64 protein-coding genes, 1 other RNA gene and 3 pseudogenes (1 of these 68 only partly in view) are annotated in these 53,907 nt (G+C 62.9%); 26 read left to right on the forward strand and 42 right to left on the reverse strand.

From position 1 onward, the window contains the following. The 11 genes from tilS to ybgC all read right to left on the reverse strand — a co-directional run. Positions 1–449: tRNA lysidine(34) synthetase TilS (gene tilS / locus FCU66_RS21560; protein WP_136625444.1), on the reverse strand; the 449-nt coding region annotated here is incomplete at its 3' end. Positions 450–507: 58 nt separating this feature from the next. Beyond that, a complete protein-coding gene (gene ybgF, locus FCU66_RS21565) occupies positions 508–1,617 on the reverse strand; it encodes a tol-pal system protein YbgF (protein ID WP_136618413.1) in 1,110 nt (369 codons plus the stop codon). A gap of 222 nt (positions 1,618–1,839) precedes the next feature. Beyond that, positions 1,840–2,346, reverse strand: coding sequence for a peptidoglycan-associated lipoprotein Pal (gene pal, locus FCU66_RS21570; RefSeq protein WP_109664780.1), 507 nt, complete (start codon positions 2,344–2,346; stop codon positions 1,840–1,842). A 255-nt stretch (positions 2,347–2,601) separates the two neighbouring features. Continuing rightward, a complete protein-coding gene (locus tag FCU66_RS21575) occupies positions 2,602–2,979 on the reverse strand; it encodes a four helix bundle protein (RefSeq protein WP_136618414.1) in 378 nt (125 codons plus the stop codon). Positions 2,980–3,011: 32 nt separating this feature from the next. Next, a complete protein-coding gene (tolB, locus tag FCU66_RS21580; protein WP_136618415.1) occupies positions 3,012–4,322 on the reverse strand; it encodes a Tol-Pal system beta propeller repeat protein TolB in 1,311 nt (436 codons plus the stop codon). Positions 4,323–4,362: 40 nt separating this feature from the next. After that, the gene (locus tag FCU66_RS21585; protein WP_136618416.1) at positions 4,363–5,520 is read right to left on the reverse strand and encodes an energy transducer TonB family protein; all 1,158 of its coding nucleotides are present in this window, start codon (positions 5,518–5,520) and stop codon (positions 4,363–4,365) included. An 8-nt stretch (positions 5,521–5,528) separates the two neighbouring features. Beyond that, positions 5,529–5,981 carry a protein TolR gene (gene tolR, locus FCU66_RS21590; protein ID WP_136618417.1) on the reverse strand — a complete coding sequence of 151 codons (453 nt, stop codon included), beginning with the start codon at positions 5,979–5,981 and terminating at the stop codon, positions 5,529–5,531. A gap of 10 nt (positions 5,982–5,991) precedes the next feature. Further along, positions 5,992–6,702 (reverse strand): protein TolQ, encoded by a 711-nt coding sequence (tolQ, locus tag FCU66_RS21595; RefSeq protein WP_136618418.1) that lies wholly within the window; start codon positions 6,700–6,702, stop codon positions 5,992–5,994. A gap of 260 nt (positions 6,703–6,962) precedes the next feature. Continuing rightward, positions 6,963–7,274 carry a type II toxin-antitoxin system RelE/ParE family toxin gene (locus tag FCU66_RS21600; protein WP_136618419.1) on the reverse strand — a complete coding sequence of 104 codons (312 nt, stop codon included), beginning with the start codon at positions 7,272–7,274 and terminating at the stop codon, positions 6,963–6,965. Then, positions 7,264–7,539 (reverse strand): type II toxin-antitoxin system ParD family antitoxin, encoded by a 276-nt coding sequence (locus FCU66_RS21605; RefSeq protein ID WP_136618420.1) that lies wholly within the window; start codon positions 7,537–7,539, stop codon positions 7,264–7,266. Before FCU66_RS21605 ends, FCU66_RS21600 begins: the two co-directional genes overlap by 11 nt. 96 nt (positions 7,540–7,635) lie before the next feature. After that, complete coding sequence (gene ybgC, locus FCU66_RS21610) at positions 7,636–8,118, reverse strand: tol-pal system-associated acyl-CoA thioesterase (RefSeq protein ID WP_136618421.1); 483 nt, start codon at positions 8,116–8,118, stop codon at positions 7,636–7,638. 56 nt (positions 8,119–8,174) lie between these two features. Here ybgC and FCU66_RS21615 point away from each other — a divergent pair, with 56 nt between their 5' ends. Beyond that, complete coding sequence (locus FCU66_RS21615; RefSeq protein ID WP_136618422.1) at positions 8,175–9,425, forward strand: glycoside hydrolase family 5 protein; 1,251 nt, start codon at positions 8,175–8,177, stop codon at positions 9,423–9,425. An 89-nt stretch (positions 9,426–9,514) separates the two neighbouring features. Here the strand turns inward: FCU66_RS21615 and FCU66_RS21620 are convergent, their stop codons facing one another. The 8 genes from FCU66_RS21620 to FCU66_RS21655 all read right to left on the reverse strand — a co-directional run bounded on the left by FCU66_RS21620 (position 9,515) and on the right by FCU66_RS21655 (position 14,899). After that, positions 9,515–10,417 carry a metallophosphoesterase gene (locus FCU66_RS21620; RefSeq protein WP_136618423.1) on the reverse strand — a complete coding sequence of 301 codons (903 nt, stop codon included), beginning with the start codon at positions 10,415–10,417 and terminating at the stop codon, positions 9,515–9,517. Positions 10,418–10,548: 131 nt separating this feature from the next. Beyond that, complete coding sequence (gene ruvB / locus FCU66_RS21625; RefSeq protein WP_023811851.1) at positions 10,549–11,586, reverse strand: Holliday junction branch migration DNA helicase RuvB; 1,038 nt, start codon at positions 11,584–11,586, stop codon at positions 10,549–10,551. 43 nt (positions 11,587–11,629) lie between these two features. Further along, on the reverse strand, positions 11,630–12,250 hold the full coding sequence (gene ruvA / locus FCU66_RS21630; protein WP_136618424.1) for a Holliday junction branch migration protein RuvA: 621 nt from the start codon (positions 12,248–12,250) through the stop codon (positions 11,630–11,632). A 15-nt stretch (positions 12,251–12,265) separates the two neighbouring features. Continuing rightward, positions 12,266–12,679 carry a type II toxin-antitoxin system VapC family toxin gene (locus tag FCU66_RS21635; protein ID WP_136618425.1) on the reverse strand — a complete coding sequence of 138 codons (414 nt, stop codon included), beginning with the start codon at positions 12,677–12,679 and terminating at the stop codon, positions 12,266–12,268. Positions 12,680–12,681: 2 nt separating this feature from the next. Further along, positions 12,682–12,933 carry an AbrB/MazE/SpoVT family DNA-binding domain-containing protein gene (locus FCU66_RS21640; RefSeq protein WP_136618426.1) on the reverse strand — a complete coding sequence of 84 codons (252 nt, stop codon included), beginning with the start codon at positions 12,931–12,933 and terminating at the stop codon, positions 12,682–12,684. 61 nt (positions 12,934–12,994) lie between these two features. After that, on the reverse strand, positions 12,995–13,504 hold the full coding sequence (ruvC, locus tag FCU66_RS21645; protein ID WP_127261669.1) for a crossover junction endodeoxyribonuclease RuvC: 510 nt from the start codon (positions 13,502–13,504) through the stop codon (positions 12,995–12,997). A gap of 76 nt (positions 13,505–13,580) precedes the next feature. After that, positions 13,581–14,114: a protease adaptor protein RcdA gene (gene rcdA / locus FCU66_RS21650; RefSeq protein WP_136618427.1), complete on the reverse strand. Its 534-nt coding sequence runs from the start codon at positions 14,112–14,114 to the stop codon at positions 13,581–13,583. Positions 14,115–14,518: 404 nt separating this feature from the next. Then, positions 14,519–14,899 (reverse strand): cbb3-type cytochrome c oxidase subunit I, encoded by a 381-nt coding sequence (locus FCU66_RS21655; protein ID WP_136618428.1) that lies wholly within the window; start codon positions 14,897–14,899, stop codon positions 14,519–14,521. A 329-nt stretch (positions 14,900–15,228) separates the two neighbouring features. Here FCU66_RS21655 and FCU66_RS21660 point away from each other — a divergent pair, with 329 nt between their 5' ends. After that, complete coding sequence (locus tag FCU66_RS21660; RefSeq protein WP_136618429.1) at positions 15,229–15,780, forward strand: DUF2269 family protein; 552 nt, start codon at positions 15,229–15,231, stop codon at positions 15,778–15,780. A 36-nt stretch (positions 15,781–15,816) separates the two neighbouring features. On the opposite strand, the gene FCU66_RS21665 is transcribed toward FCU66_RS21660, so the two are convergent. From FCU66_RS21665 to FCU66_RS21675, 3 genes are all read right to left on the reverse strand, one after another. Then, positions 15,817–16,587 carry a sulfite exporter TauE/SafE family protein gene (locus FCU66_RS21665; RefSeq protein ID WP_136618430.1) on the reverse strand — a complete coding sequence of 257 codons (771 nt, stop codon included), beginning with the start codon at positions 16,585–16,587 and terminating at the stop codon, positions 15,817–15,819. 117 nt (positions 16,588–16,704) lie between these two features. After that, a complete protein-coding gene (locus FCU66_RS21670; RefSeq protein ID WP_136618431.1) occupies positions 16,705–17,433 on the reverse strand; it encodes a class I SAM-dependent methyltransferase in 729 nt (242 codons plus the stop codon). 99 nt (positions 17,434–17,532) lie between these two features. Beyond that, positions 17,533–18,012, reverse strand: a complete 480-nt coding sequence (locus FCU66_RS21675) for an Lrp/AsnC family transcriptional regulator (protein ID WP_136618432.1) — start codon at positions 18,010–18,012, stop codon at positions 17,533–17,535. Between the two features lie 133 nt (positions 18,013–18,145). On the opposite strand from FCU66_RS21675, the gene FCU66_RS21680 reads away from it, so the two are divergent. The 9 genes from FCU66_RS21680 to FCU66_RS21720 all read left to right on the forward strand — a co-directional run bounded on the left by FCU66_RS21680 (position 18,146) and on the right by FCU66_RS21720 (position 26,115). Further along, positions 18,146–19,051 (forward strand): DMT family transporter, encoded by a 906-nt coding sequence (locus tag FCU66_RS21680; protein ID WP_136618433.1) that lies wholly within the window; start codon positions 18,146–18,148, stop codon positions 19,049–19,051. A gap of 135 nt (positions 19,052–19,186) precedes the next feature. Then, positions 19,187–19,834, forward strand: coding sequence for a thiamine phosphate synthase (locus tag FCU66_RS21685; protein ID WP_136618434.1), 648 nt, complete (start codon positions 19,187–19,189; stop codon positions 19,832–19,834). 1 nt (position 19,835) lies between these two features. Next, on the forward strand, positions 19,836–20,876 hold the full coding sequence (locus FCU66_RS21690) for a tetratricopeptide repeat protein (protein WP_136618435.1): 1,041 nt from the start codon (positions 19,836–19,838) through the stop codon (positions 20,874–20,876). Between the two features lie 141 nt (positions 20,877–21,017). Further along, on the forward strand, positions 21,018–21,584 hold the full coding sequence (gene efp, locus FCU66_RS21695) for an elongation factor P (RefSeq protein ID WP_013529127.1): 567 nt from the start codon (positions 21,018–21,020) through the stop codon (positions 21,582–21,584). A gap of 85 nt (positions 21,585–21,669) precedes the next feature. Next, a complete protein-coding gene (locus FCU66_RS21700) occupies positions 21,670–22,470 on the forward strand; it encodes an inositol monophosphatase family protein (protein WP_136618436.1) in 801 nt (266 codons plus the stop codon). A gap of 104 nt (positions 22,471–22,574) precedes the next feature. Next, positions 22,575–23,261 carry a PAQR family membrane homeostasis protein TrhA gene (trhA, locus tag FCU66_RS21705; protein WP_168991893.1) on the forward strand — a complete coding sequence of 229 codons (687 nt, stop codon included), beginning with the start codon at positions 22,575–22,577 and terminating at the stop codon, positions 23,259–23,261. 108 nt (positions 23,262–23,369) lie between these two features. Continuing rightward, entirely contained in the window at positions 23,370–24,395 is a 1,026-nt protein-coding gene (locus FCU66_RS21710) for a MotA/TolQ/ExbB proton channel family protein (RefSeq protein WP_136618437.1), read from the forward strand. Position 24,396: 1 nt separating this feature from the next. Next, positions 24,397–25,428, forward strand: a complete 1,032-nt coding sequence (locus FCU66_RS21715) for a peptidoglycan -binding protein (RefSeq protein ID WP_136618438.1) — start codon at positions 24,397–24,399, stop codon at positions 25,426–25,428. Positions 25,429–25,677: 249 nt separating this feature from the next. Further along, positions 25,678–26,115 (forward strand): hypothetical protein, encoded by a 438-nt coding sequence (locus FCU66_RS21720; protein ID WP_136618439.1) that lies wholly within the window; start codon positions 25,678–25,680, stop codon positions 26,113–26,115. A 76-nt stretch (positions 26,116–26,191) separates the two neighbouring features. Here the strand turns inward: FCU66_RS21720 and FCU66_RS21725 are convergent, their stop codons facing one another. Next, positions 26,192–26,545, reverse strand: a complete 354-nt coding sequence (locus tag FCU66_RS21725; protein ID WP_136618440.1) for a DUF1304 domain-containing protein — start codon at positions 26,543–26,545, stop codon at positions 26,192–26,194. Between the two features lie 142 nt (positions 26,546–26,687). Here FCU66_RS21725 and FCU66_RS21730 point away from each other — a divergent pair, with 142 nt between their 5' ends. From FCU66_RS21730 to FCU66_RS21740, 3 genes are all read left to right on the forward strand, one after another. Then, positions 26,688–28,175: a carboxypeptidase M32 gene (locus FCU66_RS21730; RefSeq protein WP_136618441.1), complete on the forward strand. Its 1,488-nt coding sequence runs from the start codon at positions 26,688–26,690 to the stop codon at positions 28,173–28,175. 67 nt (positions 28,176–28,242) lie between these two features. Then, positions 28,243–28,524: a hypothetical protein gene (locus FCU66_RS21735; RefSeq protein WP_136618442.1), complete on the forward strand. Its 282-nt coding sequence runs from the start codon at positions 28,243–28,245 to the stop codon at positions 28,522–28,524. Beyond that, entirely contained in the window at positions 28,521–28,952 is a 432-nt protein-coding gene (locus FCU66_RS21740; RefSeq protein ID WP_136618443.1) for a type II toxin-antitoxin system VapC family toxin, read from the forward strand. Before FCU66_RS21735 ends, FCU66_RS21740 begins: the two co-directional genes overlap by 4 nt. A 7-nt stretch (positions 28,953–28,959) precedes the next feature. Here the strand turns inward: FCU66_RS21740 and FCU66_RS21745 are convergent, their stop codons facing one another. Then, on the reverse strand, positions 28,960–30,759 hold the full coding sequence (locus FCU66_RS21745) for an ABC transporter transmembrane domain-containing protein (RefSeq protein ID WP_136618444.1): 1,800 nt from the start codon (positions 30,757–30,759) through the stop codon (positions 28,960–28,962). A gap of 207 nt (positions 30,760–30,966) precedes the next feature. Between FCU66_RS21745 and rpmE the strand changes: the two genes are divergently transcribed. Next, positions 30,967–31,188, forward strand: a complete 222-nt coding sequence (gene rpmE / locus FCU66_RS21750; protein ID WP_023800009.1) for a 50S ribosomal protein L31 — start codon at positions 30,967–30,969, stop codon at positions 31,186–31,188. Between the two features lie 81 nt (positions 31,189–31,269). Here the strand turns inward: rpmE and FCU66_RS21755 are convergent, their stop codons facing one another. Next, a complete protein-coding gene (locus tag FCU66_RS21755) occupies positions 31,270–31,911 on the reverse strand; it encodes a TetR/AcrR family transcriptional regulator (protein ID WP_136618445.1) in 642 nt (213 codons plus the stop codon). Positions 31,912–32,017: 106 nt separating this feature from the next. Here FCU66_RS21755 and FCU66_RS21760 point away from each other — a divergent pair, with 106 nt between their 5' ends. Next, positions 32,018–32,851, forward strand: coding sequence for an NAD(P)H-binding protein (locus FCU66_RS21760; protein WP_136618446.1), 834 nt, complete (start codon positions 32,018–32,020; stop codon positions 32,849–32,851). Position 32,852: 1 nt separating this feature from the next. Then, complete coding sequence (locus FCU66_RS21765) at positions 32,853–33,329, forward strand: anthrone oxygenase family protein (protein ID WP_136618447.1); 477 nt, start codon at positions 32,853–32,855, stop codon at positions 33,327–33,329. Positions 33,330–33,439: 110 nt separating this feature from the next. Here FCU66_RS21765 and FCU66_RS21770 read toward each other — a convergent pair whose 3' ends face one another. The 3 genes from FCU66_RS21770 to FCU66_RS21780 form a co-directional block, all read right to left on the reverse strand. Next, positions 33,440–33,766 (reverse strand): Rdx family protein, encoded by a 327-nt coding sequence (locus tag FCU66_RS21770; RefSeq protein WP_136618448.1) that lies wholly within the window; start codon positions 33,764–33,766, stop codon positions 33,440–33,442. A gap of 61 nt (positions 33,767–33,827) precedes the next feature. After that, on the reverse strand, positions 33,828–34,577 hold the full coding sequence (locus FCU66_RS21775; RefSeq protein WP_023758620.1) for a YebC/PmpR family DNA-binding transcriptional regulator: 750 nt from the start codon (positions 34,575–34,577) through the stop codon (positions 33,828–33,830). Between the two features lie 213 nt (positions 34,578–34,790). After that, on the reverse strand, positions 34,791–35,114 hold the full coding sequence (locus FCU66_RS21780; protein WP_127319142.1) for an ArsR/SmtB family transcription factor: 324 nt from the start codon (positions 35,112–35,114) through the stop codon (positions 34,791–34,793). 52 nt (positions 35,115–35,166) lie between these two features. Between FCU66_RS21780 and FCU66_RS21785 the strand changes: the two genes are divergently transcribed. Together FCU66_RS21785 and FCU66_RS21790 are read left to right on the forward strand one after the other, a co-directional pair. Beyond that, complete coding sequence (locus tag FCU66_RS21785; RefSeq protein WP_136618449.1) at positions 35,167–35,649, forward strand: SRPBCC domain-containing protein; 483 nt, start codon at positions 35,167–35,169, stop codon at positions 35,647–35,649. A 16-nt stretch (positions 35,650–35,665) separates the two neighbouring features. Continuing rightward, positions 35,666–36,132 (forward strand): annotated as a pseudogene (locus tag FCU66_RS21790) (SRPBCC family protein). Between the two features lie 23 nt (positions 36,133–36,155). On the opposite strand, the gene FCU66_RS21795 reads toward FCU66_RS21790, so the two are convergent. The 4 genes from FCU66_RS21795 to ssrS form a co-directional block, all read right to left on the reverse strand. Then, positions 36,156–36,923 carry a TerC family protein gene (locus FCU66_RS21795; RefSeq protein ID WP_136618450.1) on the reverse strand — a complete coding sequence of 256 codons (768 nt, stop codon included), beginning with the start codon at positions 36,921–36,923 and terminating at the stop codon, positions 36,156–36,158. 74 nt (positions 36,924–36,997) lie between these two features. Then, entirely contained in the window at positions 36,998–37,822 is an 825-nt protein-coding gene (locus FCU66_RS21800) for a TIGR00282 family metallophosphoesterase (RefSeq protein ID WP_136618451.1), read from the reverse strand. 70 nt (positions 37,823–37,892) lie between these two features. Then, the gene (locus FCU66_RS21805) at positions 37,893–38,480 is read right to left on the reverse strand and encodes a 5-formyltetrahydrofolate cyclo-ligase (protein WP_136618452.1); all 588 of its coding nucleotides are present in this window, start codon (positions 38,478–38,480) and stop codon (positions 37,893–37,895) included. 96 nt (positions 38,481–38,576) lie between these two features. Further along, a non-coding RNA gene (gene ssrS, locus FCU66_RS21810) (6S RNA) lies at positions 38,577–38,732 on the reverse strand. Between the two features lie 149 nt (positions 38,733–38,881). Here ssrS and FCU66_RS21815 point away from each other — a divergent pair. From FCU66_RS21815 to msrB, 7 genes are all read left to right on the forward strand, one after another. Next, positions 38,882–39,721 (forward strand): AAA family ATPase, encoded by an 840-nt coding sequence (locus FCU66_RS21815; protein ID WP_136618453.1) that lies wholly within the window; start codon positions 38,882–38,884, stop codon positions 39,719–39,721. 91 nt (positions 39,722–39,812) lie between these two features. Further along, entirely contained in the window at positions 39,813–40,259 is a 447-nt protein-coding gene (locus FCU66_RS21820; RefSeq protein WP_136618454.1) for a GNAT family N-acetyltransferase, read from the forward strand. A gap of 81 nt (positions 40,260–40,340) precedes the next feature. Further along, the gene (locus FCU66_RS42830; RefSeq protein ID WP_136618494.1) at positions 40,341–40,514 is read left to right on the forward strand and encodes a type II toxin-antitoxin system HicA family toxin; all 174 of its coding nucleotides are present in this window, start codon (positions 40,341–40,343) and stop codon (positions 40,512–40,514) included. 11 nt (positions 40,515–40,525) lie between these two features. Then, positions 40,526–40,930 (forward strand): type II toxin-antitoxin system HicB family antitoxin, encoded by a 405-nt coding sequence (locus tag FCU66_RS21830; RefSeq protein WP_136618455.1) that lies wholly within the window; start codon positions 40,526–40,528, stop codon positions 40,928–40,930. Positions 40,931–40,936: 6 nt separating this feature from the next. Next, the gene (locus FCU66_RS21835; RefSeq protein WP_136618456.1) at positions 40,937–42,127 is read left to right on the forward strand and encodes a vWA domain-containing protein; all 1,191 of its coding nucleotides are present in this window, start codon (positions 40,937–40,939) and stop codon (positions 42,125–42,127) included. Further along, positions 42,128–42,937 carry an MBL fold metallo-hydrolase gene (locus tag FCU66_RS21840; RefSeq protein WP_136618457.1) on the forward strand — a complete coding sequence of 270 codons (810 nt, stop codon included), beginning with the start codon at positions 42,128–42,130 and terminating at the stop codon, positions 42,935–42,937. It abuts the gene before it with no gap. Between the two features lie 101 nt (positions 42,938–43,038). Further along, positions 43,039–43,443, forward strand: a complete 405-nt coding sequence (gene msrB / locus FCU66_RS21845) for a peptide-methionine (R)-S-oxide reductase MsrB (protein WP_013529102.1) — start codon at positions 43,039–43,041, stop codon at positions 43,441–43,443. Positions 43,444–43,523: 80 nt separating this feature from the next. Here msrB and FCU66_RS21850 read toward each other — a convergent pair whose 3' ends face one another. The 10 genes and pseudogenes from FCU66_RS21850 to FCU66_RS21895 form a co-directional block, all read right to left on the reverse strand. After that, a complete protein-coding gene (locus tag FCU66_RS21850) occupies positions 43,524–43,835 on the reverse strand; it encodes a hypothetical protein (protein WP_136618458.1) in 312 nt (103 codons plus the stop codon). A 7-nt stretch (positions 43,836–43,842) separates the two neighbouring features. Next, positions 43,843–44,283: a hypothetical protein gene (locus FCU66_RS21855; protein ID WP_136618459.1), complete on the reverse strand. Its 441-nt coding sequence runs from the start codon at positions 44,281–44,283 to the stop codon at positions 43,843–43,845. Between the two features lie 50 nt (positions 44,284–44,333). Then, positions 44,334–44,594 carry a DUF2312 domain-containing protein gene (locus FCU66_RS21860; RefSeq protein ID WP_013529099.1) on the reverse strand — a complete coding sequence of 87 codons (261 nt, stop codon included), beginning with the start codon at positions 44,592–44,594 and terminating at the stop codon, positions 44,334–44,336. A 159-nt stretch (positions 44,595–44,753) separates the two neighbouring features. Next, positions 44,754–48,212 (reverse strand): pyruvate carboxylase, encoded by a 3,459-nt coding sequence (gene pyc, locus FCU66_RS21865; RefSeq protein ID WP_136618460.1) that lies wholly within the window; start codon positions 48,210–48,212, stop codon positions 44,754–44,756. A 301-nt stretch (positions 48,213–48,513) separates the two neighbouring features. Then, a complete protein-coding gene (locus FCU66_RS21870) occupies positions 48,514–49,632 on the reverse strand; it encodes a branched-chain amino acid ABC transporter substrate-binding protein (RefSeq protein ID WP_136618461.1) in 1,119 nt (372 codons plus the stop codon). Positions 49,633–49,769: 137 nt separating this feature from the next. Further along, complete coding sequence (locus tag FCU66_RS21875) at positions 49,770–50,117, reverse strand: DUF6867 family protein (protein WP_109664604.1); 348 nt, start codon at positions 50,115–50,117, stop codon at positions 49,770–49,772. A gap of 112 nt (positions 50,118–50,229) precedes the next feature. Further along, positions 50,230–50,958, reverse strand: a complete 729-nt coding sequence (locus tag FCU66_RS21880; RefSeq protein WP_109664599.1) for an ABC transporter ATP-binding protein — start codon at positions 50,956–50,958, stop codon at positions 50,230–50,232. Between the two features lie 8 nt (positions 50,959–50,966). Further along, a pseudogene (locus tag FCU66_RS21885) lies at positions 50,967–52,082 on the reverse strand (ABC transporter ATP-binding protein); the annotation flags it as partial. Then, positions 52,082–53,584: pseudogene (livM, locus tag FCU66_RS21890) on the reverse strand (high-affinity branched-chain amino acid ABC transporter permease LivM); the annotation flags it as partial. The pseudogenes livM and FCU66_RS21885, both read right to left, overlap by 1 nt. A 97-nt stretch (positions 53,585–53,681) precedes the next feature. Beyond that, positions 53,682–53,907: the final stretch of a branched-chain amino acid ABC transporter permease gene (locus FCU66_RS21895; protein ID WP_136618464.1), read on the reverse strand. It continues 677 nt past the right edge of the window; 226 of the gene's 903 nt are visible here — the last part of the coding sequence; its start codon lies off the right edge, out of view; its stop codon occupies positions 53,682–53,684.

Genomic DNA, 53,907 nt, shown 5'->3' on the forward strand with positions numbered 1-53,907 from the left:
GCCATGCCGGCATGGCCTCGGCCACCATCCCGCGCGTGCCGCATCAGCACCGTCTCCGCCTGGTCGTCGGCGGTATGGCCGGTGAGGATCAGGCCGATGCCTTCCGCTTGTGCCGCCTCGGCCAGCAGCCGGTAGCGCGCCTCCCGCGCGGCGGCGGGCAGGCCGGTCGACGGCTTGGGGCCTGACCATGCCAGGATGCGGTGTGGAATTCCATATGTGGCGCACAGCTTGGCCACCGCTTGCGCCTCCGCTGCCGAACCGGGTCGCAAACCGTGGTCGATCGTCACCGCCAGCAGCTTCGTTGCCGGCGCCGTGCGGTCGAGATGATGTTTGAGAAGAAGGAGCAGGGCGGTCGAGTCGCTGCCGCCGGACACGGCCGCAACAGCGCCGCTGGTAAAATCGATATGCGAAAAAATTCTGGTCGAAAGATCAGGCTCGGTGTCGAGCATCAATGCGTGTCGCGCAAAAGTGGCCCCGGTTTTGGGACAACGACATGCATCAGAAGGGTCAGCACGCGGCCAGAGCCTTCTCCTGCTTGACGCGTTCCTTGAGCGCACTGGAAATATCAGGGTAACGCTTGCCGACCTCGCTGAAGGTGGCGCAGGCAACGTCATGCTGCTTGAGGCCGACCAGCGACACGCCGAGCTTCAGCAACATGTCGGGAGCCTTCTTGGCCTTGGGGTAGTCCTTGCTGGCGGCAAGGAAAGTCTCGGCGGCGTCGCGGTATTTCTGCTGGCCAAGCAGCGACTCGCCCAGCCAGTAATGCGCGTCCGCCGCCTTCGCATCCTTGGGGAAGCGGGCTATGTGGTCGCGAAAACCCTGTTCGGCGGTGCCGTAATCGCCCGAGAGGATGAACTGGTAGGAGTTGCGGTAGAGCTCCTCCGGGTCGTTGGTGGCGGGCAACGCCGCGATCACCGTGTCGGATTTGCCGGCCTTGGCCGGCGCGCCGGTGGCTGGCGCGGTGTCCTGCGCCGGCGCGGTCGCCTGCGTGTTTCCGCCGGCATCGATGACATTGCCGTTCTTGTCGACGGTGATGGTGCCAAATGTCTTTTCCGGCGCGCCCGTACCGGGAATGACCTTGCCGGGGTCGCCATCGGGTGATTCGACGATGACGTCCTGGACCGTCTTGCCGCCTGCCGACTGATCGTTGGCGGGCGCGGCGCCGGCATCGGCCGGCGCCTGTGTTGCCGGGGCCGCTGCCACGTCGGTGTCGGTGCCGGTGGCGGCGTCCGATTTCTTCTGTGCCGGCGGCTGTCCGCCTTGCGTGCCGCCGCCTTCAAGCTGCTGGAAGCGGAATTCGTTGTCTTCCTGCTGCTTGCGGATCTGCTCCTGCATCTGCAGGACCTGGAAATTGAGTTCCTCGATCTTGCCGTTCATCTGCCGCAGCTGCTCTTCCAGGCTGGTGACAGCGGCAGGATCGGACTGCACCATCTGGACCTGATCCGGCTTCTTCTTCTGGCCGAAAAGGCTGGGCAATTCGATGCTGGGCAGATGGAAGGAAAAGCCGCTGTCGGTTGATTGCCCTGTGCCGCTAGCCCCCAAGCCGCTAGCCAGGGCGGTGACGCCTGATAGGAGCAGCAGCGCAAGCGTGCCGCTCAGAACCGATCTCAAATGCATGTGCCTCTCGCCGTGATTTCGTTAGCTTGTTCGCGCCTTCCAATCAGAATGGGACCAGCCAAGCGCCCTCGGCTCATAGCAGGAGCCGAGACTTCGGCCAAATTTTGTTTCGGGCATCCGGATATGGAAAAGGCGGCCCTGGGGCCGCCTTTCGCATAGATATGTTGCATTTTTGCCGCTAGACCGTCGCGCGTTCTTTTGACGCGCCGGTCGGCTGATGCCTCAGGAACCGGCGCCGCTGAGCGTGGTGACCGCACGGCGGTTCTGCGACCAGCAGGAGATGTCGTCGCACACCGCGACCGGACGTTCCTTGCCGTAGGAAATGGTCTTGAGACGGCTGGCCGAGACACCCTTGGCGACGAGGAAGTCGCGGGTGGCGGCGGCGCGGCGGGCGCCGAGCGCCAGATTGTATTCACGTGTGCCGCGTTCGTCGGCATGGCCTTCGACGACGATGGCATACTGCTTGTACTGGTTCAGCCACTGCGCCTGGCGAGCCAGCGTCGTTTGCGCATCGGCACGGATCGAGGTCGAGTCCGTATCGAAGAAGATGCGGTCGCCGATATTGACGGTGAAGTCCTGCGCCGAGCCGGGTGTTGCAGCACCCGCGCCGTTAAGGCCAAGGTCAGCCGCGTTGTTCGGCGTCTTCTTCGAGGCGCAACCGGCAATGGCGAGCATCGCCACCAGCGCGATCATGACCGGGTTTCTGGTAAGTGCTGCGATACGGCCCATGCCGCCTCTCCTTCGTATTTCGAGTGATCGTATTCGAGTGATTTCGTTGATCACCCAGTAACCACGTTTGGGTTAACCGGTATTCAAGAAACACGGTTAAATTTTGGTTTAAGCTGCCCGTCCGCAGCCGTTTGGCCTGAAGCCACATTTCACGCGGACCCTAGGCGCAAATACGGCCAAAACGCGACGAGGTGATGGAAAAAGGGGAATTGAAGAGCTGAGGAATTGAAGAAATGACGAACCCGACGGGACAATTCACTTCAGCTTTTCTCTCAGATTGATCAGCATGCCGTAGACATGCGCATATGCTTGCAGCCACTCGTCGCATTGCGCTCGGCCGATGTATTCCAGGTCGAACGCGTACGAAATCCACGTCTCCACCTCACTGCATGACCCCATGGCCATCGAAATGAACCGTGCAAATTCCGGCTTGGAGTGGCTCTGTTTGGCAAATCCCTCAGCCAAATTGGCGCAGATTCCCTTGCTGGAACGACGCAACTGATCGGCCAGTGCGTATTGCTCAATCTTCGGGAAAGCGAGCGTAGCTTTATGTACGTCAAGAGAAACCGCATAAGTGCGCTTATAGACTTCTAGATCCTTCGCACGCTTAATATAATTCCCCGGTTTCTCCATCTCTTCAATTCTTCATTTCTCCAATTCGTCTCTTACTCCAGCAGCGGCGACCAGGCCGGGTCCGAAGCGAAATTCGCCGTCGGGATCGATTGCTCGTTGCGTCCGGTAAGATCGACCGAAACCAGTTTGGGGCCCCCGGCGGAATCGCGGAAGAACATCAGCACGCGGCCGTTCGGCGCCCAGGTCGGTCCCTCCTGCTGGAAGCCGGATGACAGGATGCGCTCGCCCGAACCATCGGTCTTCATGACGCCGATCTGGAATTCGCCGCCTGTCTGCTTGGTGAAGGCGATGAGGTCGCCGCGCGGCGACCACACCGGCGTCGAATAGACGCCGTCGCCGAAGGAGATGCGGGTCTGGCCCGAGCCGTCGGCGCCCATCACGTAGATCTGCGCGCGGCCGCCACGGTCGGAGGTGAACACCACCTTGCTGCCGTCGGGCGAATAGGACGGCGAGGTGTCGATGGCGGTCGAATTGGTCAACCGCGTCGTCGAGCGGCTGCGCAGATCCATGGCGAAGATGTTGGAATTGCCGTCGTCGCGCAGCAGGCTCATGATCACCTTCTGGCCGTCGGGCGAAAAGCGCGGCGCAAAGGTCATGCCGGGGAAATTGCCGACCAGTTCGCGCTGGCCGGTCTCGATCTGCAAGAGGTAGACCCGCGGCTGGCCGCTTTCATAGGACATGTAGGTGATTTCCTGCCGGTTCGGCGAGAAACGCGGCGTCAGCACGATCGACCTGCCGTCCGAGAGATAGCGGACGTTGGCGCCGTCCTGATCCATGATGGCGAGCCGCTTCTTGCGCGCGTTCTTGGCGCCGGATTCGTCGATGAAGACGACGCGGGTGTCGAAATAGCCCTTTTCGCCGGTCAACCGCTCATAGATGGCATCGGCGATGATGTGGGCGACGCGGCGCTGATTGGCGTCGTTGGCGAAGAACTGCTCGCCGGACATCTGCTGGCCGGCAAAGGTATCCCACAGCCGGTATTGGGCGCGGATGCGGCCGTCGGCTTCCTTGCTGACGCTGCCGGTGACCAGCGCCTGCGCGTTGATCACCTTCCAGTCGTCGAAGCGCGGGGCTGCATCGGGGTTGGTGATCTTCTCGATAAAGGCGCTCTTGTCGATCGGCGCGAACAGGCCCGAACGCTTCAGGTCGGCGGTGACGATCTGCGAAATCTGGGCACCAAGCGCGTCGCCGCCCTGGAAATCCGTGATGGCGATCGGCAGCGGCTCGACATTACCCTTGTTGACGTTGAGCTCGACGAGCGCCAGCGCCGGCAACGTGCCGGCCGCGGTCATGCCCATCGCCATTGCTGCGACCATCAGGAGCGGCTTGAGGATTGATTTCATGTCTTCTCGCTTCTCATACTGATTTTCGGATACTCAGGCTCTAGAGGCCGAGCATCTCCCTTGGATCGAAGGTGACGCGGACGTCGGCCCAGATGTCCTGCTTGCCGGCCGGAACCTGCAGGCCGGTGACATCGCATTTTTGCACCGCGCGAACGGCACTTTCGTCGAACTGACGGTTTCCGCTCGACTTCTCGACCGCCGGGCGCCCGTCCAGCTTGCCGGAGGCATCCAGGTTGAACCGCACCACGACGACGAAATTCTCGGAACCTTCAAGGCCGACAGGAAGCGTCCAGCAGCCGCCAAGCTGGCTTTCCAGGGCGCCCATTTCGGACCTGGAAAGCTTCTGGCCCTGATCCTTGTCGCCGCCAAGCGATGCTTGCTGGGTCGAGCGCTTGGCGCCGCCGCCGGATGGCTTCTGCTTGTCGAGGAGAGCGGAGATCTCGTCGGCGTTGAATTGCTTGTCGTCGGACTTCGGCTTCGACGACGCTTCCTTGACCGGCTTGTCGGCATCCTTGCGCTCCGGCGCCTTGGCGCTCTCGGCCTGAGCCGGCTGCGGCTTCGGCCGCGCTTCCGGCGCGGGCGCCGAGTCCGGCAACTGCGTCGCCTCGGCGGGCGGCTCCTGCGCTATGGCCTCGGCCACGGCATCTGGTTTGACCTCGGGCGTCGGATCGATGGCGGCGGTCTTGTCCTGCGGCGGCGGGGTCGGCGCCGGCTTGGCCGGTGTCGGTTTGGGCTCGGTCTGCTTGACCGGCTCTGGCTTGACCTCTTCCTTGGGCGTCGGCGCCGGCGCCACTTCGGTTGCCGGAATAGGCTTCGGCTTTTCCTGCGGCTTCGGCACGTCCTCGGGCTTCGGCTTCTCGATCGGGGTCGGCGCGGGCGGCGGAGCCGAGGTCATGTCGACGGGCTTTGGCTTGGCTTCCGGCGTTATCGGCTTGTCGGTATCGGCGCTGTTCTCGCCGACCTTCTGCGCATCCGGCACGATGTCCGGGCGCTGCGTCGGCACAGGTGCCGGCTTTTCATGCATCACGGCCTTCTTGTCGCCCTGCAGCGTCTGCGCAATGGCTTCCATCGGCACGATGTCGACCGCGACCGACTCGACGTCGGAGGACGGAAGCGCGGCCGGCGCCGTCAGCGTGAACAGGCCGAAGGTCAGCGCCGCCGCATGCAAGATCACCGATGTGGTGAGGCCGGTCTTCATCTTCTTGTCTACTGATCCTGTTCCTGCAGCGAAACGAGGCCGATATTCTTGTAGCCGGCGGCCGAAATGTGGGCCATCACCTTCATCGCCGTGCCATAGTCGGTGGACTTGTCGCCGCGGATGAAGATGCGCTCTTCATAACCGGTCTTCGAGATTGCCTGCAGCTTGGCCACCAGCTCCTCGATCGGGATCTCGGTTTCCTGCAGATAGATCTGGCCAGCGGCGTTGATCGAGACGGTGATCGGCTGCGTGTCGGCATTCATAGCCTTGGCCTGCGTGTCCGGCAGGTCGATCGGCACGCCGACCGTCAGCATCGGTGCCGCGACCATGAAGATGATCAGCAGCACCAGCATCACGTCGACCATCGGCGTGACGTTGATCTCGGACATCAGTGCATGGTGACGGCCGCGCCGCCTGTGGCCGCGCCCGCCGCGTCCTCCCATGCCCATGGACATACCCATCTGCTACTCCTCAGGCCTTGGGGGCCACTTTTTCATCGATTTGGCGCGAGAGTATGGCGGAGAACTCGTCGGAGAACCCTTCCATGCGCACGGCTATCTTGCTCGCGTCGGACGACAGCTTGTTGTAGGCGATGACGGCGGGAATGGCGGCGAGCAGGCCGATGGCCGTCGCCAGCAGCGCTTCGGCGATGCCGGGCGCAACCACCGCGAGACTGGTGTTCTTGGACCCGGCGATCGCCTGGAACGACGTCATGATGCCGATGACGGTGCCGAACAGGCCGATGAAGGGTGCCGCCGAGCCGGTGGTGGCGAGGAAGCCGAGGCGGCCCTCGAGCTTCTCCATTTCGCGGGTCAGCGCCAGGTCCATCGCCTTGTCGATGCGGGTCTGCAGGCCGAGCGGCGTTTTCGCGCCCTTCTCGAAGCTCTTCTTCCACTCGCGCATCGCAGCCACGAAAATGGCGCCCATGCCGGTGGTCTTGCGGTCGGCAAGCGTACGGTAAAGCTCCTCCAGCGACTGCCCCGACCAGAACACCTGCTCGAACCGGTTGAGCGCCAGCCGCATGCGGGCGTAGGTAACCAGCTTGTCGACGATGATCGCCCAGGTCCAGACCGAGGCGCAGAGCAGGCCGATCATGACCAGCTTGACCACCCAGCTGGCCGAAATGAACAGCGACCAAACCGACAATTGCGCGCCCGGGTCGGCGAGTGCGATATTTTCCATCGTTACGTCCTTAAGATTTTCCGGGCGAAGCTGGCGGCTGGCCCCTGGCATCCCTTGTGGTCGGTTCGCACGAAGCTACCGGAACAACCCCAAACTGTGCCGTTCTCGGCCTTTTCGGGGCAAATATTGGTGAAAGGAAGGCGCTCCGATAACGCCAATCTTCACCAATCTCTTCATGAACCGTTATGGTTAAGGATGGGTTAGTATATAAGGCGCGGCGCATTGCCACGCCTGGTGGCGGACCGATGCGCTTCCACAGGCTAGGAGTCCGTCTCGTCCACGTGGTGAGGGTAGTCCTGCCCGCCATAGAGAACACGCAGGATGAGCACCTGCTCTCCGTCGACCCGGAACAGGATCGACGCGCGCCGTTCAAAGCCAACGACCCGGATCCCGGGTCCGATGGCGTCGCGAACGGAGCCGCGTTCCGGAAACGTCGACAGCGCCATGCACGCCGCCTCAATGCGGTCGATATAGCCACCGGCGCGCGCGGCACCGTTTTCCTTTTCGATGTAATTGTAAATGGCAAAGAGGTCGGACCGCGCCGAGGGTCTGAAAACGACCTTATGCGTCACGCTTGGCGATCTTCATGCGGTCTGCATGGTGCTCGCGCAATGCCTTGAACACGTCCTCGGCCGGGATATCCGGGCGAGGATCGTCGAGAGCTTCCTGCACTTTGGCTCGCATGATGGCGGTGATGACCTGCTCCTCGCGGTCAAGGGCGCGAAGCGCGGCACGCATGACTTCGCTCGCGGAATCATACGCTCCCGACGCCAGGCGGGCGTCCAGGCTGTTCTGCTGGCGTCCGAGCGTCACGCTTATTGGTTTGCTGGTTCTCATGGCGAATGTCTTCCTTGTCCTACCCCTGTAGCACAATGTATGACACTGTCATACTATTTTCTGACGCGCGCAAGCTCCGCTGCCGGGCAAATCCGTTCAATCAGCCGAAGCAGGAGACTTGGGCATGAACGCCGCCACCCACTCCCTGGGAAAGCGCCTTGGGCGGCCATTCTCGCCGATGATCGCCGCCTCGACCTTGGCCTCGACCAGCACCTCGTCGCCGCGCTTGAGCTGCTGCGCCATGAAGATGCGCGCGCCGGAAATATCCTCGGTGCGGGTGTCGACCGTCAGGATGTCGTCGATGCGGGCCGGGCCGCGAAAGTCGATCTCCATGCGGCGCACCACCCAGACTATTCTTTCGCCATGCTTGCCGTCGGCGAGCTCGGTGTGGTGCACGCCGGTGAGCCTCAGATAGTCGGAGCGGCCGCGTTCGAAGAATTCGAGATAGCGTGCATGGTAGACGACGCCTGAGAAATCGGTGTCGGCGTAGTAGACCCGCGCCATCAGCCGGTGGCCGAACGCCGTCAGCGCGCCGGAAAGCCCGGCCAGCAGCGTCGCCGATTCACCATGATCGCCCATTGCGCTTCCTTTTTCAGCCCCGACGGGGCACCTGTTCCCGCGTGACACAGCATCGGATGGCACTGTTGGCGGCGATGATCAAGACCTTGACGGCGGCGCTGCTCGTGCTGGCGGCTCTGGCACTGCCAAGCCAGGCGGCGAGCTTCTCGATGAAGCGCGGTCTCAACCTGGACCAGTGGGTCACGTGGCCGGGCGAGGACCAATGGGGCGACGCCAAGGCCATCCTGCCCTATCCGGAATGGCGGAAATTTCTTGGGGAGGACGACCTCAAGGCACTGAAGGACGCGGGCTTCGATTTCCTGCGCATGCCGGTCGACCCCTCGCCCTTCCTGTCCGCCCAGGCCGTGGCGTTGCGCGACGATCTCTATGCCAGCGTGCTGGACTCGGTGCACATGATCAACCGCGCCGGGCTGAAGGTGGTCGTCGACATGCACCTGATCCCGGCCGGCGGCAGCCGCAAAATCGGCATGGCGCAAGTGATGGACGACCCGCGGACCTTCGACGCCTATGTCGAGATGGTGCGCAGGATGGCCCGCATGCTGGCGAGTGAAGATCCCGCCCAAGTGGCTTTCGAGCCGATGAACGAGCCGATCGTCGATTGCGACAGCGACGGCACCAGCCTGTGGCCGGACCGCCAGCGCAAACTGTTCGCCACGGCGCGATCCTCGGCGACGAAACTGACCCTGGTGCTGACCGGCGCCTGCTATTCCGCCGCGAGCTCGCTGGAGAAGATCGACCCGAAGACGATCCCGGACGATAACGTCATCTGGACCTTCCATTCCTATGATCCGTTCCTGCTCACCCATCAGGACGCGACCTGGGCCGGCGACTTCATCCCCTATGTGACAGGCCTGCCCTATCCCCTGACCGCGGTGCCGCGGGCACAGCTCGACATGACGCTCGACACCATCCGCGCCAGGATCAAGGCCGAGGCGCCGTGGACACGGCAGAGCGGCCTGCTTGCCTATCTCGATGAACAGGTTGCCAGCATGGACAGCCCCGACAGACTGCTCGGCTTGATGGATACGCCGTTCAAAAAGGTCGAGGCGTGGGCGAAGGCCAACGGCGTGAAGCCGGAAAACATCACGCTGGGCGAGTTCGGCATGATCCGCCAGGAATACGGCAACGCCTATGTGATGCCTGCGGAATACCGGGCAGCCTATGTCAGGGACATGATCGCGCGCGCCGAAGCGCATGGCTTCTCATGGTCGGTGTGGAGCTATGGCGGCGCCTTCGGCATCGTCGATGCCTTCAACGGCGACAAGGCCGAGCCGGATGTGATGGATGTGATCAAGTCGCTTCACTGAGGCGATCTGGATCTTGTTGGAGCATGATCTCCGGACAAACGGAAACCGTTTGTCCGAGAAAACCGGTTTCCACTTTTCGGGATCATGCTCTAGCCAAGGTCGATCGACAGGATTTCCGGGCGCATTCCAAAACGCACCGGCAATATGCTGAAACCGAGCCCGCCAGAGACGATCAGATTGCGGTCGTTCTCGACGACATGGCCATAGGCGTAGCGATTGCCGAAACGCGACGGCACGACAGGCGAATAGCCGAACAGCCGAATTTGTCCGCCATGGGTGTGGCCGGACAGGGTCAGCGAGACCCGCCACGGCACCTTCGGAAAGATGTCGGGCTCATGCGCGAGCAGGATGACGGGCGCGCCGTCGCTCGCCTTGGCAAGCGTGCCATCGAGATCGTCCAGGCCTTTGAAGCCGGTACGACCCCGGACTTTGCTCGGCCGCAAGGCCAGCTGGTCGGCAAGCCCGGCAATCCAGAAGCCGTGACCATCCTTTTCCAGGCGCACGACATCGTTTTCCAGCACCGGGATGCCGACGCCCTCGAGCGCCTTGCGCGCCACGGTCGGCCCGGCCCCGGCCGCTTGGGCGGCACGATCGTGCCACCAGTCGTGATTGCCGAGGATCGACAAGACGCCGAGCGGCGCCTTCAGCCGTGACAGAGCCGAGGCCCAGTCAGACGCGGACACGTCGGCCGTCACCAAGCGCATTCCGTCGACATAGTCGCCGAGGAGCACGATCAGGTCCGGCTGAAGAGCGTTCGCCCGTTCAACCAGCGAAACGATCCGCTCCGGCGTCATCCACGGACGGCAGGCATGGATGTCGGCGAGCGCGACGACGCGCAGCTTGAGACCCACCGGCCAGTGCGGCGGCGCCAGGGAATAGGGCTTCACATGCGTCAGCAGCATCGGCTCGATGCCGACCGCATAGGCGCTAAGCGCCGCCATCGACAGGAACGACCCGCCGATGAGGCGCAGGAAACCTCGTCTGGTGATCATCGGTCAGCCCCAGCCCTTGGGATGGCAATTGAATCAAGCAAGGCTTGCCTTAAAGCCGGCAATTGCGCCTTCACCTTGGCCGAGGCGAGCAGTTTTTGCGCAGGCAAGCCGTTCCGAAGAACAAATGTCCGTTACTCCTCCTGGAACAGGTTGATCTGCTGCTGCGCCAGATCCTTCGGCGCGTCGAGGCCGAGATGGCGCCAGGCATTGGCCGTCAGCATGCGGCCGCGCGGCGTGCGCTGGATGAAGCCCTGCTGGATCAGATAGGGCTCGATGATGTCCTCGATGGCGTCGCGCGGTTCGGACAGGCCGGCGGCGATCGTCTCGATGCCGACCGGGCCGCCGCCGAAATTGCGCGCGATCATCGACAGGTACCGCCTGTCGAGCGCGTCGAGGCCGAGCGCATCGACCTCCAGCCGGGTCAAGGCCTCGTCGGCGATCTTGCGGTCGACATGGCCGTCGCCGGCCACCGAGGCGAAATCGCGCACGCGGCGCAGCAGCCGGCCGGCGATGCGCGGCGTGCCGCGCGCACGCCGCGCGATCTCCAGCGCGCCATCGTCGCCGAGCGGCATTTGCAGGATGCGGGCACCGCGCCGCACGATCTGCTCCAGCTCCTCGACCGTGTAGAAATTGAGCCGCACCGGAATGCCGAAACGGTCTCGCAGCGGATTGGTCAGCAAGCCAAGCCGCGTGGTGGCGGCGACCAGAGTGAAACGGGCGAGGTCGATCTTGACCGAGCGCGCCGCCGGTCCCTCGCCGATGATCAGGTCGAGCTGGAAATCCTCCATCGCCGGATAGAGGATTTCCTCCACAGCCGGGCTCAGCCGGTGGATCTCGTCGATGAACAGCACGTCGCCTTCCTCGAGATTGGTCAGCAGCGCGGCAAGATCGCCGGCCTTGGCGATGACCGGGCCGGAGGTTGAGCGGAAATTGACGCCGAGTTCTCGCGCCATGATCTGCGCCAGCGTCGTCTTGCCGAGGCCGGGCGGTCCGACGAACAGCACATGGTCGAGTGCCTCGTTGCGGCCCTTGGCGGCCTCGATGAACACTTTGAGATTGGCCCGCACCGCCGCCTGGCCGACAAAATCGTCAAGCGTCTGCGGCCGCAAGGTCTGCTCGGCATCCTCGCCGCGTTTTTCCGGCGCAATCAGGCGGGGCGACAGGCTCATGTCGCCTTCCTTGCATACGGCAAGGAGCTGAACAAGCGACGGCTCACCGCGCCAGTTCCTTCAACCCGAAGCGGATCAATTTCGGCGCATCCGCATCCTCGCCCGCCGTCTTCAGCGCCGCAGCCACCGCATTGGCGGCCGTGTCGCGCGAATAGCCGAGATTGACCAGCGCCGAGACGGCATCGGTGATCGGCGCGGACGCCACGCCGTCGCCGAGTTCCTGCTTCAGGCCGATGGTGCCCGAGGCGGTTCCGGCATAGGCCGGCGCCTTGTTCTTCAACTCGGTGACGATGCGCTCGGCCACCTTCTTGCCGACGCCGGGCGCGCGCGAAACCATGGCGATGTCGCGTAGTGCGATCGCATTGGCGAGGTCGGCCGGCGCCAGCGTCGACAGGATCGCCAGCGCCACCTTGGCGCCGACGCCCGGCACATTGTTCATCAGTAACCGGAACCACTCACGCTCCAGCACCGAGTGGAAGCCGTACAGCCGCAGCATGTCCTCGCGCACATAGGTCTCGATGAACAGCAACACTGCCTCGCCGGGCGAAGGCAGCGCGGCCAGCGTGCGCGCCGAGCAATAGGCGACATAGCCGACGCCATGGATATCGACGAGGCAATGATCCTCGTCGACCTCGTCGAGCGTGCCCTTGAGCTTGCCGATCATTGGACGCAGCCCTCGCTAAGGATGAGTATCGGGCGTAATGAGCTCGACATCTGGAAAGTACTTTCTGAAACCCGCAGGATCGCGAGTAAGAATGGGGTACCCTCGGATGGCAGCGTGGGCACCTATCAGGAAGTCGGGCATCACCTGCTCTCGAGATCCGCCAAGCCGCCGATAGACCGAAAACGCTCTCGACGCCGCAAAGGCCGCCTCGAATGGGAGCCCTTCGCGCCGGAACTCATCTTCGGGCAAGGCATCATCTACATCATCTATCGCCTCATAGCGCATCGAAAACTCGGCGTAGATAATCTGATTGATGACTAGGCTGCCTTTCTCAAGGGCAGCCGCCATTTTCGACCGCGACCATTTCGACCAGACGGGGTCGCGAACGGCGATATCAACAAGCACATTGGTGTCGACAAGTGTCGCCAAGATCAGCGATCCCGAGTCAAAGCCATGACATCGTCAGCATTCATTGTCTGATCGCCGCTGCCTTCAAGCCGATCAAGCGCAGCGAGAAAACGATCGAGTCTTTCGCGATCCGCCAGCCGTCCCCTGTCATGCCTGGGCGTAATCGTGATCTTGCCCCCTTCAATGCCGAAGATAACTTCGCTGTTAGCACCAATCCCGAATGTCTCCCGGAGATCCCTCGGGATCGTCACTTGGCCTTTGCTCGTTACACGCATGGAAGATACCTTTCTTACAAGTAAGGAATATTCCAACTACGTGAACAAGTCAAGAACATTGCTACCCGGCCAGCGCCATCCTGTAAGCCACGCTCTGCCGGTGATGCGCGTGGCAGATGGCGATGGCCAGTGCGTCGGCGGCATGTTCGGTATCGAAAATGGCTTTCGGCAACAGCACCTTCACCATCATGTGGATCTGCTTCTTGTCGCCATGGCCGACGCCGATCACCGCCTTCTTGACCGCGTTGGGCGCATATTCGGCAACGACCAGGCCCGCACGCGCCGGCACCAGCATGGCGATGCCACGTGCCTGGCCGAGCTTCAGCGTCGCCACGGCGTCCTTGTTGACGAAGGTCTGTTCGACGGCTGCCTCGTGCGGCATGGCGCTGTGCAGGATCTCGGCCAGCCCGTCATGCAATTGGCACAGCCGCGTCGCCAGTGCCGCCTTGTCGTCGGACTTCACCGTGCCGGAAGCAATGAAGCGCAGCGAATTGCCGAGGCTTTCTACGATGCCCCAGCCGGTGCGCCGAAGCCCCGGATCGATACCAATGATGCGAATCGCTTCCGCCATTTGCCGACTTTACCTCCGGCGTACAGCGATGCCAGCGAAATGTGAACAAACCGGAAACAGAAAGGCGGACCGAGGTTTAACCCCGAGCGAAAGCCGTGTTCAGCAGGCTGATCTGGTCGGAAACCGGATTGGAGCGACGGGCCATCGGTTGCATATCGACCACGGCGCCGGAGCCATAGATCTCCTCGTCCATGCGGCGCACCAGTGCCTGCAGGCGCAGCGAGCGGGTGACGAGGTCGAGAAAATCCTCGGGCAGTTCGGCCCAGCCGGCGGCTTCGTCATGGGCGGAAGCGGTGTCGAGACGCACCTTGGACTTTTCCGATGCGACCTGGTCGCGGGTCATCTCGCCGGAATTGGCGGCGCGCTGCAAAAGCAGCCAGGAGGCAACCTGCATCAGCCTGGTGGTCAGCCGCATCGATTCGGCGGCATAGAACGTTGCCGCCAGCCTGGACAGTTTCTTCGCCTCGGCCCGGCCCTTGCCGTCGAGATATTCCGCCGCCTGTTCGACCAGGCCCATACCTTCCTGGTAAAGCGGCTTGAAGGATTGCGAGAAAACCCGGCGCTCCGCCAGCTTGACGGTTTTCGCACTGCCCTTCGAAAGCTCGTTCATTGATACGCCCCTGCACTTGCAACCGGCTGATTCGGCTCCCTGCCGATACACCCGGAACCCTATCTGACTGAAGCTTGAAAATGCGCTTCGTCACCGGTGAAGGCAAGCACATGTTTAACAGAAGGTTAACGCCGAGCGGCTGTCGGGATGCCCCCTGAAAATGCGGACAAAAAGAGAAATGCGGACAAAAAAAGAGCCGCGGATAAGGCGGCTCTCAGGAGTTTAACAGGGAGGCGTCAAACAAAGTGGCTCCAACCACTCGGTAAGAATCCAGATCACTGGATGAACATAGTAAACACCTGTAAAGCTTAATGAAGCCTTAACGGCGGGTATGTTTTTTGACCGAACGTCGCCGTCCTGTGCCGTAACAGCACAGAACGAACTTCGTTTCAGAGCCTCTCAGCTCAGGCCGTCTTCCAGACGGCGGGCAGGGCGATGAAAGCAAACAGCAGCAAGGCTGCGTAGAAGCCCATCGAAGAAGCCGCCACCAGCGGTTCGATCGCGGCATTGCCGGCAAGCAGGAAATAGAGACCGATCAGCAGGCCGATGCCGCTGACCGCCGTCAGCCAGAAATGAACGGTGGCGAGCGTCTTTTGCCCGATTGCCGGAAACAGATGGTAGAAGAAGGCGAAGACCGCCGACATCAGCCATCCGGCCACCATCGTGTGGGCGTGAGTCGGCATCTGGCCGTGATCCTGGCTGATCGCCATGTACAGGCCGAGCGCCATGCCGCACAACGCATAGATGATCGCCAGCGTGAAGAAATTCCGTGCTACCCCTTGCATAAATGTCCCCTCGAATTGCCTTTTCCCGTTTGCGGGAATGGGTTGATCGTCAGGCGACTGTTGTCGCCACCGGGCTCCCGGCGTTAGCGCACTAGCATCGGCGATGTTTCCGGACGATGTCGCGCCAACCCCCTCCCGACGATTCGTATATTAGCAGGAAATCAGATAGCGCGTTTACTATCTCAGCCGCTTCTTCATTGCGCTGAAACAGAGCCGGTTTTTTCGCGACATCGTTCCGAAACAGGCGCCGCGCTAAACGCTCGCTCCTCTGACGGCCGGCGCCAATCCGCGCCGCCGCAAACCTGACCGGAACACTGCAGGAGCAACCCATGGACTGGTACTCGATCGTCAAATTCCTTCACGTCGCCACGGCTATTCTGTGGGTCGGCGGCGGCTTCGTGCTGTTCCTGCTTGGCGTGCTTGCCGAACGGGCGGGCAACATCGAGGAAAAACTGCAGGCGATGCGCGCCAGCGGCCAACTAGGCGGCAGGTTTTTTGCGCCGATGTCGATGCTGACGCTGATCTTCGGCCTCATCATGTGTTGGTTCTGGGTCGGCTTCTCCGATCTGTGGATCCTGATCGGCCTAGCCGGCTACGCCACGACGTTTTCGATCGGCATGTTGATCTTCAAGCCGACCGGCGAGCGCATGGGCGCGATGATCGCCAAGGAGGGCGTCACGCCAGCCGTTCTCGCCATCGGTCAGCGCATGATGAGCGCCGCGCGCTTCGACTATGCGGTGATGCTGGTCATCATTGCCGACATGGTGCTCAAGCCGACCGTGCATGACATCGGCATCCTCGCCGGCATGGTGCTGGTCGTCATGGCAGGCGCCACACTGGCCTTTGGCGGCAACCGTCGCCTTGTGCCGAGCGCCGCCTGACCCCTGATGGTGAGGGAAGACTGCGCGGCGGCCTTTCTACATCAGACCAACAATGCCATCCCAAAGCAGCTTCAGCGCCACCACCGCGACGGTTGCATAGGTGAAGGGATAGAAGGTTTCCGGGCGCATCCGCCGCACCAGCCACGCCCCGGCGATGGTCGACAGCGGCGCCAGCGGCATCAGCACCGCCGATGCCGTCAGATTGGCGGTGTCGAACTGGCCGAGCGCGAAATAGGGCACCAGCTTCAGCGCATTGGTGGCGGCAAAGAAGATCGCGGCGGTGCCCGACAGAACTTTCGGATCGAGCCGGATCGGCAAGGCATAGACCTGGAAGGGCGGGCCGCCGACATGGGCGACGAAGCTGGTGAAGCCGGCGACCGTGCCCCAGACGGCGGCGGCCACGCGGTTGGGCGCGGCCGCGTGGTCGGCGCCGTGGCGGAACTGCAGATAGAGCCAGCGCAGGACGAAGATGATGGCGACGGCACCGACGATCAGCCGCACCGCCTCTTCGGTGACGAGTGCCGCCGTCAGCCAGCCGAGGCCGATGCCGATGACGGCGCCCGGCATCATGTCGACCAGCATCTTGCGGTCATAGACACCCCGCCATGCCCACACCGAGACGATGTCCATCAGGCACAGGATCGGCAGCAGGATGGCGGCCGCCTGCACCGGCGGCATGGTCAGCGCCATCAGCGGCACGCCGACGAAGCCGACAGCGCCGCCAAAGCCGCCCTTGGACAGGCCGACCAGAATGACCGCCGGAATGGCGGCCGCGTAGAACCACGGATCGAGAAGCAGGCCTGACATGGGAGGGGACTGGTCCGGAGGGAAAGCGTGTCGACGCTTGAATAGCCCAGAATGCCGGGCGGAGCGACAGCAAATATGAGCGTGGCGGCCGCACATCCGGCCGACGCCGGCCAGTGCCTATCGGCGGGCCGAGACCAGCAGGAACATCGGCCGCTCGAGTTCCTCCGCCAGTTCCGGCTTGGCCGCGATCTGCGCATCGGTCGGGCGGAATTCCTCGACCTGGTCGATGGTGAAACCGGATCGGATCAGGGCGTTGAGCGTGGTGCCGATCGTGCGGTGATGTTTCACCACGCCGTTGGCCAGCCAGTCGGTGCTGCGCGGCCCCTCCACCAGATACTGGTCGACAGGCCATGTCTTTCTTCCCGCGGCATCGATCGACCAGCCAGGATTGGTCGGCGCCATGAAAATCGGATGCTCGGTCGAGAAGACGAAATGCCCGCCGGGCGACAGGGCCTGGTGCACGGTTCCGAACAGACGCCGCACATCCTCGACATAGTGCAAGGCGAGCGAGCTGTAGACGAGATCGAAGCTGGCTTCCGGCAAGCTGAGCTGATCGAGATCGGCTGTCTCATAGTCTATGCCAGTATCCGGGCCGGCGGCCCTTGCCCGGGCAAGCATTTTCTCCGACAGATCCAGGCCAAGCACCTGCGCCGCCCCATGCGCGCGGGCCCAGCGGCAGAACCAGCCGAAGCCGCAGCCGAGATCGACGACCCTCAAGCCGCTGACATCGGGCAGCATCGCGCGCAGCGCCGGCCACTCGGCGGCACCATCCAGGCCTTCCACGGAGCGGCCGAGCTGGCTGTAGCCTGCGAAGAAGTCCTCACGGTCGTATATGTTCTGCGCCATAGTCCCGGTCTCGTTTGGACCGGCAGCCTAGCCAACCGGCCGCCGGCTTTCCACCCGGCTTCGATCAGCTCTCTGAAAACCGGAGCCGACCGGTCCTGCTCAAGATGCCTGCAAGGCTGTTGCCCTGTCACGAGGTGAGGCTGCCCCGAGCGGCGGCGGCCGCCGCCGGATCGGCTGCGCCTTGATGATGGCGGTGCTTGTCTCGGCCTTGTCGGCGATGCGGTCCAAAATCCCGTCGAGATCACCGATCGATCGCACGAACAGGCGGGCGACGAAGCAGTCATCGCCCGTCACCTTGTCGCATTCGCCGAATTCGGGGATCTCCTCGATCAGCTTCTGGACGATGTGCAGCTTGCCGGGCAGAGGCCGGATGCGCACGATGGCCTGCAAGGTATAACCCAGCGCCAGCGGGTCGATCTCGACGGTGAACGCCCGGATGACACCGCGCTCCTCGAGCCGTCGCAGCCGCTCCGAAACGCTTGGCGACGACAGCCCGACCTGGGCGGCCAGCTCCTTCAGCGAGGTCCGCGCATCCTTGACCAGGATTTCGAGGAGATTTCGGTCGAGATCATCCAGCATTTTACATTTCCTGCTGATTTGGAGTCGTCGCCTAATATAATTAGGCCATTTTATCCATACCTCCTTTCTCAGCCGATGGAAAGCCGCATAGCCGCATGAGATTATGACGGCTGAACTGATACGGAGGTTTGTTGTGAACGAGACAGTGCGCGGCACGGTCGAAATGTCCGCCGCAATGGCGATCCTGGGAACGATCGGATGGTTCGTCGTCCTGTCCGGCCAGCCGATCATGGATGTGGTGTTCTGGCGCTGCGCGTTCGGCGCACTGACGCTGCTCATCATCTGCACCGCGCTGGGCTTGCTGCGCAACAGGCTGTCGCTGCGCATCATCGCCATCGCAGCACTCGGTGGCGTCGCCATCGTCGTCAACTGGCTCTTGCTGTTTAGTGCTTTCTCCCGCGCATCGATTTCGATCGCCACCGCCGTCTACAACACGCAGCCCTTCATGCTGGTCGGCTTCGGCGCGCTGTTCTTCGCCGAACGCCTGACCCTGACCAAGCTGACCTGGCTGGCCATCGCCTTTGCCGGCATGGTGCTGATCGTGCAGTCGGCCCCCGATGCCGGTGATGTCGGCACGGATTATTTTACCGGCATCGTCATGGCGTTGGGCGCGGCTTTCTTCTGGGCCGTCGCCGCCATCGTCACCAAGAAGCTCAAGGGCACTCCGCCCCACCTCATCGCGCTGATCCAGGTCTGCGTCGGCGTCGTCATGCTGGCGCCCTTCGCCAATCTTACCCATCTGCCCACCGACCCATGGAGCTGGGCCATGCTGGCGACGCTCGGCATCGTCCACACCGGCCTGATGTACATACTGATGTACGGCGCCATCCAGAAACTGCCGACGCATCTGCAAGGATCGCTGTCCTTCATCTACCCGGTGGTCGCCATTCTGGTCGATGTCGTGGCCTTCGGTCATCGGCTGCATCTGAGCCAGATCGTCGGCGCCACCGCCATCCTGATCGCCGCCGCCGGCATGAATCTCGGCTGGACGCTGTGGAAGGGCAAACCACCCGTCGTGAGCCCGCACCCGATCAAGTGAAGCGGCCCCGCCGGCTGCCCGGCGGGTCAAACATCGCGAACCCGGCTGCCCGCCTGTTCAAAGCGGGCACTTTGCTCTATGCCGCAATCCAACCATCTTCGCCCGGCATAGGCGAAACGCGGGACCCGAAGAACCATGAATGACGCAACGCCCCCCAACCGCTGTCGCATCGTGCTGATCGTGCCGCCCGGCGTGCCGGCGGCCCGTATCGCCGCGGCATTCGAAGGCGGCGATGTCGCTTCGCTGATCCTGCCCGAAAACGGCATGGATGAGGCCTCCTTCCAGGCTTTCGCCGAACAGATCGTGCCGGCAGCGCAAGCCGCCGGTGTTGCTGTCATCATCGCCGGCGACACCCGCATAGCCGGCCGCGTCCAGGCCGACGGCATCCATGTCGAAGTCTCCAAGGCCGAACTCGCCGAGACGATCGAGCATTTCCAGGCAAAGATGATGGTCGGCACCGGCGGCGCCAAGACGCGTGACGACGCGCTCGAGCTTGGCGAGACACGGCCCGATTACATCTTCTTCGGCCGCTTCGGCTACGACAACAAGCCCGAACCACACCCGCGCAACCTGTCGCTTGGCAGATGGTGGGCCGACATGATCCAGATCCCGTGCATCGTCATGGCCGGATCCGACATCGCCTCGGTGGAAGCCGTGGGCGCGACAGGTGCCGAATTCGTGGCGCTGTCGAGCGCCGTGTTTGCCGACGGCACCGATCCCAAGACAGCGGTCGCCACCGCCAACGCGCTGCTCGACGAGACCGCGCCGCGCTTCGAGGACTGACGTGCCCTCGGCGAGGCTTCCCCTCCAGGCTCTGCTTGCGGTGCTCATGGTTCAGGCGGCGGCCGCGGAGACCATCCCGCTGCCGCAGCCCAAGCCGGACATCGGCATGCACACCGACAAGCCGATCGACAAGCCGCTGCCGCAACCCGCCACCACGGCCGAGCCGGCGCCGCTGCCGTCGGCCGACGCCATCAACCCCGACCGCTTCGGCGCCAAGCCGGCGGACGCCGCCTATGGCGCGTTCCAGCGCGGGCTCTACAAGACGGCCTACAATCTCGCGCTGGTCCGGGCGCAAAACGGCGACCCGGCGGCGCAGACGCTGGTGGCCGAGATCCTGTCGCGCGGGCTCGGTGTGCCGCTCAATTCGGCGGAAGCGGCGAAATGGTACGCGCTGGCCGCCGAACAGGGCGTGCCGGAATCGCAGTTCCAGTATGCGCTGATGCTGCTCGACGGCCGCTACGTCAAGAAGGACGAAAAGGGGGCCTATGCCTTGATGCAGGCCGCCGCCGAGGCCGGCAACCGGCTGGCGCAGTTCAATTTCGCGCAGATGCTGGTCGAGCAGGACCCCGGCGACGCCGGCATAGCCAAGGCGGTCTCCTACTACGAGCGCGCCGCCGCGACCGGCCTCGCCGACGCGCAATATGCTATGTCGCAGATCTACGCCAATGGCGTCGGTGGCAAGCCGCGAGACGATCTGCAGGCAAGGCGCCTGCTGGCGCAGGCGGCACGGCAGAATTACGACACCGCGCAGATCGATCTCGCCGCCTGGATGATCGAAGGCCGTGGCGGTGCGCGCGACCTGAAATCGGCCTTCGGCTGGATGAAGCAGGCGGCCGAGGGCGGCAATGTCGCCGCCCAGAACCGTCTCGCAAAACTTTATATGCAAGGCATCGGCACCGATCCGGACCTTGTCCTCGCCGGCGCCTGGTACATCGTCGCCCGCCGCGCCGGCCTCATCGATCCGCAGATGGACGATTTCCTGCAGGGGCTGAGCGACGACGAGACCAAGCAGGCCCTGCAGAAGGCGAACCGCCTGCCCTGACGGCCTCTCCGGTTCGGCACCAACCTGCCCGCTCCCTTGCCTCTTCTGACGATTTGTGGTCTTGGGAGCCCGAAATCGCTTTCCCAGCGAACATCCCATACCAACGGCTTGGCCGTCGGTATCATTCCGGATCATCTCATCATGGCCAAGATCAATGGCAACGAAATACGTCCCGGCTATGTCATCGAGCATGATGGCGGCCTTTGGGTTGCGGTCAGGACCAACACCGTCAAGCCCGGCAAGGGCGGCGCCTACAATCAGGTCGAACTGAAGAACCTCATCAACGGCACCAAGCTCAACGAGCGCTTCCGCTCGGCCGAGACGGTCGAGCAGATCCGGCTCGACCTGAAGGACTTTTCCTTCCTCTACGCGCAGGAAGACGCGCTGGTGTTCATGGACACCCAAAGCTACGAGCAGCTCGAATTGAACAAGGACTTCGTCGGCGATCGCGCGGCCTTCCTGCAGGACGGCATGATGGTGACGGTCCAGCTCTACGAAGAGAGGCCGATTGGCATTTCGCTGCCCGACTATGTGACGCTGACCATCACCGAGGCAGACCCGGTGGTGAAGGGCCAGACGGCAGCCTCGTCCTACAAGCCGGCGATCCTGGAAAACGGCATCCGCGTCCTGGTGCCGCCATTCATCGGCGCCGGTGAGCGCATCATCGTCGACACCAACGAAATCACTTACGTGCGCCGCGCGGACTGATGCATGTCGCCCAAAAGTGGCCCCGGTTTTGGGTCACCGACATGCATCAAGCCAGAGCTTAAGTGCAGCACCAGGAAGAACCACTATGGCACGCTCAGCCCTTCTCAACGTCATGGTCCAGGCCGCAATGAAGGCAGGCCGCTCGCTGTCGCGCGACTTCGGCGAGGTGCAGAACCTGCAGGTCTCGATGAAAGGCCCCGGCGACTATGTCAGCCAGGCCGACCGCAAGGCCGAGGACATCGTCTTTGCCGAACTGTCCAAGGCACGGCCGGGCTATGCCTTCCTGATGGAAGAGCGCGGCGCGGTCGAAGGCGACGACGGCCAGCATCGCTGGATCGTCGACCCGCTCGACGGCACCACCAATTTCCTGCACGGCATCCCGCTCTTTGCCGTTTCGATCGCCTTGGAACGCCAGGGGCAGATCGTTGCCGGCGTCATCTACAATCCGGCGATGGACGAGCTCTACACCTGCGAACGCGGCGGCGGCGCCTTCATGAATGACCGCCGCTTGCGCGTCGCCGGCCGTATCAAGCTGGTCGACACGGTGATCGGCTGCGGCATGCCGCATCTCGGCCGCGGCCACCACGGCAATTTCCTCGTCGAGCTGCGCAACGTCATGGCCGAAGTCTCCGGCGTCCGCCGTCTCGGCTCCGCCTCGCTCGATCTCGCCTATGTCGCGGCCGGCCGCATGGACGGCTTCTGGGAAACCGGCCTGTCGGCCTGGGACATCGCCGCCGGGCTGCTGCTGATCCGCGAGGCGGGCGGCTTCGTCTCCGACATGGATGGCGGCCAGGACATGCTCGACAACGGCTCGGTTGTCGCCGGCAACGAGGTCATTCAACGCGCGCTGCTGAAGGCCGTAAAGAAGCCACTCTCGGCACGGTGACGGCACGCCGCGCTGATGCGCCGCAGTCGCAAATCCGCAACGGAAGCTTGAAATACTGCCCGGCGAGCGCCCAAATTGGAGTGCGCGGCGCAGGAAACCCGGCAGTGAACGACATCAAGCCCATCCCCGACATCCCGTTCATCGGACGCTGGCACTATTCGCGCGCCGAGATGATCGCCGACGGCATCGTCCATGCGGTCGGCATCGTGCTGGCGATCTCGGCGGGTTCGGCACTGCTGGCGCTGGCGGCCTTTCGTGTCGGACCGGGCGAATACATTGCCGCCGCCTTCTACGTGGTCTCGCTGCTCACCGTGCTGTCGGTGTCGATGACCTACAATCTGTGGCCGGTGTCGTCGCCGGCGAAATGGGTCTTGCGGCGTTTCGACCACGCCGCGATCTATCTCCTGATTGCCGCGACCTACACGCCTTTCCTGGCCCAGCTCGAAGGCTCGCCGCTGGCACGCTGGATGATCGTCCTGGTCTGGACCGCCGCCGTGCTGGGCATTGCCATCAAGGTGTTTTTTCCCGGCCGTTTCGACCGGCTGGCCATCGTCTTCTATCTCGCCATCGGCTGGAGCGGCATCATCCTGGTCAAGCCGCTTGTGCAGACGCTGCCGACGACATCCATCGCGCTCATCGTCGCCGGCGGCATCGTCTACTCCTGCGGCGTCATCTTCTTCGCCTGGAAAGGGCTGCGCTTCCACAATGCGTTGTGGCACGGTTTCGTCGTCACTGGCGCGGGTCTGCACCTAGCCGCTATGGTCGACTGTCTGGTCATCAATCGCCTCTGACACAGACTATCGACGCGGCAATATTGCCAAGCGCCATTCAATTTGGTCACAATTCCGTTTAGAGTCGCGGTTTACGTGATCGGCGGCGGCATCGGAAACGGGGCACGGATGGCTTTTCTCAAATCCTTCGGCATGGGCAGACGTTCTGATGTCCTGATCTACGATCCGCACAAACTGTCGAGCCCGCAGGTCTTCCTGCTGACCATGGTGATCTTCCTGGTCATCGTCGCCTTCATCGCCGCCATCCTGACTCGCCAGATCTCGACCGCCTTTGGCAGCAATCCCGGCCTCAACGGCCTGATCGTCGGCGTGCTGGTGGTCGGCATCCTGCTGGCCTTCGCCCAGGTCGGCCGGCTGTTTCGCGAAGTGCGCTGGGTCAACTCATTCCGTGCCGGCTCGGAGACCACCGAACCGGTGCTGCTGGCGCCGATGAAGGCGATGATCGGCCGCTCCTCGGCGACGGCCTTCTCGACCAGTTCGATGCGCACCATGCTCGATTCCATCGCCACGCGCCTCGACGAAACCCGCGACACGTCGCGCTATCTCGTCGGCCTGCTGGTGTTCCTCGGCCTGCTCGGCACCTTCTGGGGTCTGTTGAACACCATCGGCTCGATCCGTGAGACCATCGAATCGCTCGATCCCGGCACGGGTGACGCCGCCGCGGTGCTCGATTCGCTGAAGCAGGGGCTTTCTGCACCGCTGGCCGGCATGGGCACGGCCTTCTCGTCCTCGCTGTTCGGCCTGTCCGGCTCGCTGGTGCTCGGCTTCCTCGACCTGCAGGCCGGCCGCGCCCAGACGCGCTTCTATACCGAGCTGGAAAACTGGCTGTCCTCGGTCACCGACCTGTCGTCCGACATCGTCGTCTCCGACCCGGCCAAGACAGAATCCTCCGACGAGATCCGGGTCTTGTCGGAACGGCTGCGCAGCATGCAGGAGAATGGCGGCGGCTCCAATCCGCGCGTCGCCACCGCCATGGCCAATCTCGCCGACGGCATTTCCGGCTTGGTCAAGAACATGCGCTCGGAGCAGCAGATCATGCGCGACTGGGTCGAGGCCCAGTCCGACGAGCAGAAGGCGATGCGCAACACGCTGGAAAAGATCGCCGACGCCCTGAAGAAGCCCGGGGTCCACTAACATGGCACTTGCCAGGGGCCGGCGCACCGATCGCCGCATCGACTATTGGCCGGGCTTCGTCGACGCGCTGTCGACGCTGCTGCTGGCGATCATGTTCCTGCTCACGGTTTTCGTGCTGGCGCAATTCCTGCTCGGCCGCGAAATCTCCGGCAAGGACACGGCGCTCTCGCGCCTCAACTCGCAGATCAACGAGCTGACCCAGCTTCTGGCGCTGGAGCGCTCGACGGCGCAGGACAAGGATGATTCGCTGGCCAATCTGCAGGCATCACTATCGGCGGCTGAAGCGGAAAAGAGCCGGCTCGAACAATTGCTGGCGCAAGGTGCGGGCGCCGGCGACGCCGCCAACCAACGCGCCGCGGCACTGGGCGGCGAACTCGACAGCCAGCGCCAGATCAGCCAGCAGGCGCTGAGCCAGGTCGAGATCCTCAACCAGCAGATCGCCGCGCTGCGCAAGCAGATCGGCGCGCTCGAGGATGCGCTCAACGTCTCCGAAACCCGCGACCGCGATTCCAACACCAAGATCGCCGATCTCGGCCGCCGCCTGAACGTCGCACTTGCGCAGCGTGTGCAGGAATTGAACCGATACCGCTCCGACTTCTTCGGCCGCTTGCGCGAAATCCTCGCCGACCGCGAGAACATCCGCATCGTCGGCGACCGCTTCGTGTTCCAGTCCGAGGTGCTGTTCCCGACCGGCTCCGAGGTGATCAACGATGCCGGCAAGGTCGAGATGAAGAAACTCGCCGACGCCATCATCGAGCTGCAGAAGGAAATCCCGCCCGAGATCAACTGGGTGCTGCGCGTCGACGGCCATACCGACAACAAGCCGCTCTCCGGCACCGGCCGCTACCGCGACAACTGGGAGCTGTCGACGGCGCGCTCGACCTCGGTGGTGAAGTTCCTGATCGAGAATGGCGTCCCAGCCAACCGCCTGGTCGCCGCCGGTTTCGGCGAGTTCCAGCCGCTCGATGCCGCCGACACCGAAGAGGCGCGCAACAAGAACCGCCGTATTGAACTGAAGCTCACTGAACGTTGATCCATCATCACGCGAACTCACGCGAATTTGTTCGTCGGCTCAACTCTAGGGCGCAGATCGAGGCCGGCAAGGCCTGAAAAGATTATCTTTTTTTAATTACACATTGTCGCAGGGCGGTCCTAGCTTCCCGCCCGGGCCGAGAACCGCCGGCGATGAATCCCCCTCGTCGCGACACGACGGAACCCGACGGCCCACGGCCAGAAGGCGGGCGGAACGACCGCCGCCTTCCTCTACAAGAGGAGACGCGTGATGCGCTCTTTCACTCCCAAGACCTCGCTCAGAACTGCAACACTCACGGCGTTCCTCATCGCCGTTCCGCTTGCCGGCGCCTATGCCGCGGGCCATCACAACAAGGGCGCTCTCGACGCGAGCGACCCGATTGACATGACTGGCCCGCGTGTCGAGGCGCTCATCGAACAGGTGCAGGGCGTCCATCAGGGTATCGTGGACGCAAGACAGGCCAACAACATTACGCCGGCCGTGGCGGAGCGTCTGGAAATGCGGACCGCCCACATCAGTCAGGCGGCCGAGAAGGTTGCCGCATCCGATCACGGCAGGATACCGGCCGCGCAATACCATGACCTGCTGCGCCGCCTCGACAATGTCGACCAGCGGCTGAGGCTCGATACCGGCAGCGGTTTCCTGATGGGCGATGGCGCCGACGGCGGAAGCTACCCGAACGGCTGAGGCCATAGTGGCTGAAACGGTCCAAGAGGAAGGGACCACCTGACGCCTTCGGGAGCCAATCCCGCGGGCGTCCTTTTTACCAGCCAAGCCAGACCGCGATCAGGGCAACCACCGCCGGCACGGTCTGGATGAACAGGATCTTGCGGCCGACCGTGGCCGCGCCATAGAGGCCGGCAACAGCCACACACAGCAGGAAGAACAGCTTGACCTGAAAACCGGTCGCACCGAGGTAAAGCCCCCAGATGAGGCCTGCGGCAAGGAAACCGTTGTAGAGCCCCTGATTGGCGGCGAGCACCTTCGAGGCACTGGCGAATTCGGGCGTCAGATTGAAAGCCTTGTGCCCACGCGGCGTGTCCCACAGCACCATCTCGAGATAGACGATGTAGACATGGATCAAGGCCACCAGCCCGACCAGGATGTTGCCGACCATGTTGTTCCCCCTTCATTGGTCGCCGGCAGCATTTCATACGCGGCATTGTCCGCGCAAGGTGCATTTGCCGGACGGCATGTGAGGGTTGCCAACGCATTTGCGTTGGTGTCTTTTCGCCCCGTTCCCAATCATGGAAGCCGCCATGTCCTTTCAGAAACTCGATGATCTCGGCCACAAGCTCGAAGCGCTCGAGCATGCGCTGGCCATCCTCGGCGCCGACGAGGCCACCCACATGGCCGTCGGCGGTGGCGAGAAGCGTGCCGAGGCGATGTCGGCACTGGCCGGCATGTATCACACCAGGGCAACGGCGCCGGAAATCGCCGACTGGATCGCAGCGGCCGAACAGGAAGCGTTGGGTGAAGAGCAGCGCGCCGCCGTCTCGGAACTGCGGCGGCAATACACCAACCTGACCTGCCTGCCGGTCGAATTCGTCGAACGCCAGACGACTGCGCGTATGCGTTGCGAGCAACTGTGGCGCGACCTGCGCGCCAAGAACGACTGGGCGGGCTTCCAGCCGGCACTGGAGGGCGTGGTGGCGCTGGTGCGCGAGGAGGCGGCGCTGCGTGCCGACGTGCTCGGCCTCGCCCCCTATGACGCGCTGATGGAGCAATACGATCCCGGCAACCGCACCGCCGACATCACGCCTGCGTTCACCGACCTGAAGGCTTTCCTGAAAAGCTTTGTGCCGGAGGCGCTGGCGATCCAGGACGCGCGGCTGCGCAAGCGCCCGTTGAAGCCGCTCTCAGGCACCTATGCGATCGACCGGCAGCGCGAGCTCGGCCTTGCCATGATGGCGGCGGTCGGCTTCGACCTGACGCACGGGTCGCTGTCGGTGTCGCACCATCCTTTCTGCGGCGGCGTGCCGAGCGACGTGCGCATCACCACCCGCTACAAGACGTCTGATTTCCTGTCGGCGCTAATGGGCGTGCTGCACGAGACCGGCCATGCGCTCTACGAACAGAACCTGCCCAAGGCATGGTCGCATTGGCCGCTCGGCAAGGCGCGCGGCATGGCCGTGCATGAAAGCCAGAGCCTGTTCGTCGAAAAGCAGCTCGGCCGCAACCCGGCCTTCTGGCGCTGGGCGCTGCCGGTGGTCGAAAAGCATCTCGGCGAAGCCTGGTCGCTCGACGACATCCTGCCGCATGTGCATCGCGTCGAGCGCGGCCTGATCCGTGTCGATGCCGACGAGGTGACCTATCCCCTGCATGTCATCCTGCGCTACGAACTGGAACAGGAGCTCGTCTCGGGCAGGCTGGAGGTGGCTGATCTGCCCGAAGCCTGGGACGCCAAGATGCGCGACTATCTCGGTCTTTCCACCATCGACAATCCGGCCGACGGGCCGATGCAGGACGTGCATTGGCCAGGGGCAGCCTTCGGCTATTTCCCCTCCTACACGCTGGGCGCGATGATGGCGGCGCAGCAATGGGCGGCGCTGACGCGGGAACACCCTTTAGCCGATGATGATCTCGCCAAAGGCAATTTCGAGGCGATCAACGACTGGCGCCGCCAAAAGATCTGGTCGCAGGCGTCACGCTGGTCGACGCCGGACCTGCTCGAACGCGCCACCGGCGAAAAGCTCAACGCCGCGTATTTCGCCGATCACCTGAAGAACCGGTACGGGAAGGCCTGACGCAGGAGCATTGCGTTTCATACCCTCAGAGCATATATTTCCGTATGAGGAATTGAGGGAACGCATCGTGGGAATTTCCACTCCGAAAGAACGTGCCACCTTTTCCATCGCCGCTGAAATAAAGAACCGGCTGGAGGACGAAGTGCCGAAAAGCGAGAGATCGCGTTTCGTGGAGAAGGCAATAGATCAGGCGTTACGTGCCGTTGCGGTCAAGCGCCTTAAGAAAATGCTGGACGAGCTGCCAGGCGAATCCAGCACTCGAGGCGAGAGCACCACCGATTTCCTGCGCCTCCAGCGAATGAAGTGGGATGGCCGCCCCTTCGACGTGCTCGAAGGCACCAAGGAATGATCGTCGTGGATGCTTCCGTGTTCGTGAAGCTTCTCAAGCAAGAGGAGGACAGCAAGGCCGCACGCGATTTGGTCGATCGCATGTTGGAGCAGGGAGAAGGTTATCTCGCTCCGTCAATAGTGTTGTATGAGGCACTATCAGCCGCCTTGCATGTCGAATTGCCGCTTGCCGTAATCGGCCAGCTTTTCGATCAGTTTCGAGAGTTGGGGCTGGCAATTGAAGAGCCGACTATCCAGGATTTGGCTACAGCCGAGAAGATTGCAACGTCAGCCTCTGCTGACAAGGGCCACCCAACTCTGTTTGACAGCATCTATCATGCAATGGCGATCGAACGTGGCGGCACTTTTGTCACGGCTGACCAGCGCCATTTTGCCAAAGCCAAACAGTTTGGCAGCGTCGTCCTACTCGCGGACTGGAAGCCGGACTGAGCTGAGCTTACTCCGCCGCGCCCCTGAAAGCGCTGGCGCCGGTTTCGAACTGCAGCTTGGCCAGCCGCGCATAGATGCCGCCCTTGGCGACCAGGCTCTGATGCGTGCCTTCCTCGACGATCGAGCCGCCATCCATGACCAGGATCCTGTCGGCCTTCAGCACCGTTGCCAGGCGGTGGGCGATGACGATGGTGGTGCGGCCCTGCATCAGGCGTTCCAGCGCCATCTGCACCAGCGTCTCGCTTTCGGCGTCGAGCGCCGAGGTGGCCTCGTCGAGCAGCAGGATCGGCGCATCGCGCAGGATGGCGCGGGCGATCGCGACCCGCTGGCGCTGGCCGCCGGACAGCGTCACGCCGCGCTCGCCGACCTGGCTGTCGTAGCCCTTTTCGAGCTTGAGGATGAATTCGTCGGCAAGCGCATCCTTCGCCGCCGTCTCGATCTCGGCCTTGCTGGCTCCCGGCCGGCCAAAGCCGATATTGTCACGCGCGGTGGCGGCAAAGATGGTGACGTCCTGCGGCACGATGGCGATGCGCTCGCGGACGGAAACGGGATCGGCCTCGCGCACGTCGACGCCGTCGATCAGGATCTTGCCGGTTTCGGGATCGTAGAAGCGCAGGATCAGCGAAAAGACCGTGCTCTTGCCGGCTCCTGACGGCCCGACGATCGCCACCGTCTCGCCGGGCATGACCTGAAAGCTCAAGCCGTGCACGGCGGCGCGGTCGGGCCTTGCCGGATAGGAGAAGGAGACATTGTCGAAGACGATCGCACCCTTGGCGACCGCAGGCAGCGGCTTCGGATCGGCCGGCGCTTGGATCGCCGGCTTCTCGGCCAGGATCTCGGTCAGCCGTTCGGCAGCACCCGCCGCCTGCGCAAGCTCGCCCCACACTTCCGACAACGCGCCCAGCGCGCCGGCGGCGAACACCGAATAGAGCAGGAATTGGCCGAGTGTGCCCGGCGATATCGAGCCTTCGAGCACGTCGCGCGAACCGAACCACAGCACCGCCACGACGGACGAGAAGATGGTGAAAATGGCAAAGAAGGTGAGGAAGGAGCGCGCGAAGATCGAGGAGCGCGCCGCTTCGAAAGCAGCTTCCACCGCGGCCGAGAAATGCCCGGTGACCAGCTTCTCATTGGTGAAGGCCTGCAGCGTGCGCACCGCGCCGATCTGCTCGCTGGCATAGGCGGTGGCATCGGCAAGCGTATCCTGCGCCTGTCGTGACTTGCGCCGCACCGAACGGCCGAAGGCGACCAGCGGCAGCACGATGACGGGAATAGCGGCAATGACCAGGCCCGACAGTTTCGGGCTGGTGATCACCATCATCCCCACCGCACCGAGGCCGAGGATGACGTTGCGCAGCGCCACCGAAGCGGTGGCCCCGACCGCGGACTTGACCTGCGTCGTGTCGGCGGCGAGCCGCGACACGATCTCACCCGACTGGGCGGTGTCGAAGAAGGAAGGCGACAGCGTCGTGACATGGGCAAAGACATCGCGGCGGATGTCGGCGACAACGCGCTCGCCTAGCGTGATGACGAAATAGTAGCGGCCGGCCGATGCCGCCGCCAGCACGGCGGCCATCGCTACCAGGGCGGCGAAATATTCGGCGATGAAGATGGTGTTGGCCGACGAGAAACCATGATCGATCATACGCCGTACGGCCAGCGGCAGCGCCAGCGTCGTTGCCGCGGCGATGACCAGCGAGATGACGGCGCCGATGACCAGCCTGCGATACTGCGTGATGTAAGGAAACAGGCGCCTGAGCGGCTTGAGCGAGCGCCTGCGCTCGTCTGCGCTGCTGATTTGCGCCATCCCGATGTTTCCTCTAGCCGCCCTTAGGGTATGCGCCTCAATATGCGCTTGCCGCGGCCTTGTGATTCAATTCCGGCTGATGTATAGGCTCGCCGACCGTTTTAGAAGCCGTGGCTCCTCAATAGCTGCGGCTTCGAGTTTTAAAAAGGGGCGCATCGACGCAGGCTTATGCCCGTCGGCAGCGCCGGCAAGCCAGGAACCGAACCCATGAAGACCGACATCCATCCCGATTACCACACCATCAAGGTCGTCATGACCGACGGCACCGAATACACGACCCGTTCGACCTGGGGCAAGGAAGGCGATACGATGAACCTCGATATCGACCCCACCACCCACCCGGCCTGGACCGGCGGCCAGCAGACCCTGCTCGACCGCGGCGGCCGCCTGTCGAAGTTCAAGAAGCGTTTCGAAGGTTTCGGCCTCTAAGCCCGACGACCTTTTCGCAGATCGAAAACCCGCCCTTGTGGCGGGTTTTTTGTTGCTTCGCAGAAGGTTCCGCTTTCACCCCTATTCAGCCAGCAGCTCCCTGAGCGCCATGCGCTTGTAGGCGGCGACCAGCCTGTCGCCCTCCTGCCGCTCGACAGAGATCGCCAGCCGCATGGCGGCCTCGCCCATCTGCCAGACCAGGAACGCCGTGGTTTCCAGCGCCGTCGGATCGGCCATGGGCCGTAGCCGCCTGAGCACCGCGGTGAGGAATTCGGCATTGGCGCGGCTGTCGGCGAGTTCGAGCTGGCGCAGCGCCTTGTCGGCCTGCGTGCCCGACCAGATATCGCGCATCACCGGCTCGGCCAGGAATAGCCGGTAATAGATGTCGACCAGTTCCGAAAATGCTTGGCCCAGGCCTTCGGCGTCGCCGACGCCGGCGAGCGCTGCTGAGATGCAGGCCTGGCTCTCGGCGGTGTAGCGTTCGGCCAGTGCCCAGATGATCGCCCGCTTGTCTGGAAAGAACTGGTAAAGCGAGCCGATCGACACCCCTGCCCGTTCCGCCAACTCACCCATGCGCATGGCATCGCTGCCCTGCTCGGCAATCAGCGCCGAGGCAGCGGCCAGCATGCGCTCGACCCGCTCGCGGCTGCGCTGCTGGCTGGGCGCCCGGCGCGGCGAAGCAATCTGCTCCTGCGGGGAAACCGGCGTGGCCGTGTCTTCCATGACTGACTCCAATGCCGGCAAAATCGCTTGACTCGCAAAATACGAAGGTTTATCACGTTTTGCAAATGTGAGGATTACTCATGTTTGTAAAACAAGGGAAACCACCATGAATAACCCGACACCGAAACCCATTCTGATCCTCGGCGGCACCGGCAAGACCGGCCGCCGCCTCGCCGAACGGCTGACCGCGCATGGCACGCCGGTGCGGATCGGTTCGCGCGCGGGCAGCCCACGCTTCGACTGGAAAGTCCCGGCGACCTGGGGTCCGGCCATGCAAGGCGTGAGTGCCGTTTACATCAGCTACTACCCCGACATCGCCGTGCCGGGCGCCGCCGAAGTCGTCGACGCCTTCGCCAAGCTTGCCGTGGCCAACGGTGTCACCCGGCTGGTGCTGCTGTCCGGCCGCGGCGAGACCGAAGCCCAGCGCGCCGAAGAGATGGTGAAAGCCTCGGGCGCTGACTGGACGATCCTGCGCTGCGCCTGGTTCTCGCAGAATTTCAGCGAAGGTTTTCTCGTCGAGCCCTTGCTGGAAGGCGAAGTAGCCTTGCCGGTCAGCAATGTCGGCGAGCCGTTCGTCGATGTCGACGACATCGCCGAAGCCGCCTTCGTCGCGCTGACCGAGCCAGGCCATGTCGGCCAGCTCTACGAGCTGACCGGACCGCGGCTGCTAAGCTTCGCCGACGCGGTCGCCGAGATCGCCAAGGCGGCCGGCCGCGACATCCGCTTTGTCAGGATCTCGCGTGAAGAATTCACCGCAGCGATGGCTGCGCATGAGCTGCCGCCCGAAATCGCCTGGCTGCTCAACGAGCTGTTCACCGAAGTGCTCGACGGCCGCAACGAGACGCTGACCGACGGCGTCCAGCGCGTGCTCGGCCGTGCGCCGAAAGACTTTTCCGCTTACGCAACCGAAACCGCCGCCACCGGCATCTGGAGCAACTGAGATGACCAAGCTTCTTCCCACCCTCACCATCATTGCCGCAATCGGCTCGGGTCTGGTCGGCGGCGTGTTCTTCGCCTTTTCCAACTTCATCATGGCGGCGCTTGCCCGACTGCCCGTCCCAAGCGGCATCGCCGCGATGAATTCGATCAACATCACGGTGATCACCCCGACCTTCATGACCGCGCTTTTCGGCACCGGCCTGCTCTGTATGGTGCTTATCGCCGCCGCCATCATGGGCTGGAGCCAGTCCGGCTCGTACTGGCTGCTTGCCGGCGCGGTGATCTATCTGATCGGCAGCCCGATCGTGACCATGGTCTTCAATGTGCCTCTCAATGATGCGCTCGCAGCCGTCGACCCCGCCAGCAGCAATGGCGCCGCCGTGTGGGCGAACCATTTGAGCCAATGGGTGATGTGGAACCACGTCCGCACCATCACCGCCATCGTGGCGATGGCCTGCTTTATCTTCGCATTGCTCTAGAAAGCAATTCCAGGAAAAGTGTGAAGCGGTTTTCCCGGGAAAAGCGCGCAGCGCTTTCCCTTGGGAATTGCGTCAAACAAAGCAGTCGACGAAACGCAAAAGGACCCCGCTCAGGCGGGGTCCTTTTGCGTTTGGTCTTTTGACGTGTGACCCTTGCGGTCGGCATGCCCGAGATCGCGATCCGGGTCGATGACGTCGCGGACCAGTTGCTTGAGCTTTGCCGCGTCCGGAAAACCGCCGTCGCGCTTGCGGTCCCAGATCAGCGTGTCATTGCAGGAAATGGTGAAGATGCCGCCGGTGCCGGGCACCAGCGTCACCTCGCCCAGATCGGTGCCGAAGGTCGACAGCAGCTCCTGCGCCATCCAGCCGGCGCGCAACAACCACTGGCACTGCGTGCAATAGGTGATGCGGATGGTGGGAAGCGCTTTTTCGCTCATGTCAGACTAAGCTCCGCTTACGTCTCAGGCTGAGCTCCGCTCATGCCCGGCTGAGCTCCGCTCATGCCGCGCTGAGCTTGGCCATGGTTTCGTCATCGACTTCGAAGTTGGCGTAGACGCTCTGCACGTCATCGTCATCCTCGAGCGTGGCGACCAGCTTCATCAGCGACTGTGCCCGCTCCTCGTCGACCGGAACATTGTTTTGCGGCCGCCAGATCGGCTTCACCGATTCAGCCTCGCCGAGCGCGCCTTCCAGCGCCTTCGACACTTCGCCGAGATTTTCGAAGGCGCAATAGATGGTGTGGCCTTCCTCGTCCGACTCCACATCGTCGGCGCCGGCTTCGATCGCCGCATCCATGATCTTGTCGGCGCTGCCGGCCGAAGCCGGATAGTAGATCTCGCCGGCGCGGTCCCACATGAACGACACCGAGCCAGTTTCGCCCATTGCTCCGCCGGCCTTGGTAAAGGCGGCGCGCACGTTCGACGCCGAGCGGTTGCGGTTGTCGGTCAGCGCCTCGACGATGACGGCGACGCCGCCGGGACCATAGCCCTCATAGCGCACGGCTTCGTAGTTCTCGGCATCGCCCATCGAGGCCTTGTTGACGGCGCGCTGGATGTTGTCCTTCGGCATCGACACCGCCTTGGCGTTCTGGATCGCCAATCGCAAACGCGGGTTCATCGATGGATCGGGCGTCCCGCTCTTGGCGGCGACGGTGATTTCGCGCGCCAGCTTGGAAAACATTTTCGACCGCACCGCATCCTGGCGGCCCTTGCGGTGCATGATGTTCTTGAACTGTGAATGGCCAGCCATGGCACCCCTGTCGTCTTCTCGGCTAGAGCATCCCGAAGCGAAGTGATCTCACCTCGTCTTCCGCAATGCCCGAATTCAAAATTTCAGAGCGTCCCAGGTGCAACTCGTGGAAGCACGGCGTTCTCTGTCGGAATGGCCGGCTTATAGATAAATCGGCTCAATTCGTCCAGCCGCGCCGCGCATGGGACGCACGACATCGGCTGCTGCAAGCGTTCACGCCTCCAGATCGGATTTCAGCCGGTCGATGATGCTGAGCGCATGGCCGGCATACTGGCTGATCCAGCGGTCGTGGATCTGCTTGATCGGCAGCGCGTTGAGATGGTTCCAGCGCTCGCGTCCGTCGCGCCGCGCGACAATCAGATCGGCCTCCTCCAGCACCTTGAGATGCAGCATCACGGTGCAGCGATCGATATCGGGAAAGGCTTCACACAGCATGCCGGTCGTCTTCGGCGTATCCTTCAGCTGATCCAGCATTTCGCGCCGGCGCGGATGCGCCAGCGCCTTGAAAACATTGTCATCTTGCGATCGGCTTGACATGTTATGTTTCTATAACATATCGTTGAACCGATCAAGGCAAGGAGCTGTGGATATGTCACTTGGATTCAGGGTTTCCGGACGCATCGGCAAGCCGGTCGCCGACGTCTTCGACGCCGTCGTCAATCCGAAGAAACTGAGCGGCTATTTCACCACGATCGGCGGCGCCAGCGCGCCGCTGGTGGCGGGCACCGGTGTCGTCTGGTGGGGCAAGGTGCCGGTCGAGGTCGATGAAGTGGTCAAGGACAGCCGCATCGTGCTGCGCTGGGATGCCACCGACGCCGACGGCAAACCCGCCTACAAGACCCGTATCGAGATGAATTTCGAGCCGCTGGACGATGGCGGAACCTTCGTCACCATCGCCGAGAGCGGTTGGCGGGAAGGCGCGGTCGGCCTGAAGAAGTCCTACCTCAACTGCGAGGGCTGGTCGCAGATGCTGGCCTGCATGAAGGCCTATGTCGAGCACGGCATCAATTTGCGCGACGGCTACTACCGCAGCGAGATGAAGGGCGAACCCGCCAACGAAGACAACATCTGAGTATTAGGAGCATTCGATGGAGATGCGCGAAACACCAACCGCCGAAGCCGGCATGCTGATCCGGCGGCCTGTCGCCAACGTGTTCGAGGCCATCGTCGACCCGGCCGCCACCACGAAATTCTGGTTCACGCACGCCAGCGGCCGGCTGGACAGCGGCAAGGAGGTGCGCTGGGAATGGCGCATGTACGGCGTCTCGACGACGGTCACTGTCAGCGAGATCGTCGCGAACGAAAAGATCGTCATGCGGTGGAGCGATCCGCCGACCACCGTGGTCTGGACCTTCACCGAAATGCCGGATGAGACGACCTTTCTCGAGGTTCGCAGCTTCGGCTTCGCCGGCAATGGCGACGAGCAGGTGAAAGAGGCCGTCGGCTCAACCGGCGGCTTCACGCTCGTGCTGGCCGGCGCCAAGGCCTGGCTGGAACAGGTCTGACGCTTGGCCTGATCGGCGACCGCCACCCGAAGGGCGTGCCAGGGCATTAGGCTCGCCCCGACACAGACCAGCCTCAGTGCCCGGCGCCCGACTTCGCCTTCTTGCGCCGTCGCGCCAGCATGTTGAGCCCTTCGACCAGCGCCGAGAAACCCATGGCCGCGTAGATGTAGCCCTTGGGCACGTGATAGCCCATGCCGTCGGCGATCAGCGTCATGCCGATCATCAGCAGGAAGCCCAGCGCCAGCATGACGATGCTCGGGTTCTTGGCGATGAAGTCCGCAAGCGGTCCGGCCGCCAGCATCATCACGCTCACCGCGACGATCACGGCGATGTACATGATGGCGATCTCGTCGGTCATGCCGACGGCGGTGATGATCGAATCGATCGAGAAGACCAGGTCGAGCAGCAGGATCTGGAAGATCGCGCCGGCAAGGCTGATCTGCAGCGTCTCGCCCAGCATCGTATCCCTGTGGTCGTCGAGATCGACCGTGTGATGGATTTCCTTGGTCGCCTTCCAGACCAGGAACAGGCCGCCGGCGATCAGGATCAGGTCGCGCCAGGAAAAGCCGTGGCCGAAGGCGGTGAACACCGGCGCCGTCAGCTGGACGATGATCGAAATGGTGGCCAGCAGCACCAGCCGCATGATCAGCGCCGCCGAGATGCCGAGCCGGCGGGCGCGGGCCCTTTGCGCTTCCGGCAGCTTGTTGGTCAGGATCGAGATGAAGATCAGATTGTCGATGCCGAGAACGATCTCCAGCACCACCAGCGTCAGCAGCGCGACCCAGGCCGTTGGGTCGGACACGAAGTGAAAATGCGGCGCCAGGAATTCGATGAGCTGCATGGAGGTCGTCCCCTCTTTTAACGATCTAGAGCAGTGTCGCCGGCAATTAGGTACTAAGCGCGCCTATATCAATGTCACGACCAGAAGGATGGCTCGGTTTCCTCCAGCCGCGGGCCGCGACGAAACGGCGCGATCCGCTCGGTGAGCCCTGTGCGGTCGGAAATATCGACGCCGACGCCGCACAATGTCGCCGGTCCGGTGGCTGCCTCGAAACGCCCTTTCGGCACTTTCGACAGAAACCGGTTGAGCGGTTCCTCCTTGTCCATGCCGAGCGAGGAATCATAGTCGCCGCACATGCCGGCGTCGGAAATATAACCGGTGCCGCCATTGAGGATCTGGTGGTCGCCGGTCGGCTGGTGGGTGTGCGTGCCGACAACGAGACTGGCGCGGCCGTCGACGAAATGGGCGAAGCACATCTTTTCCGAGGTCGCCTCGGCGTGGAAGTCGATGATCACGGCATCGGCCTGCTCGCCGAGCGGACAGGCGGCAAGCTCGCGTTCGCCGGCCTGGAACGGATCGTCAAGCTCGGGATGCATGAACACCCGGCCCATGATGTTGGCGACCAGCACGCGGGCGCCGCTCCTCGCGATATAAACGCCGGAGCCGCGCCCGGGCGTGCCCTTGGGAAAGTTGGAGGGGCGCAGAAAACGCTCTTCGCGCGGCGCGAAGGCGAGCGCGTCGCGCTGGTCCCAGACATGGTTGCCGGTGGTGACGACATCGGCGCCTGCCGCGATCGTCTCGCGAAAGATCTCTTCGGTGATGCCGAAGCCGCCGGCGGCGTTCTCGCCATTGACGATGACGAAATCGAGTTTGAAGTCGGAGATCAGGCCGGGCAGCTGTTCCCACACCGCCGTCCGTCCTGTCTTTCCAACCATGTCACCGAGGAAGAGAAGTCTCATATGATCCCGCACCGAAGGTCAGCGAAAGCTGCATGACGCCAGTGAAAGATCATGCGTCCCTTGTACTTATCTACAATTTTGGCGCGAAGCGGCGCAACCCGCTCTCGGTGAGTATTTCCGGAATGATGACGTCATGGTTCTCGTCCGGCACCTGCGCCACCTCCTGGCAGTCGAAGGCGATGCCGATCAATCTGGGCCGGTGCCCCGCGGCATGCAGGCGCGCGATCGCCCGGTCATAGTGCCCGGCGCCATAGCCAAGCCGATGGCCGCGCGCATCGAAGGCCGCGAGCGGCACCAGCATCACCGAGGGGTCAAGCACCTCGGCTTCCTCATGCGGCCCGACCGTGCCGAAGCCCATCTCGACCATCGGCGCGCCGCGCACCAATTCGCGAAAGACGATGGTGGTCTTGTCGAGAATGGCAGGGAGGCAGAGCCTGGCTCCCTTTTCGCGCAAGGCGAACATCAGCGGCCGGACATCGACTTCCGAACGCATCGGCCAGAAGCCGGAGACGATCTGGCCAGGCTCGACAGCGAGGTGATCGCGCGCCGTCTCGGCCATTTCAAGCGCGACCTCCACCCGCCAGAATTCATCGAGCGCGTCGCGGCGCCCGAGTGCCTCGCGGCGAAGCTGCTTTTTCAGGTCTTTGTGAGAGATCATGCGGCCAGGGTAGAAAAGGTCAGAGCGGGATGGAGTGTTGGGAGCGACGTTTTCCACCGCATCATCCACCGAAATGCGTGGACGCGTGGCAATAAGTGACGATCCACACAACCGGTGGAGAGAGCGATCCCGGGAACCTACAAAGTAGGTGGGCGCCGTGTGAGAAAACCCACGGGTCTTCCCAGGGACAGCTCCCTAAGGATCGTTAAGGCCCCGGGGAAAATGTTCTCCTGCCGGGAAGCACAGACCGTCCCACCCAATATAGGCTGCCGGTCGACTAAGCGCCAGTGAGACTGGCAGATGTTTCCATCACGGGTTTCAAGCCTTTCGTGCCGGCGGGTGCGCCCTTGCACAGGCGGAGCACCGTCCTTACGGTCGCGATGACCAACCGAGGAGCAAGAATGCGTTTCGAAGGCACGGCGGCCTATGTCGCTGACAAGGATCTGATGGTGGCCGTCAACGCCGCGATCGCACTGGAGCGGCCCTTGCTGGTCAAGGGCGAGCCCGGCACCGGCAAGACGGAACTCGCCCGCCAGGTGGCGTCAGCACTTGGCCTCGACCTCATCGAATGGCATGTCAAGTCGACCACCAGGGCGCAGCAGGGCCTTTACGAATATGACGCCGTCTCGCGGCTGCGCGACAGCCAGCTTGGCGATATCAGGTTCAACGACATCAGGAACTACATCAGGCGCGGTAAATTGTGGGAAGCATTCGCGGCCGGCAGGAAGGTCGTGCTCTTGATCGACGAGATCGACAAGGCCGACATCGAATTCCCCAACGACCTCCTGCAGGAACTCGATCGGATGGAGTTCTTCGTCTACGAGACCGGCGAAACCATCCGCGCCGCCGTCAGGCCAATCGTCATCATCACCTCCAACAACGAGAAGGAGCTGCCGGACGCCTTCCTGCGCCGCTGCTTTTTCCATTACATCCGCTTTCCCGACGTCGACACGTTGCACAAAATTGTCGACGTGCACTATCCCGGCATCAAGCAGAACCTGGTGCGCGCGGCACTCACCCAGTTCTACGAGATCCGCGAGGTGCCAGGGCTGAAGAAGAAGCCGTCGACCTCCGAGGCGCTCGACTGGATACGCCTGCTGGTCGCCGATGATATTGCGCCCGAGGATTTGCGTGCCGACCCGAAGAACGCCCTGCCCAAGCTGCATGGTGCGCTGCTGAAGAACGAACAGGACGTGCACCTGTTCGAGCGGCTGGCCTTCATGGCCAGAAGGCAGCAATAGGGCGGCAGCAGTAGCGCTTTCCCTTCTGTGGACCGTTGCTGCCGGCCGAACTGGGAGGCAGCTTCGGCCAGAACCCTTCGGAGGAAATGAAATGACTGAGATTGTTGTCCGCCCGCTCGCGCAGTCCGACCACGCCGACTGGCGGCGCCTGTGGACCGATTATCTCACTTTCTACGAAACCAAGCTTCCGGAAGAGGTCTACGCCGTCACCTGGAAGCGGCTGTTCACCGAAGGTGAGTTCGAGCCGAAAGGCTTCATCGCCACGCTCGACGGCAAGGCGGTCGGCCTCACCCACTATCTCTACCACCGCTCCGGCTGGTCGGAAAAAAACAACTGTTATCTGCAGGACCTGTTCGCCGACCCGAACGTGCGCGGCAAGGGTATTGGTGCCGCGCTGATCAAGGCGGTGAAACAGGAAGCCGCAAAAATCGGCGTCAAGAATGTCTACTGGATGACGCACGAGACCAACACCACGGCACGCAAGCTCTACGACCATGTCGCGCGCAGGACCGGCTTCATCGAGTATGACCTGCTGTGAAGAAATCGGACGATTGAAATAGCCGAAATTGCGCAATATATTGCGCAATACCTGGATGCGTGATGCCGTTGATCGAGACCAATACGCGCAAAATTATCATCAGGCTTACGCGATGGCTGGGAAAGTGTCGGAGGCGGCAAGCACGACAAATATGAGCATCCGGACCGACCTGAGGTGATGATCATCGTGCCCAGGCATCGCGAACAATCTCCGGGTGTCGCACGGTCGATCGCACGGCTGGCTGGATGGATTTGAGGACGGATCATATGACGCACTATGTCGGAATTCTCGATGGCGCTGATGATGTCTGGGGGGTGCGGGTTCCCGATCTTCCAGGCTGTCACGGAGGCGGCGCAAGCCCCGAAGAGGCCATTGCCGATGTGACTTCCGCCGTGCGCGAATGGGTCGAAGCACGTGCAACGAAACATCCGCAGTTGCCGGTCTCGCGTACGGTGGCGCAACTGCTCCTGGAAGACGAACTCGATACTGCCGCCGGCGAATCCGCGGTAATGATCCCGGTGCTGATCGACTCCGGCCGGCCCGTCCGAGCCAATCTGTCGCTCGACGCCGGTCTCCTGGCGGCGATCGACGAAGAAGCAGGCCGCCGTGGCCTGACGCGCTCTGCATTCATTGCAAGCGCCGCGCGAGAGAAGATCGAAGGTCACAGATAACCGGCCATGTTCATCCCCTTCTTCCTCGAACTGAAGGCAGCGCGTGTTCCTGTTTCGCTGCGGGAATATCTGTCGCTGCTGGAGGGGCTGGAAGCCGGGCTGGTCGACTACGACGTCGAAGGTTTTTATTACCTCGCCCGTGCGGCGCTGGTGAAGGACGAGCGCCATATCGACCGCTTCGACCAGGTGTTTGCGCATGTCTTCAAGGGTATTGAAGCGCTGGGCGGGCCGGATGCACTGGACGTCAGGAACCTCCCGGAAGAATGGCTGCGTCGCCTCGCCGAAAAGCACCTGACCGACGAGGAGAAAAAGCTGGTCGAAGCGCTCGGCGGTTTTGACAAGCTGATGGAGACCCTGAAGCAGCGGCTCGAAGAGCAAAAAGGCCGCCACCAGGGCGGCTCGAAATGGATCGGCACCGGCGGCACCTCGCCCTTCGGCGCCTATGGCTACAATCCCGAAGGGGTGCGCATCGGCCAGCATGAAAGCCGCAACCGCAGCGCCGTAAAAGTGTGGGACAAGCGCGAATTCAGGAATTTCGACGATGCCGTCGAGCTCGGCACCCGCAACATCAAGATCGCACTCAAGCGCCTGCGCCGCTGGGTGCGCGAGGGCGCCGAGGAGGAATTCGACCTGCCCGGCACCATCCACGCCACCGCCGAGCACGGCTATCTCGACGTGCGGACGCGGCCGGAACGGCGCAACGCCGTGAAGCTTCTGATGTTCTTCGATGTCGGCGGCTCGATGGACGACCACATCAAGAGCGTCGAGGAGCTGTTCTCGGCCGCCCGCGCCGAATTCCGCCAGCTCGAATATTTCTATTTCCACAACTGCCTCTATGAGGGCGTGTGGAAGGACAATCGTCGCCGCCACGCCGAGACGGTCCCGACCTTCGAGCTCCTCCACAAATACGGGCCGGACTACAAGGTGATCGTCGTCGGCGACGCCTCGATGAGCCCTTACGAGATTGCGCATCCCGGTGGCTCGGTAGAGCACTGGAACCCGGAGGCCGGCGCCGTCTGGCTCGGCCGCCTGTTGCAGCAATGGCCGAACGCGGTATGGCTGAACCCCGAAAACCCTAAGAACTGGGGCTTTACCCATTCGATCGCGATGATTCGCGACATCTTTGGCGGCCGCATGTTCCCGCTGACCTTGGCCGGGCTGGAAGGCGCGACCAAGCAGCTTTCAAGGAAGCACTGAATGGACAGGCAAGAAACCGGCTTTCTTTGCCTGCAATGCGGCGTCCAGTTCGCGGCAACAGAGACACCGCCGGAACACTGCCCGATCTGCGAGGACGAGCGGCAATATGTGCGCTGGGAGGGGCAGGCCTGGATCGCGCCGCAGGAACTCGCCGCCGGACACCGGCTTGTGATGAAGGACGACACCGGCGTTCTCGCCTTCGGCATCGAGCCGAGCTTCGCCATCGGCCAGCGGGCGCTGCTGGCGCAGACGCCGCACGGCAACGTGCTGTGGGACTGCGTCTCGATGGTCAGCGACGAGGCGGTGGCCGAGATCAACCGCCGCGGCGGCCTGGCGGCGATCGCCATCTCGCACTGCCATTATTATTCGGTGATGGTCGAGTGGAGCGAGGCGTTTGGCGGCGTGCCGATCTATCTCCACGCCGACGACCGTGAGTGGATCATGCGGCCGCACAAAGCAATCGTCAGTTGGGAAGGCGAGACGCTGGCCATAAACCCTTCGCTGACACTCATCCGCTGCGGCGGCCACTTTGCCGGCGGCCAGGTGCTGCATTGGAACCGCGATGGCGGCAACGCCCTGCTGTCCGGCGACATCTTGCAGGTGACGCCGACGCGTCGCCATGTCAGCTTCATGTACAGCTACCCGAACCAGATTCCGCTCAACGCGACGGCGGTGCGCCGCATCGCGGCGGCGCTGGAGCCTTTCCAGTTCGACCATATCTATGGTGCATGGTGGAACCAGAATGTCATTGGGGATGCAAAAGCGGCATTAGACACATCGGTCACCCGCTATCTCGCAGCTATCGCATAAGGTCACGATCGAAAATGCAGGCAAATGCCGTAACAAATGTCTATCTTGGTGCGAATATGAGGTTGCAATCAACAACGAGCCGGCAAGGCTGAGGAGATCAAATGGACACCCACACCTACCCCGTAACCCGCACCGACGCCGAATGGCGCGCCCGGCTGACGCCGGAGCAATATGCCGTCATGCGCGGCCACGGCACCGAGCGGCCGGGAAGCTGCGCTTTGCTCTACGAGAAGCGCGCCGGCACTTTTTCCTGCGTCGGGTGCGACCAGCCCTTGTTTGAATCCAAGCTGAAGTTCGAGAGCGGCACCGGCTGGCCGAGCTTCAACGACCCGGTGCCGGGTTCGGTCGAAAACACCGTCGACCGCAGCTACGGCATGGTCCGCACCGAATGCCATTGCGCCCGCTGCGGCAGCCATCTCGGCCATGTCTTCGAGGACGGCCCGCCGCCAACCGGCCTGCGCTATTGCATCAACGGCGTCGCATTGAAATTCGAGCCGGCGGCTTGAACCATCCGGGTTCGAGAAAATGAAAGGGCGGCTTCGGCCGCCTTTTTTGTTGGAATATCCGTCGCGCCCCGGGCAGACGATCAGACCACGATCATCGCCACCAGCCACAGCGTGGCGCCCAGCGTCATCATCCAGGCCTTGGCACCGGGAATCTTTTCGGTGGTTCGCCATACGGCCAAGGTCAGGAACAGGCTGTAGGGCACCGATGCGAAATGCACTGCCAGCACAAGGCCGAGCGGCAACTTCAGTCCGAGCAGGACGAGCGCCAGCGCCGATGCGGCGACGCTGATCGCCGTGCCGACAAGGACAAGATCGCGCCAGAACAGGCGGTCGAGCGGTACCTGACCTTGCCAGCGTGAGCGGAAGAAGGATCCGACGCCTTCTGGCAACACCTGATATCTACCCCTGCCCCAGGACTTCGGTCACGGCGCGCTCGATACGCGAGCATTCGGTCACCAGCCAGTCGGTCATGGCCGGCCAGTTGTCCTCGGCATAACAGTTCACCCGCCACATCGAATTGATGCCGAGGCCCTCGCAACTCTGTTCCGGCCTGAGCTTCAGCCTGTCTTCGATATCTGGCTGGAACGGCTTCAACCGCGACCAGGCTTGCGTGGCACCGAACTTCTCGTTGCGGCCGAAAAAGACGCCGACGTGGTTCTGCGCCGGCGCGACATACATGGAAAGGACCAATGCAAAGTCGGGCAGCCCGCGCTGCCAGAACCAGGGTCCGCGCCTCGCCATCAGAGCCTTTTCTTCCGGATGCCGCTCGGCGAACAGCGTCCAGAAGCCGCGCTGGCGGAATTCAGAGGCGCGGCGGGCACCGAAATCGAATTCGCTCATGGCTCAAACCGTATCTCCGGCAACCGCCTCGGTGCCGGGGCCGGCTAGTCTTACACCATGCCGAGTGCGGCCTTGTACAGATCGAGGATGGTTTCCTCTTCCTGCCGCTCGGCCTGGTCCTTCTTGCGCAGCCGGATGATCGTGCGCATCGCCTTGGTGTCGAACCCGGTGCCCTTGGCCTCGGCGAACACTTCCTTGATGTCGTCGGAAATGGTCTTCTTCTCTTCCTCGAGCCGCTCTATGCGCTCGATGAAGGCACGCAGCTGGCCGGCGGCAACAGTCTGGCTGGTATCGGTGATATCGTCGGCCATGTTTTTCTCCACATTGTTTTCTGCACCGCGACTCGGGGACGACGGCGGCAAATTTGAGCCGGTTCGATGCCCGACCGGCGACGGCGGGTCAAGCTGTTATCGGTGATCGAGCCAAGGCTGCCGCCATGATGCGGACAGCCATCCCCAGGAAGGTACCGATTAGCTGAAGGCGATCAGCAAATCCTTCGCATCGATCTGGTCGCCGGCCTTGACCAGCACCTCGGCGACCGTGCCGTCGCGCTCGGCATGCAGCGCCGTCTCCATCTTCATCGCTTCGATGGAAAGCAGCACATCGCCGGCCTTCACAGCCTGGCCGGCGGCCACCGAAAGCGCCGAGACGACACCCGGCATCGGTGCGCCGACATGTGCCTCATTGCCGGGCTCGGCCTTGCGGCGGGCCTTGGCGGCGGACGCGCCATGCGCCCGGTCGGGCACCTTCACACGGCGCGGCTGGCCGTTGAGCTCGAAGAACACGGTGACCATGCCCTTCTCGTCGACATCGCCGATGGCAAGGCACCGCACCACCAGCGTCTTGCCCTTCTCGATGTCGACGAAGATCTCGTCTTCCGGCCTCATGCCGTAGAAATAGGTCGGCGTCGGCAGGACGCTGACCGGCCCGTAGGTTTCCTGTGCGCCGGCGAAATCCGTAAACACCTTCGGATACATCAGCCACGAGGCGAATTCGAACTCCGAGAGCTTGCGCTCGAGCTTCTCCTCGATCTCCTTGCGGCTTGCCTTGAGGTCGGCTGGCTTGAGCAGCGACCCGGGCCGCACCGTGATCGGTCTGTCACCCTTCAGCGCCTTCTTCTGCAGCGCCGCCGGCCAGCCGCCGGGTGACTGGCCGAGATCGCCGCGCAGCATCGAGACGACCGAATCCGGGAAGGCTATATCCCTGTCGGGATTTTCGACATCGGCGACGGTCAGGTCCTGGCTGACCATCATCAACGCCATGTCACCGACGACCTTGGACGACGGCGTCACCTTGACGATGTCGCCGAACATCAGGTTGACGTCGTGATAGGTCTGCGCCACCTCGTGCCAGCGCGTTTCCAGCCCGAGCGAGCGCGCCTGCTCCTTGAGGTTGGTGAACTGTCCGCCCGGCATCTCGTGCAGATAGACTTCCGACGCCGGCCCTTTCAGATCGCTTTCGAAGGCGGCGTACTGGTTGCGCACCGCCTCCCAGTAGAACGAGATGTTGCGGATCCATTGCGGGTCGAGGCCGGGGTCGCGCTCGGTGCCCTTCAGCGCCTCGACGATGGAGCCGAGACATGGCTGCGAGGTGTTGCCCGACAGCGAATCCATCGCCGCGTCGATGGCATCGACGCCGCTGTCGACCGCCGCCAGCACCGTCGCCGCCGACAGGCCTGACGTGTCGTGGGTGTGGAAATGGATCGGCAGGTCGGTCGCTTCGCGCAGCGCCTTGAACAGCACGCGTGCCGCCGCCGGCTTCAACAGCCCGGCCATGTCCTTGACGGCGATGATGTGGGCGCCCGCCGCCTGCAATTCCCTGGCCAGGCCGACATAATATTTGAGGTCGTATTTCGCCCGCGCCGGATCGAGAATGTCGCCGGTGTAGCAGATCGCCGCTTCGATCAGCTTGCCCTCGGCGCCGACCGCATCCATGGCCACGCGCATGTTCTCGACCCAGTTCAGGCAGTCGAACACGCGGAACAGGTCGATGCCGCCGCTCGCGGCCTGCTTGACGAAATGCTGCACGACATTGTCGGGATAGTTGGTGTAGCCGACGCCGTTGGCGCCGCGCAGCAGCATTTGCAGCAACAGGTTGGGCGCTGCCTCGCGCACCAGCGACAGCCGCTCCCATGGATCCTCGGTGAGGAAGCGCATGGCGACGTCGAAGGTGGCGCCGCCCCAGCATTCGAGCGACAGAAGCTGCGGCAGGGCACGCGCATAGGTACCGGCAATGCCGGCAATGTCATGCGTGCGCATGCGCGTCGCCAGCAGCGACTGATGGCCGTCGCGCATCGTCGTGTCGGTGACCAGAACCTCTTTGCGCTCGCGCATCCAGGCGGCGAACTTCTCCGGCCCCAGCACATCGAGTTTCTGCTTGCTACCGCCAGGCACATTGCCGTTGAGATAGGGCACCACCGGCGCCGCGGCGTCAGCTTTCGGCTGCGGCCGGCCGCGCGTCTCGGGATGCCCGTTGACCGACACGTCGGCTAGGTAGTTGAGCAGCTTGGTCGCACGGTCCTGGCGCTTGACCTGCTGGAACAGCTCCGGCGTCGTGTCGATGAACTTGGTCGTGTAGGAATTGTCGGCGAAGCTCGGGTGGTTGATGATCGCTTCGAGGAAGGTCAAATTGGTGGCGACGCCGCGGATGCGGAATTCGCGCAGCGCCCGGTTCATGCGGGCGATGGTCTCGGCTGGCGTCGGCGCCCATGCCGTCACCTTCTCCAGCAGCGGATCATAGAAGCGGGTGATGACCGCGCCCGAATAGGCGGTGCCGCCGTCGAGGCGGATGCCGAAACCAGTCGCGCCGCGATAGGCGGTGATGCGGCCGTAGTCCGGGATGAAGTTGTGCTCGGGGTCTTCCGTGGTGATGCGGCACTGCAAGGCGTGGCCGTTCAGCCGGATGTCCTTCTGTGCCGGCACGCCCGATTCCGGCGTGCCGATGGCAAAGCCGTCGAGGATATGGATCTGCGCCTTGACGATGTCGATGCCGGTCACCTGCTCGGTGACGGTATGCTCGACCTGGATGCGCGGGTTGACCTCGATGAAGTAGAATTTGCCGGTGTCGGCGTCCTGCAGGAACTCGACCGTGCCAGCGCCGATATAGCTGGTCTCGCGGGCGATCTTCAGCGCATGACCGCAAAGCTCCTCGCGCTGCGACATTTCGAGATAGGGCGCCGGCGCCCGCTCGACGACCTTCTGGTTGCGGCGCTGGATCGAGCAGTCGCGCTCGAACAGGTGCACCGCATTGCCATGCGTGTCGCCCAGCACCTGCACCTCGACATGGCGCGCGCGCTCGATCAGCTTTTCGAGATAGACCTCGTCCTTGCCGAAGGCGGCCTTCGCCTCGCGCTTGCCTTCCGTGACTTCACGGGCAAGGTCGGCTTCGGCGCGGATGGCACGCATGCCGCGGCCGCCGCCGCCCCATGATGCCTTCAACATCACGGGGTAGCCGATTTCCTTGGCCAGTTTCTTGACCGCGTGCATGTCGTCCGGCAACGGATCGGTGGCGGGGATCACCGGCACGCCGACCTCGATGGCGAGATTGCGCGCCGCGACCTTGTTGCCGAGCCGGCGCATCGTATCCGGCTTCGGCCCGATGAAGGTGATCCCGGCCTCGGCACAGGCGTCGGCGAATTCAGGGCTTTCCGACAACAGCCCGTAGCCGGGATGAATGGCATCGGCGCCCGAAAGCCTGGCGACGCGGATCACCTCCTCGATCGACAGATAGCTTTCGATCGGTCCCATGTCCCGGGTCAGATGCGGCCCACGTCCGACCTGGTAGCTCTCGTCGGCCTTGAAGCGATGCAGGGAGTATTTGTCCTCCTCTGCCCAGATCGCCACGGTTTTGAGGCCAAGTTCGTTGGCCGCGCGAAAGACGCGAATGGCGATTTCGGACCGGTTGGCGACGAGGATCTTCGTGATGGCCAAGGACTGGGCTCCAGCAACGGAAGGAAGAGAAATCGGCGCAATGATTAGCGTGAAAATGCTGCAGTGCAAACAAAATTGACACGCGTTTAAACCGATTGAAATGGAATCTTTGCGACAAAGTCGGTCGCATTCATTCGAACGCGCAAGAAAGTGCTGCCGCTGCCATTCAAGGCATGATCATTTTCCGGCAAAAGGCCCGGCCGTATCGGCTTACCGGACCCTCTGAACGTGAGCGCGGCTCAAAAAGAAAAATGCCCGGCGCAAGGCGCCGGGCATCCGTAAAATCTGGAGACTGACGAGCTTACATCTTCTGGATGTAGGTGTACTTGCCGTCGTCGCCCTTCTTCCATTCGTAGATGACGTAGCCGGGCAGCGTCGGGTCGCCCTTGGCGTCATAGGACAGGTCGCCGAGCACGGTCTTGAACGGGCCGTTCGCATGCAGCGCCTTGGCAACTTCCTGCGGGTCGTTCGACTTGGCAGCGGTCGCTGCTTCCGAGATCGCCTGCACGGCGGCGTAAGCGTAGAGCGTATAGGCTTCCGGCTCGAAGCCCTGCGCGCGGAACTTCTCGACGAGTTCCTTGTTGGCGGGGATCAGGCGCGGATCCGGGCCGAACGTGTTGAGCGTGCCCGCAACCGCGTCGCCCGCGATCGAAGCCAGCTCGTTCGACACGATGCCGTCGCCGGAAACCAGCGTCGCCTTGAGGCCCTGGTCGGCCGCCTGACGGATGATCAGGCCGGCTTCGGTGTGCAGGCCGCCCCAATAGATGATGGTAACGCCGGCTTCCTTCATCTTGGCGATCAGCGCCGAGAAGTCCTTGTCGCCGACATTGATGCCTTCATACATGACTTCCGTCACGCCCTTGGCGTTCATCGCCTTCTTGGTTTCGTCGGCAAGGCCCTGGCCGTAGGTGGTCTTGTCGTGCACGACGGCGATCTTGGCGTCCTTGAAGTTCGCGGCGAGATACGCGCCGGCAATGATACCCTGCTGGTCATCGCGTCCGCAGGTGCGGAACACGTTCCACAGGCCGCGCTCGGTGAACTTCGGGTTGGTGGCAGCCGGGGTGATCTCGACGATGCCGTTTTCCGCATAGACTTCCGATGCCGGGATCGAGACGCCCGAGTTGAAGTGGCCGACCACGAACTTGACGCCGTCGCCGACGAACTTGTTGGCGACCGAAATGCCTTGCTTCGGATCGGAGACGTCGTCGCCAACCTCGAGCTTGATCTGCTCGCCGTTGATGCCGCCCTTGGCATTGATGTCGGCGACAGCCGCTTCCGCACCCTTCTGAAGCTGTGCGCCGAAGGCGGCGTTCGGACCGGTGATCGGGCCGGCAACGCCGACCAGGACGTCAGCCCACGCGGCACCACCGAACGCGACAAGCGCGGTCAGGGCGACGGCGGACAAAAGTGACTTTTTCATTTAAACGCTCCCATTTACGGAGTGGGCGTGGATGAAGCTTTCATGCGATGCCCACCCTTATCGCAGAAAGCATAGTTTGCCGATTTTCAGGCACTTGTCACGCCGATTCAATTCCGAGGCGGCGTTAATGATGAACGTCAACCTTTCGGTTTCCAGCTCAAGATTGAAGCTCTTTCGTAGAGCCAATTATACTGTGTCACCATCTGGTTGGTGCGCGTGTATTGATAGCCGATGAAGCCGAGGATCATCAGCACGATGGTGTCGACGATGTAATAGTGCAGCGAGAACATCGTGCCGCCGAACAGCGCGTGATGGATGAAACGGATGCCGATGCCGAGGCCCAGCATATAGGCGAACAGATGGATGAAGCTGCGCCATGTCTGGGCGCTGGCCTTGCCCGTCATCCAGGCCGCCCAGCCGCCCAGCAGACAGGTGACGAAGAAGAACTGCCAGATCGACGGCTCCTCGTAGAGAATGCCCTGCATGGTGAAGTCTCCCTAGCATGATCCCGAAAAGTTGCAGACTTTTCGGACAAAGATCATGCGACAAACAAACAACTTGGAGCGGAATACCGCATGCACACATTCCGCTCCAAACTCAGTGGTGTCCGCCTTCAAGATAGGCGGCGCGCACTTCCGGATTGGCGAGCAGTTCCTTGCCGGTGCCGCTCATCGTCACATTGCCGTTGACCATGACATAGCCGCGCGTGGCGAGTTTCAGCGCGCCGAAGGCGTTCTGCTCGACCAGGAACACGGTCAGCCCCTGCGTGCGGTTCAGTTCGCGGATGGCGTCGAAGATCTGCTTGACGATCAGCGGCGCCAGACCCAGCGACGGTTCGTCGAGCAAAAGCAGCTTCGGCCGCGCCATCAGCGCGCGTCCAATCGACAGCATCTGCTGCTCGCCGCCCGACAGCGTGCCGCCGCGCTGGGCGATGCGCTCCTTCAGCCGCGGAAACAGCGTGAACACCTTCTCGACGTCCTCGTCATAGTGCTTGAGGTTGTCGAGGCTGGCGCCCATCTGCAGGTTTTCCATCACCGTCATGCGCGGAAAGATGCGCCGGCCCTCGGGCGACTGGGCAATGCGCATGCGCGCGATCTCATGCGTCGGCATCTGGGTGATGTCGGTGCCGGCGAAGGTGATGGTGCCCGCGCGAGCGCGTGGGGCACCAAAAATGGTCATCATCAGCGTCGACTTGCCGGCGCCATTGGCGCCGATCAGCGCGACGATCTCACCCTGCTTGACGGTGACGTCGACGCCGTTCAGCGCCCGGATGTTGCCGTAATAGGTCTGCACGCCCTTGATATCGAGCAGCGTTGTCGCGGCCATCATTTACGCCCTCCGCGCGGCTTGGCTGTCGGGGTTTTCGCGGCCGGCTTGGCCGTGGCCCGCTCGGACGGCTTTCTTGGTGCGTTTTTGGCCTTCGCATCGACCTGCGCCGCCTTGGAGGCGCCCTTCGACACAGTCACGCGTTCGCCTTCGCTATGGCCGATCGTGTCGGTCACCGGCCCGGCGAGATACGAAGACGACGTCCCCGGTCCGTGCGCGGCATCAGGGCCGGTATCGAGCTGTTCGATAACGTCTTCGTCGCCGACTTCGGTGAGGACCGACTCCACTTCCTCGTCGTCGACGCCGAGATAGGCGGCGATGACGCGCGGGTCGGTGCGCACCGATTGCGGACTGCCGTCGGAGATCTTGCGGCCATATTCCAGCACCACGACATGGTCGGATATCTGCATGACCACCGACATGTCATGCTCGATCAACAGGATCGAGGCGCCTGATGTCTTCTTGATATCGATCAGCAGTTCGTTGAGTGCCGCCGATTCCTTCGGGTTGAGGCCAGCCGCCGGCTCGTCGAGGCACAGAAGCTCCGGCCCCGTGCACATGGCGCGCGCGATCTCGAGACGCCGCTGCGCGCCATAGGGCAGGTCGCCGGCCGGATCGTCGGCTCGATCGACGAGGTCGGCCTTCTCCAGCCAGTGCTTGGCAAGCTCTACCGATTCCGCCGAGGCCTTGCGGTAGCTGCTGAAGCCGAACAGGCCAAGGATCGTGTAGCCCGAGGCCTTCATCAGCTTGTTGTGCTGGGCAACCAAAAGGTTCTCCAGGAGCGTCATGCCCGAGAACAGGCGGATGTTCTGGAAGGTGCGCGCCACTTTGGCGCGCGCCGGGATCTCATGGTTGGGCAGACGTTCGAGCAGGAAGCTCGATCCGTCGTTCCGGTTGAGCGTGATCATGCCTTCCGACGGCTTGTAGAAGCCGGTGATGCAGTTGAACACGGTGGTCTTGCCGGCGCCGTTGGGTCCGATCAGCGCGGTGATCTCGCCGCGCCTGGCGGTGAAGGAGAGGTCGCCGATGGCGACCAGGCCGCCGAACTTCATCGACAGATGTTCGACCTGCAGGATGGCGTCGTTCATGCCCGGATTGGTCCCCTGAATCGAGCTCGCATTCATCAGCCGTGGCCCTCCTTGGTGAAGGAGCCAGAGACAGCTCTTCGCACCTTGAGGAAGGCGGTCGGTTCGCGACTGCCGACGAAGCCGCGCGGCTTCCACAGCATGACTATGACCATGGCCATGCCGAACAGAAGCATGCGGTAGAGTTCCGGGGTGAAGTCTGGCCCGAAGATCTGCTTGAGGAAGTCGAGTTCACGCAGCGCCTCGGTGCCGCCGATCATCACCATGGCGGCAACCGCTATGCCGACCAGCGAGCCCATGCCGCCGAGCACGACGATGGCGAGGATAATGGCCGATTCCAGGAAGACGAAGGATTCCGGGCTGACGAAGCCTTGCCGCGCGGCGAAGAAGGAGCCGGCGAAGCCACCGAACATGGCGCCTGTGGCAAAAGCCGTGAGCTTGGTTGTCGTCGTGTTGATGCCCAGAGACCGGCAGGCGATCTCGTCCTCGCGCAGCGCTTCCCATGCGCGGCCGACCGGCAGGCGTCGCAGCCGGATGGTGACGAAGGCGGTGAGCAGGCACAGGCCCAGGATCAGATAATAGAGGAAAATCTTGTAATACGCGCCCGACTGGGCGATGCCCAACACCTTGGCGATGTAGTTCGGGTCTGACACGTTGAACGACATCAGGCCGAAGAAGCTGACCTTGGGAATACCGGAGATACCGGCCGACCCGTTGGTGACCTCGCGCCAGTTGATCAGCACCAGGCGGATGATCTCGCCGAAAGCCAGCGTGACGATCGCCAGATAGTCGCCGCGCAGGCGCAGCACCGGGAAGCCGAGCAGCACGCCCCAGAAGGCGGCCATGGCACCCGCTGCCGGCAGCAGGATCCAGAACGACAGGCCGTATTGGGTGCCGAGCAACGCATACGCATAGGCGCCAATTGCATAAAAGGCGACGTAGCCGAGATCGAGCAGGCCGGCGAGGCCGACGACGATGTTCAGGCCCCAGGCCAGCATCACATAGATCAGGATCTGGATGCCGAAATTATCGACCCATTTCAGCGAACCCTGCAGCCCGCTGGCGATCGACCAGGCACTCAGCGACAGCACCGCGACCACGAGGATCGGGTACAGCATAAGCGCGGCAATGCCGAGTTTGGTGAAGTTGGCATGGATGAAGGCCCTGAAATAATAAATCACGCAAGCCAGTACATAGATGACCGCCAGGGCGCGCAGGAATTGCAGATAGCCGGCCGGCTCAGCTCCCACCCATCCGGCGAGAGAGCTGTTGAAGACGAACAGCAGCACCGCGGCGATGATGGCCACGATGAAGGCCGGCAACTGGAAGAAGCGTGACGCCACGCTGGCCGGCAGCAGGCCGGTGGCGACGTCGGTGATCTTCTGGTTGGCCAGGAAGGGCTGGCCATAAGCGACATAAAGAAACCGCCCGACAGCCGTGGCGATCACCACGGCGGCGAGCAGGCCCCAGCGCGTCGTCAGGACCAGTTCATTGGAAATGTTCTGACCTGTCTTCAGGCCGATGAACAGCACGAACAGGCCGAACGATATGGCGCCGGCGTAAAGCGCCTCACGCAACGCGCGCTGCATAGGGGTGGCGACGGTGTCGCGCTCCGGAGATACGGTGACGGCCATGGTCTCAGACCTTTTCGACTTCTGGCCGGCCCAATATGCCGGAAGGCAGGAAGATCAGCACGATTGCCAGGATCGAGAACGCCGCGACGTCCTTGTAGTCGATCGAGAAATAGGCCGACCACATGCTCTCGATGAAGCCGATCATCAGCCCGCCGACCACCGCGCCCGGCAGCGAACCGATGCCGCCCAGCACCGCCGCCGTGAAGGCTTTCACGCCAGGCGTGAAGCCG

It is taken from the genome of Mesorhizobium norvegicum (assembly GCF_004919685.1).
GTDB lineage: Bacteria > Pseudomonadota > Alphaproteobacteria > Rhizobiales > Rhizobiaceae > Mesorhizobium > Mesorhizobium norvegicum.

Excerpts from the sequence above, each read along its gene's own strand:
- ybgF (WP_136618413.1), bottom strand. The coding sequence starts at position 1,617 with ATGCATTTGAGATCGGTTCTGAGCGGCACGCTTGCGCTGCTGCTCCTA.
- pal (WP_109664780.1), bottom strand. The coding sequence starts at position 2,346 with ATGGGCCGTATCGCAGCACTTACCAGAAACCCGGTCATGATCGCGCTG.
- FCU66_RS21575 (WP_136618414.1), bottom strand. The coding sequence starts at position 2,979 with ATGGAGAAACCGGGGAATTATATTAAGCGTGCGAAGGATCTAGAAGTC.
- tolB (WP_136618415.1), bottom strand. The coding sequence starts at position 4,322 with ATGAAATCAATCCTCAAGCCGCTCCTGATGGTCGCAGCAATGGCGATG.
- FCU66_RS21585 (WP_136618416.1), bottom strand. The coding sequence starts at position 5,520 with ATGAAGACCGGCCTCACCACATCGGTGATCTTGCATGCGGCGGCGCTG.
- tolR (WP_136618417.1), bottom strand. The coding sequence starts at position 5,981 with ATGGGTATGTCCATGGGCATGGGAGGACGCGGCGGGCGCGGCCACAGG.
- tolQ (WP_136618418.1), bottom strand. The coding sequence starts at position 6,702 with ATGGAAAATATCGCACTCGCCGACCCGGGCGCGCAATTGTCGGTTTGG.
- FCU66_RS21605 (WP_136618420.1), bottom strand. The coding sequence starts at position 7,539 with ATGAGAACCAGCAAACCAATAAGCGTGACGCTCGGACGCCAGCAGAAC.
- ybgC (WP_136618421.1), bottom strand. The coding sequence starts at position 8,118 with ATGGGCGATCATGGTGAATCGGCGACGCTGCTGGCCGGGCTTTCCGGC.
- FCU66_RS21615 (WP_136618422.1), top strand. The coding sequence starts at position 8,175 with ATGGCACTGTTGGCGGCGATGATCAAGACCTTGACGGCGGCGCTGCTC.
- FCU66_RS21620 (WP_136618423.1), bottom strand. The coding sequence starts at position 10,417 with ATGATCACCAGACGAGGTTTCCTGCGCCTCATCGGCGGGTCGTTCCTG.
- ruvB (WP_023811851.1), bottom strand. The coding sequence starts at position 11,586 with ATGAGCCTGTCGCCCCGCCTGATTGCGCCGGAAAAACGCGGCGAGGAT.
- ruvA (WP_136618424.1), bottom strand. The coding sequence starts at position 12,250 with ATGATCGGCAAGCTCAAGGGCACGCTCGACGAGGTCGACGAGGATCAT.
- FCU66_RS21640 (WP_136618426.1), bottom strand. The coding sequence starts at position 12,933 with ATGCGTGTAACGAGCAAAGGCCAAGTGACGATCCCGAGGGATCTCCGG.
- ruvC (WP_127261669.1), bottom strand. The coding sequence starts at position 13,504 with ATGGCGGAAGCGATTCGCATCATTGGTATCGATCCGGGGCTTCGGCGC.
- rcdA (WP_136618427.1), bottom strand. The coding sequence starts at position 14,114 with ATGAACGAGCTTTCGAAGGGCAGTGCGAAAACCGTCAAGCTGGCGGAG.
- FCU66_RS21655 (WP_136618428.1), bottom strand. The coding sequence starts at position 14,899 with ATGCAAGGGGTAGCACGGAATTTCTTCACGCTGGCGATCATCTATGCG.
- FCU66_RS21660 (WP_136618429.1), top strand. The coding sequence starts at position 15,229 with ATGGACTGGTACTCGATCGTCAAATTCCTTCACGTCGCCACGGCTATT.
- FCU66_RS21665 (WP_136618430.1), bottom strand. The coding sequence starts at position 16,587 with ATGTCAGGCCTGCTTCTCGATCCGTGGTTCTACGCGGCCGCCATTCCG.
- FCU66_RS21670 (WP_136618431.1), bottom strand. The coding sequence starts at position 17,433 with ATGGCGCAGAACATATACGACCGTGAGGACTTCTTCGCAGGCTACAGC.
- FCU66_RS21675 (WP_136618432.1), bottom strand. The coding sequence starts at position 18,012 with ATGCTGGATGATCTCGACCGAAATCTCCTCGAAATCCTGGTCAAGGAT.
- FCU66_RS21685 (WP_136618434.1), top strand. The coding sequence starts at position 19,187 with ATGAATGACGCAACGCCCCCCAACCGCTGTCGCATCGTGCTGATCGTG.
- efp (WP_013529127.1), top strand. The coding sequence starts at position 21,018 with ATGGCCAAGATCAATGGCAACGAAATACGTCCCGGCTATGTCATCGAG.
- FCU66_RS21700 (WP_136618436.1), top strand. The coding sequence starts at position 21,670 with ATGGCACGCTCAGCCCTTCTCAACGTCATGGTCCAGGCCGCAATGAAG.
- FCU66_RS21710 (WP_136618437.1), top strand. The coding sequence starts at position 23,370 with ATGGCTTTTCTCAAATCCTTCGGCATGGGCAGACGTTCTGATGTCCTG.
- FCU66_RS21715 (WP_136618438.1), top strand. The coding sequence starts at position 24,397 with ATGGCACTTGCCAGGGGCCGGCGCACCGATCGCCGCATCGACTATTGG.
- FCU66_RS21720 (WP_136618439.1), top strand. The coding sequence starts at position 25,678 with ATGCGCTCTTTCACTCCCAAGACCTCGCTCAGAACTGCAACACTCACG.
- FCU66_RS21725 (WP_136618440.1), bottom strand. The coding sequence starts at position 26,545 with ATGGTCGGCAACATCCTGGTCGGGCTGGTGGCCTTGATCCATGTCTAC.
- FCU66_RS21730 (WP_136618441.1), top strand. The coding sequence starts at position 26,688 with ATGTCCTTTCAGAAACTCGATGATCTCGGCCACAAGCTCGAAGCGCTC.
- FCU66_RS21740 (WP_136618443.1), top strand. The coding sequence starts at position 28,521 with ATGATCGTCGTGGATGCTTCCGTGTTCGTGAAGCTTCTCAAGCAAGAG.
- FCU66_RS21745 (WP_136618444.1), bottom strand. The coding sequence starts at position 30,759 with ATGGCGCAAATCAGCAGCGCAGACGAGCGCAGGCGCTCGCTCAAGCCG.
- rpmE (WP_023800009.1), top strand. The coding sequence starts at position 30,967 with ATGAAGACCGACATCCATCCCGATTACCACACCATCAAGGTCGTCATG.
- FCU66_RS21755 (WP_136618445.1), bottom strand. The coding sequence starts at position 31,911 with ATGGAAGACACGGCCACGCCGGTTTCCCCGCAGGAGCAGATTGCTTCG.
- FCU66_RS21760 (WP_136618446.1), top strand. The coding sequence starts at position 32,018 with ATGAATAACCCGACACCGAAACCCATTCTGATCCTCGGCGGCACCGGC.
- FCU66_RS21765 (WP_136618447.1), top strand. The coding sequence starts at position 32,853 with ATGACCAAGCTTCTTCCCACCCTCACCATCATTGCCGCAATCGGCTCG.
- FCU66_RS21770 (WP_136618448.1), bottom strand. The coding sequence starts at position 33,766 with ATGAGCGAAAAAGCGCTTCCCACCATCCGCATCACCTATTGCACGCAG.
- FCU66_RS21775 (WP_023758620.1), bottom strand. The coding sequence starts at position 34,577 with ATGGCTGGCCATTCACAGTTCAAGAACATCATGCACCGCAAGGGCCGC.
- FCU66_RS21780 (WP_127319142.1), bottom strand. The coding sequence starts at position 35,114 with ATGTCAAGCCGATCGCAAGATGACAATGTTTTCAAGGCGCTGGCGCAT.
- FCU66_RS21785 (WP_136618449.1), top strand. The coding sequence starts at position 35,167 with ATGTCACTTGGATTCAGGGTTTCCGGACGCATCGGCAAGCCGGTCGCC.
- FCU66_RS21795 (WP_136618450.1), bottom strand. The coding sequence starts at position 36,923 with ATGCAGCTCATCGAATTCCTGGCGCCGCATTTTCACTTCGTGTCCGAC.
- FCU66_RS21800 (WP_136618451.1), bottom strand. The coding sequence starts at position 37,822 with ATGAGACTTCTCTTCCTCGGTGACATGGTTGGAAAGACAGGACGGACG.
- FCU66_RS21805 (WP_136618452.1), bottom strand. The coding sequence starts at position 38,480 with ATGATCTCTCACAAAGACCTGAAAAAGCAGCTTCGCCGCGAGGCACTC.
- FCU66_RS21815 (WP_136618453.1), top strand. The coding sequence starts at position 38,882 with ATGCGTTTCGAAGGCACGGCGGCCTATGTCGCTGACAAGGATCTGATG.
- FCU66_RS21820 (WP_136618454.1), top strand. The coding sequence starts at position 39,813 with ATGACTGAGATTGTTGTCCGCCCGCTCGCGCAGTCCGACCACGCCGAC.
- FCU66_RS21830 (WP_136618455.1), top strand. The coding sequence starts at position 40,526 with ATGACGCACTATGTCGGAATTCTCGATGGCGCTGATGATGTCTGGGGG.
- FCU66_RS21835 (WP_136618456.1), top strand. The coding sequence starts at position 40,937 with ATGTTCATCCCCTTCTTCCTCGAACTGAAGGCAGCGCGTGTTCCTGTT.
- FCU66_RS21840 (WP_136618457.1), top strand. The coding sequence starts at position 42,128 with ATGGACAGGCAAGAAACCGGCTTTCTTTGCCTGCAATGCGGCGTCCAG.
- msrB (WP_013529102.1), top strand. The coding sequence starts at position 43,039 with ATGGACACCCACACCTACCCCGTAACCCGCACCGACGCCGAATGGCGC.
- FCU66_RS21855 (WP_136618459.1), bottom strand. The coding sequence starts at position 44,283 with ATGAGCGAATTCGATTTCGGTGCCCGCCGCGCCTCTGAATTCCGCCAG.
- FCU66_RS21860 (WP_013529099.1), bottom strand. The coding sequence starts at position 44,594 with ATGGCCGACGATATCACCGATACCAGCCAGACTGTTGCCGCCGGCCAG.
- FCU66_RS21870 (WP_136618461.1), bottom strand. The coding sequence starts at position 49,632 with ATGAAAAAGTCACTTTTGTCCGCCGTCGCCCTGACCGCGCTTGTCGCG.
- FCU66_RS21875 (WP_109664604.1), bottom strand. The coding sequence starts at position 50,117 with ATGCAGGGCATTCTCTACGAGGAGCCGTCGATCTGGCAGTTCTTCTTC.
- FCU66_RS21880 (WP_109664599.1), bottom strand. The coding sequence starts at position 50,958 with ATGGCCGCGACAACGCTGCTCGATATCAAGGGCGTGCAGACCTATTAC.